Origin of the sequence: Vibrio ordalii ATCC 33509, from assembly GCA_000257205.1 — a bacterium.
GTDB classification, from domain to species: Bacteria; Pseudomonadota; Gammaproteobacteria; order Enterobacterales; family Vibrionaceae; genus Vibrio; species Vibrio ordalii.
On the sequence record AEZC01000240.1, the window covers coordinates 1 to 52,034 of the forward strand.

General features: G+C 44.5%; 40 protein-coding genes and 6 pseudogenes. 21 read left to right on the forward strand and 25 right to left on the reverse strand.

The window, feature by feature from the left end; all coding sequences use genetic code 11:
- The first annotated feature begins 103 nt into the window (after nt 1–103).
- A pseudogene (locus VOR_RS18080) lies at nt 104–887 on the forward strand (EamA family transporter).
- A gap of 105 nt (nt 888–992) precedes the next feature.
- Here the strand turns inward: VOR_RS18080 and VOR_RS0115975 are convergent.
- From VOR_RS0115975 to VOR_RS0116005, 7 genes and pseudogenes are all read right to left on the reverse strand, one after another.
- Nucleotides 993–1,466, reverse strand: a complete 474-nt coding sequence (locus VOR_RS0115975) for a DUF2947 domain-containing protein (RefSeq protein WP_010320690.1) — start codon at nt 1,464–1,466, stop codon at nt 993–995.
- Between the two features lie 56 nt (nt 1,467–1,522).
- Nucleotides 1,523–2,102 (reverse strand): annotated as a pseudogene (gene rimJ / locus VOR_RS18085) (ribosomal protein S5-alanine N-acetyltransferase).
- On the reverse strand, nt 2,102–3,646 hold the full coding sequence (gene tyrR, locus VOR_RS0115985; RefSeq protein WP_010320691.1) for a transcriptional regulator TyrR: 1,545 nt from the start codon (nt 3,644–3,646) through the stop codon (nt 2,102–2,104). Before tyrR ends, rimJ begins: the two are co-directional and overlap by 1 nt.
- 122 nt (nt 3,647–3,768) lie before the next feature.
- Complete coding sequence (locus VOR_RS0115990; RefSeq protein WP_010320692.1) at nt 3,769–4,794, reverse strand: YcjF family protein; 1,026 nt, start codon at nt 4,792–4,794, stop codon at nt 3,769–3,771.
- Nucleotides 4,791–6,170 (reverse strand): YcjX family GTP-binding protein, encoded by a 1,380-nt coding sequence (locus VOR_RS0115995; RefSeq protein ID WP_010320693.1) that lies wholly within the window; start codon nt 6,168–6,170, stop codon nt 4,791–4,793. Before VOR_RS0115995 ends, VOR_RS0115990 begins: the two co-directional genes overlap by 4 nt.
- 145 nt (nt 6,171–6,315) lie before the next feature.
- The gene (locus VOR_RS0116000) at nt 6,316–6,501 is read right to left on the reverse strand and encodes a hypothetical protein (RefSeq protein WP_010320694.1); all 186 of its coding nucleotides are present in this window, start codon (nt 6,499–6,501) and stop codon (nt 6,316–6,318) included.
- Between the two features lie 104 nt (nt 6,502–6,605).
- The gene (locus VOR_RS0116005) at nt 6,606–8,126 is read right to left on the reverse strand and encodes a fumarate hydratase (protein ID WP_010320695.1); all 1,521 of its coding nucleotides are present in this window, start codon (nt 8,124–8,126) and stop codon (nt 6,606–6,608) included.
- A 176-nt stretch (nt 8,127–8,302) separates the two neighbouring features.
- Between VOR_RS0116005 and pabB the strand changes: the two genes are divergently transcribed.
- The 11 genes from pabB (at nt 8,303) to mnhG (ending at nt 20,311) form a co-directional block, all read left to right on the forward strand.
- Entirely contained in the window at nt 8,303–9,694 is a 1,392-nt protein-coding gene (gene pabB / locus VOR_RS0116010; RefSeq protein WP_029627292.1) for an aminodeoxychorismate synthase component I, read from the forward strand.
- Nucleotides 9,695–9,759: 65 nt separating this feature from the next.
- Nucleotides 9,760–10,389, forward strand: a complete 630-nt coding sequence (locus VOR_RS0116015; protein ID WP_010320697.1) for a CoA pyrophosphatase — start codon at nt 9,760–9,762, stop codon at nt 10,387–10,389.
- Nucleotides 10,390–10,687: 298 nt separating this feature from the next.
- Nucleotides 10,688–11,941, forward strand: coding sequence for an aromatic amino acid transport family protein (locus tag VOR_RS0116020; RefSeq protein ID WP_010320698.1), 1,254 nt, complete (start codon nt 10,688–10,690; stop codon nt 11,939–11,941).
- Between the two features lie 101 nt (nt 11,942–12,042).
- Nucleotides 12,043–13,404, forward strand: a complete 1,362-nt coding sequence (locus VOR_RS0116025; RefSeq protein ID WP_010320699.1) for an L-serine ammonia-lyase — start codon at nt 12,043–12,045, stop codon at nt 13,402–13,404.
- A gap of 236 nt (nt 13,405–13,640) precedes the next feature.
- Nucleotides 13,641–14,582, forward strand: a complete 942-nt coding sequence (locus VOR_RS0116030; RefSeq protein WP_010320700.1) for a universal stress protein — start codon at nt 13,641–13,643, stop codon at nt 14,580–14,582.
- 251 nt (nt 14,583–14,833) lie between these two features.
- On the forward strand, nt 14,834–17,410 hold the full coding sequence (mbhE, locus tag VOR_RS0116035; protein ID WP_010320701.1) for a hydrogen gas-evolving membrane-bound hydrogenase subunit E: 2,577 nt from the start codon (nt 14,834–14,836) through the stop codon (nt 17,408–17,410).
- Complete coding sequence (locus VOR_RS0116040) at nt 17,410–17,763, forward strand: Na+/H+ antiporter subunit C (RefSeq protein WP_010320702.1); 354 nt, start codon at nt 17,410–17,412, stop codon at nt 17,761–17,763. The genes mbhE and VOR_RS0116040 overlap by 1 nt, the downstream gene beginning before the upstream one ends.
- Nucleotides 17,760–19,256: a Na+/H+ antiporter subunit D gene (locus VOR_RS0116045; RefSeq protein ID WP_010320703.1), complete on the forward strand. Its 1,497-nt coding sequence runs from the start codon at nt 17,760–17,762 to the stop codon at nt 19,254–19,256. The genes VOR_RS0116040 and VOR_RS0116045 overlap by 4 nt, the downstream gene beginning before the upstream one ends.
- A complete protein-coding gene (locus VOR_RS0116050; RefSeq protein WP_010320704.1) occupies nt 19,253–19,729 on the forward strand; it encodes a Na+/H+ antiporter subunit E in 477 nt (158 codons plus the stop codon). The genes VOR_RS0116045 and VOR_RS0116050 overlap by 4 nt, the downstream gene beginning before the upstream one ends.
- Complete coding sequence (locus VOR_RS0116055) at nt 19,722–20,000, forward strand: cation:proton antiporter (RefSeq protein WP_010320705.1); 279 nt, start codon at nt 19,722–19,724, stop codon at nt 19,998–20,000. Before VOR_RS0116050 ends, VOR_RS0116055 begins: the two co-directional genes overlap by 8 nt.
- A complete protein-coding gene (gene mnhG / locus VOR_RS0116060; RefSeq protein ID WP_010320706.1) occupies nt 20,000–20,311 on the forward strand; it encodes a monovalent cation/H(+) antiporter subunit G in 312 nt (103 codons plus the stop codon). Before VOR_RS0116055 ends, mnhG begins: the two co-directional genes overlap by 1 nt.
- A gap of 37 nt (nt 20,312–20,348) precedes the next feature.
- Here the strand turns inward: mnhG and VOR_RS0116065 are convergent, their stop codons facing one another.
- Complete coding sequence (locus VOR_RS0116065; protein WP_010320707.1) at nt 20,349–24,092, reverse strand: M66 family metalloprotease; 3,744 nt, start codon at nt 24,090–24,092, stop codon at nt 20,349–20,351.
- Between the two features lie 722 nt (nt 24,093–24,814).
- Here VOR_RS0116065 and VOR_RS0116070 point away from each other — a divergent pair.
- Nucleotides 24,815–25,909 (forward strand): annotated as a pseudogene (locus VOR_RS0116070) (HNH endonuclease signature motif containing protein); the annotation flags it as partial.
- 83 nt (nt 25,910–25,992) lie between these two features.
- Here VOR_RS0116070 and queD read toward each other — a convergent pair.
- Nucleotides 25,993–26,352, reverse strand: coding sequence for a 6-carboxytetrahydropterin synthase QueD (gene queD / locus VOR_RS0116075; RefSeq protein WP_010320709.1), 360 nt, complete (start codon nt 26,350–26,352; stop codon nt 25,993–25,995).
- Nucleotides 26,353–26,658: 306 nt separating this feature from the next.
- Here queD and VOR_RS18090 point away from each other — a divergent pair.
- From VOR_RS18090 to VOR_RS0116090, 3 genes and pseudogenes are all read left to right on the forward strand, one after another.
- Nucleotides 26,659–28,292, forward strand: a pseudogene (locus tag VOR_RS18090) (methyl-accepting chemotaxis protein).
- A 154-nt stretch (nt 28,293–28,446) separates the two neighbouring features.
- The gene (gene asnS, locus VOR_RS0116085) at nt 28,447–29,847 is read left to right on the forward strand and encodes an asparagine--tRNA ligase (RefSeq protein ID WP_010320710.1); all 1,401 of its coding nucleotides are present in this window, start codon (nt 28,447–28,449) and stop codon (nt 29,845–29,847) included.
- 246 nt (nt 29,848–30,093) lie between these two features.
- Nucleotides 30,094–30,393, forward strand: a complete 300-nt coding sequence (locus tag VOR_RS0116090) for a hypothetical protein (RefSeq protein WP_010320711.1) — start codon at nt 30,094–30,096, stop codon at nt 30,391–30,393.
- A gap of 65 nt (nt 30,394–30,458) precedes the next feature.
- Here the strand turns inward: VOR_RS0116090 and VOR_RS0116095 are convergent, their stop codons facing one another.
- From VOR_RS0116095 to VOR_RS19185, 10 genes and pseudogenes are all read right to left on the reverse strand, one after another.
- Nucleotides 30,459–31,532 carry a protein-glutamate methylesterase/protein-glutamine glutaminase gene (locus tag VOR_RS0116095; protein WP_010320712.1) on the reverse strand — a complete coding sequence of 358 codons (1,074 nt, stop codon included), beginning with the start codon at nt 31,530–31,532 and terminating at the stop codon, nt 30,459–30,461.
- Between the two features lie 34 nt (nt 31,533–31,566).
- The gene (locus VOR_RS0116100; protein WP_010320713.1) at nt 31,567–32,085 is read right to left on the reverse strand and encodes a chemotaxis protein CheD; all 519 of its coding nucleotides are present in this window, start codon (nt 32,083–32,085) and stop codon (nt 31,567–31,569) included.
- Nucleotides 32,085–32,963, reverse strand: a complete 879-nt coding sequence (locus VOR_RS0116105) for a CheR family methyltransferase (protein WP_010320714.1) — start codon at nt 32,961–32,963, stop codon at nt 32,085–32,087. The genes VOR_RS0116100 and VOR_RS0116105 overlap by 1 nt, the downstream gene beginning before the upstream one ends.
- Entirely contained in the window at nt 32,947–33,495 is a 549-nt protein-coding gene (locus VOR_RS0116110; RefSeq protein WP_010320715.1) for a chemotaxis protein CheW, read from the reverse strand. The genes VOR_RS0116105 and VOR_RS0116110 overlap by 17 nt, the downstream gene beginning before the upstream one ends.
- 15 nt (nt 33,496–33,510) lie before the next feature.
- Nucleotides 33,511–35,130: a methyl-accepting chemotaxis protein gene (locus VOR_RS0116115; RefSeq protein WP_010320716.1), complete on the reverse strand. Its 1,620-nt coding sequence runs from the start codon at nt 35,128–35,130 to the stop codon at nt 33,511–33,513.
- Between the two features lie 35 nt (nt 35,131–35,165).
- The gene (locus VOR_RS0116120) at nt 35,166–37,361 is read right to left on the reverse strand and encodes a chemotaxis protein CheA (protein ID WP_081480782.1); all 2,196 of its coding nucleotides are present in this window, start codon (nt 37,359–37,361) and stop codon (nt 35,166–35,168) included.
- A gap of 17 nt (nt 37,362–37,378) precedes the next feature.
- Nucleotides 37,379–37,690, reverse strand: coding sequence for an STAS domain-containing protein (locus tag VOR_RS0116125; RefSeq protein WP_010320718.1), 312 nt, complete (start codon nt 37,688–37,690; stop codon nt 37,379–37,381).
- A gap of 9 nt (nt 37,691–37,699) precedes the next feature.
- Nucleotides 37,700–38,083 carry a response regulator gene (locus tag VOR_RS0116130; protein WP_033197489.1) on the reverse strand — a complete coding sequence of 128 codons (384 nt, stop codon included), beginning with the start codon at nt 38,081–38,083 and terminating at the stop codon, nt 37,700–37,702.
- Between the two features lie 17 nt (nt 38,084–38,100).
- Nucleotides 38,101–38,709: pseudogene (locus VOR_RS19180) on the reverse strand (methyl-accepting chemotaxis protein); the annotation flags it as partial.
- A complete protein-coding gene (locus VOR_RS19185; protein WP_286118557.1) occupies nt 38,702–39,274 on the reverse strand; it encodes a hypothetical protein in 573 nt (190 codons plus the stop codon). The gene VOR_RS19185 and the pseudogene VOR_RS19180, both read right to left, overlap by 8 nt.
- Nucleotides 39,275–40,136: 862 nt before the next feature.
- Between VOR_RS19185 and VOR_RS0116140 the strand changes: the two genes are divergently transcribed.
- From VOR_RS0116140 to VOR_RS0116150, 3 genes are all read left to right on the forward strand, one after another.
- Complete coding sequence (locus VOR_RS0116140) at nt 40,137–41,327, forward strand: amino acid aminotransferase (RefSeq protein WP_010320720.1); 1,191 nt, start codon at nt 40,137–40,139, stop codon at nt 41,325–41,327.
- A 269-nt stretch (nt 41,328–41,596) separates the two neighbouring features.
- Nucleotides 41,597–43,486: a putative nucleotidyltransferase substrate binding domain-containing protein gene (locus VOR_RS0116145; protein ID WP_010320721.1), complete on the forward strand. Its 1,890-nt coding sequence runs from the start codon at nt 41,597–41,599 to the stop codon at nt 43,484–43,486.
- A gap of 8 nt (nt 43,487–43,494) precedes the next feature.
- The gene (locus tag VOR_RS0116150) at nt 43,495–44,211 is read left to right on the forward strand and encodes a 3'-5' exonuclease (RefSeq protein WP_029627295.1); all 717 of its coding nucleotides are present in this window, start codon (nt 43,495–43,497) and stop codon (nt 44,209–44,211) included.
- 166 nt (nt 44,212–44,377) lie between these two features.
- Here VOR_RS0116150 and VOR_RS0116155 read toward each other — a convergent pair whose 3' ends face one another.
- Nucleotides 44,378–46,261 carry a methyl-accepting chemotaxis protein gene (locus tag VOR_RS0116155; protein ID WP_010320723.1) on the reverse strand — a complete coding sequence of 628 codons (1,884 nt, stop codon included), beginning with the start codon at nt 46,259–46,261 and terminating at the stop codon, nt 44,378–44,380.
- Between the two features lie 198 nt (nt 46,262–46,459).
- Nucleotides 46,460–48,037 (reverse strand): BCCT family transporter, encoded by a 1,578-nt coding sequence (locus VOR_RS0116160; RefSeq protein ID WP_010320724.1) that lies wholly within the window; start codon nt 48,035–48,037, stop codon nt 46,460–46,462.
- Nucleotides 48,038–48,429: 392 nt separating this feature from the next.
- Here VOR_RS0116160 and VOR_RS0116165 point away from each other — a divergent pair, with 392 nt between their 5' ends.
- Entirely contained in the window at nt 48,430–48,906 is a 477-nt protein-coding gene (locus VOR_RS0116165) for a MarR family winged helix-turn-helix transcriptional regulator (protein WP_010320725.1), read from the forward strand.
- A gap of 78 nt (nt 48,907–48,984) precedes the next feature.
- On the opposite strand, the gene VOR_RS0116170 is transcribed toward VOR_RS0116165, so the two are convergent.
- Nucleotides 48,985–49,374 (reverse strand): hypothetical protein, encoded by a 390-nt coding sequence (locus VOR_RS0116170; protein WP_010320726.1) that lies wholly within the window; start codon nt 49,372–49,374, stop codon nt 48,985–48,987.
- A gap of 209 nt (nt 49,375–49,583) precedes the next feature.
- Between VOR_RS0116170 and VOR_RS0116175 the strand changes: the two genes are divergently transcribed.
- Nucleotides 49,584–50,249, forward strand: coding sequence for a DUF2982 domain-containing protein (locus VOR_RS0116175; protein ID WP_010320727.1), 666 nt, complete (start codon nt 49,584–49,586; stop codon nt 50,247–50,249).
- A gap of 47 nt (nt 50,250–50,296) precedes the next feature.
- Here the strand turns inward: VOR_RS0116175 and VOR_RS0116180 are convergent, their stop codons facing one another.
- From VOR_RS0116180 to VOR_RS17500, 3 genes and pseudogenes are all read right to left on the reverse strand, one after another.
- On the reverse strand, nt 50,297–50,953 hold the full coding sequence (locus VOR_RS0116180; protein WP_010320728.1) for an MBL fold metallo-hydrolase: 657 nt from the start codon (nt 50,951–50,953) through the stop codon (nt 50,297–50,299).
- Between the two features lie 75 nt (nt 50,954–51,028).
- Nucleotides 51,029–51,571 carry a peptidoglycan L,D-endopeptidase MepK gene (gene mepK / locus VOR_RS0116185; protein WP_010320729.1) on the reverse strand — a complete coding sequence of 181 codons (543 nt, stop codon included), beginning with the start codon at nt 51,569–51,571 and terminating at the stop codon, nt 51,029–51,031.
- A 220-nt stretch (nt 51,572–51,791) separates the two neighbouring features.
- A pseudogene (locus tag VOR_RS17500) lies at nt 51,792–52,034 on the reverse strand (L,D-transpeptidase family protein); the annotation flags it as partial.

Here is a 52,034-nt window from a genome sequence, read left to right on the forward strand (position 1 = left end):
TTTATGATGCGCTTACCCTTTAAATCCTCCGCTCGTTGTTCCTATTAACCCCTTTATTTTTCAGGCATAATCGGCCCGTTCCTTTTAATTCGTTTGGATGTGTATGCGACCGATTAACTCTCCTATATTCTTAGCTGTCTTGACTCTACTTTTAGCGATGACCACCATTCAATCTGGCGCATCATTAGCCAAGCAACTGTTTCCTATTGTTGGTCCGGGTGGAACCATTGCACTGCGTGTTGGCCTCTCTGCATTAATACTGTTAATGATTTTTCGCCCATGGCAGTTGCGACTTTCTCTTTCGCAGTGGCGCTCAATGATCATTTACGGAGCAAGCTTAGGTGGCATGCAACTGATGTTCTATTTTGCGATTGAACGAATTCCTCTTGGTATTGGGGTTGCGTTGGAGTTTTCTGGGCATTGTTTTTTTATTGCCCGATCTAACGGGTGTCGATGCACTTGATCCGATTGGCGTTGCACTGGCTTTAGCGGCTGGCGGATGCTGGGCAGCCTACATATGGTTTGGTCAAAGGGCGGGGAGTGTCGGTTCTGGAGGCGCAACCGTTGCGATAGGAATGACGATTGCGGCCCTGTTTGCGTTTCCAATCGGCGTTGTATTATCAGAGGCATCTATTTTTACGTGGTCAATACTGCCTATGGCGTTATCTGTCGCGATCCTTTCAAGCGCCGTACCTTATTGTCTAGAAATGTCGGCTTTAAAACGTTTGTCTACACAACACTTTAGTGTGTTAATGAGCTTAGAGCCCGCCATCGCCGCATTAGCTGGATTAATTATTCTTCAAGAACAATTAAGCTTAACGCAATGGATCGCCATTACGATGATCATCACGGCCTCAATGGGTAGCACGCTATCGGCGAAGAAATAAGGTAAACATTTTAAAATAGCTCAGCACTGCTCTATCTAAGCTTGTTAAAAACCCTTCTCTTAAGTACAAAAAAGCAGCCTAGGCTGCTTTTTATTCGTTTATTCGTTACTTTCTATTACCCAATTTGACTTTGCCATTTGAACCAAACCATAACGCTTGAGCACGGCGACGCCCCAATAAGATTGGTCCATCATCGTAAAATAAGAAATTTTTCCAGTATTTTTTAAATACCGACCATTGGGTTTCGATAATATTGTACTTTTCATAACAAAAATAAACGGTCACGTCATTTTGCCAATCAATATGGGCCAAAATATCAACGGGTAATGATTCATCGTCACTTTCCCATTCTTTCATCCAGCTAATTTCATTGATCCAACTGCCTGCTTTACGAGGCCAATCTTGAGAACTTAACCTCTCTGAATCTGGGCTTTGAGCACTGATATTTTCCAGCCAAAACTGAGCCGCTCTGGCTTGAGACATGGGTTTAATATGCACCAGATCTTGCTCAGGAACTGGCATTGATTGGTGAGTGAAAATCCATTTTCTTTGGTATTGATCCAAAGGCAAATACGACATTGAATTTCCTTAATGTTTTAGCTGACTTGTGAATATACTTTTAAAACGATGACCCATTAGCTTGGGCGCCAATCAGCATTAACCAATGCTGTTAGGTTGTGATCTTCCCATTGGTCATCAATGAGCAAATAATTTTTAGCGTGACCTTCGGCCTGAAAGCCCATTTTCATCAACACCGCTTCACTGCGTTTGTTGATTGGCATATAGCTAGCCATGATACGGTGTAGGTTTTGTACCTTAAACATGTAGTGGCACGCCATTTTTAATGCACGGCCCATGATGCCTTTACCTTGTGCATTCTTCGCTAACGAATAGCCGAGATTGCAAGCATAAAATGGAAAGCGGGAGAGGTTACTAAACGAAATGGTGCCAAGCATGTCACCACTGTTAATATCGATGATGAGCAAATAATAGCCTAATTGCATTTTTATGCAGCTCACCAAGTTTAATCAGTCGCTGTACCCAACCGTGAGCCTCAAAAAACGCCGCTTCTCGTTTAGGTTCCCAAGGCCGTAAATGTTCACGATTACTTGTAAAATAGGCGGCGATCATCTCCGCATCTTCAAGTTTTTCGGTTCGCACTAAAATATCATTGTCCACTTCATACACTTGGGACAAGGTGCTGCATGACTGCATCAATTTTTCCTAATTCCGTAGTCGCGTAGCTTATTGGCGATAGAGGTGTGTGATACGTTTAAACGCTTGGCTAATTTACGACTTGAAGGGAAAGACTGATATAAACGTTCCAAAATTTGAGATTCATACTCTTTCATAATGTCATCTAATGAGCCATCAAGATTGACATGGGTATTGCCAGTATGAACGGTTTCAAGCTGCGGCAAATGGAACAGATCCACTGTTAACTGATTATCAGACATCTCCGTTAGTGCCCTGAGCACCATGTTGTCCAACTGTCGTACGTTGCCTGGCCATTGGTAATGAGTAAGCTGATCCACCAAATCTTCCGCTAATAGTGGTTTGGCCATACCCATTTTCTTAATGTGCTTCGCCACAAATAGTTCAAGCAATGGCTGAATGTCGTTAGGCCGCTCACGCAAAGTAGGAATACGGAGAGTTAACACATTTAGACGATAAAAAAGATCTTCACGAAATGCGCCTGATTCGGCTAAATCCGCCAACTTGTGACGCGTCGAGGCAATCACACGAACATCAACATGAACTTCATGCTCCTCACCAACGCGGCGGAATGTACCATCTTGCAAAAAGCGCAGTAGTTTAATTTGTAAATGAGGACTCATCTCCCCTATTTCGTCGAGAAAAACGGTGCCGCCATTCGCCTGTTCAAAAATACCTTTATGGCCTTGTTGATGATTAAATGACCCTGGCGCATGACCAAACAACTCGGTTTCCGCGACATCATCCGGCATTGAAGCACAACTCAGTACCAAGAAAGGAAAGGAGGCACGGTGAGAGCGATTATGACAAGCCTTGGCCAACATCTCTTTACCCGTTCCGGTTTCGCCTTCTATAAGCAAAGGTTGATCAAGCATTGACAGCTTCTTAGCTTGGCTAATGAGCGCTTTATGGCGGTTAGAAACTCCGACAAAATGTTCAAAACCAAGGTTATTGTGCAAGGGCAAAGCATCATCGACGACGCCGCTAGGGCTTTTAGAACGAATCATCATCATAGTACTCGCCAAGGTGGATTCTTTCGACTCACCCGTAATATAAACAGGCATCATCTCCATCAGATAATCGAGACCATCGTGCACGATCTCCTCACGTTGTCGTGCTTTGTTTCCTTCAAGCCAGCGTGATAGATTAAAGAAAGGTAATAATGCGGAAATAGGCTGCCCTATCATCTCTTTCTCTGTTTTGTTAAACAGCGATAACGCTGAATAGTTTGCCATATCCACAAACCCTTTCAGATCAATCGCCAGCACCGCATCAGGCACGTTGTTGAGTAATGAAATCAACTCGGTGTTATGCCGCTCCATGGGCATGAATTGAATTTTCCGAACATCTTTTACGCCAGAAATTCGGCGAATTTCAGTCATCAATTCACTGAATGTTTCAAAATCAATATCTGGGCAATTGAGGTAAATAATGCCGATGACATCGATCTCAATCCCACGCAAATCAATCTTTCTCGATGCAATAATATCGAGCAGTTCTCGGGTTAGGCCGAGTCTGTCTTCACAAGAGACTTCAAGACGCACTTAAAAATCCTAATAGAAAGTGTCAGGAAAAGTTGACAGTAGTTTCTATCAAGCCTTGTATGGCGTCAAGTTATCTCATGTTTTGAGGTTCACATTCGGGCATATTATTTGATAAATGTTGCTTATTTCACCGTAAGCGCGGCGATTCTTGCGACGATCTGTTTGCGAATCGCCCCTAATTTTACTTTTCTCTCTGGCTGCCATGTCATCGGCCTGAGCAGTGCCATGGCTTTCAAACCAAGACGAGCGGTCAATATTCCCACTCCTAAACCTTGCCCTGCCCGCGCGGATACTTTTCCGGCTAAATCCATAGAAAGGAGATCCATGCTGGCGTCGATGGCGAGTTCGCTAGCACCTGCCGCAGCCATATTAATCAATACGGACTTAAATAAAGAGAGACGAGACCAGTAACCCAATGGCACTCCATACAGTTTTGCCAGTTGATCAATCATAGTGAAATTACGCCATGCTACTAACAGCATATCTGCGATGGCTAAAGGGCTAATTGCCACTAAAGCTGCCGCTTCTGTTGAATATTGTGAGACGATTTTGGTTGCTTGTTTATCTTGTTCACTCACCACCATAGCATCGTACATATCGAGTATTTCAGCATCACTGTGTGAAGCATTAACGCTATTTAACCAACGATCATAGGCTGGGCTTTCGGTTTTTATGCCACTTTGTTTAGCTAGAGCTAAACAGAACGCGAGCCCATGGCCAACGCTGTCGTTTTGCATAAGCTGTTCGCTTTGCTCTTGAATACTAAAATGATGGCGAAGTGCTCGTAACTTCCACAGCTCTTTGATTAAGGTACTTAAGCCTAACGATGCCAAACCAGCAATAAATCCCGCCCAGCCTAATGCTAACCAGTCCGCTGATTGAATCGCCGTGATAACTGAATCGATAGCTTGCCAACCGATTAAACCTGCAAAGCTTATAACTAATGCCGCAGCTCGCCATTTCCGACCTTGTGGTGGACGAATGATTTGCTCCAACTCTTTTTCCGCAGCACTCTCTTCATTGCTGATCGGCATTGGAATGAAGGCTTCATTATTTTGAAACTGCTGTTGAGCCGTAAGCTCTGGCGTACTCTTCTGTTGTGATTCTAATTTTTGATTAAAGATTTGCTTGGTTTTTAAATCACTCATTTCAGCTTATCTCCAATTAAATATTCCAACGCTTTATCTAAACGGATATGAGGGCAAGGTTCATCACAGCTAAATGCTCTTGGTTTAAAACTGGTGAATTCAAACCCTTGATGCTGCCAATACTCTTTGTTAGGTAACTTTTTCGGCACATCGCCGGGAAAAACGGTCAAAGTTTCGCCATTGATCGTCACACCTTGTAAGGCTGGAATGGTGCGCTCACCGCTATCAATAAAACCCGCTTGTGTGGCCTGTATCGATGCCATACTGATGCAACTCATCTCAATATTCTCATAGGCGGCGCTTTGCCAAGCAGGATGAACCATCTGCTGCAGTAACGACACCAAATGCGGATGTTGTTCAGGGGTGACATGATCCGCTTTGGTTGCGGCAAACAGCACTTTGTCTATCTTGGGTGCAAATAGACGCTTGAGTAAACCATTACGACCATAACGAAAGCTATGCATAATCTGCTCAAGCGCACGACGCATATCCAAAAAGGAATCGTAACCTTCATTGAGTGGGGATAAGCAATCGACTAACACAATCTGCCGATCAAACGTGGCAAAATAATTTTTGTAAAAAGCTTTCACAACCTTGTTTTGGTATTCTTCATAGCGTGCTTTTAACATGCTGTAATGACTATTGGGAGCAGGCTTGTCTTCACCGTACGGATTACGGCATGGGAAAAACTGCAGTACAGGCGCACCTTCTAGCTCTCCCGGCAACACAAAACGCCCCGGTTGCACCCAATGCAAACCGGCATTTTTACACGCGTGCAAATACTCCGTAAACAGCATCGACAATGAAGCAAGCTTTTGCTCATTGGCGTCTTGCGTTACATCAAGTTTAGCTAACCCCTCAAGCCACGGCTCGGCTAATGAGGAACGCAGTTCACTTAGCGCTGAAAACTGCTGTTCTGACCACTGTTCATAGGTCATTTCGAGCAGAGGCAGATCCAACAGCCATTCACCCGGATAGTCGATGATATCGAGATAAAGTGTGGCCGTGTGACCAAATAATTTTTTACTGCGCTTTTTAGGTTTGTATTTGATCGCTAGGCGAATTTCGCTGACGTCACGAGTGGGTACAGGCCAATGTGGCGGTTCGCTGTGTAACTGTGACATCGCTTCATCGTAAGCAAAGCGTGGAACCATTAAGTTAGTTTGAGGGACACGTTTTGCACCCACAATGCGTCGGTCACGCGTTGCGGAAAATAGCGGTAAATTATCATGGGTAGAGGTGTGCAGTAATTGGTTCACTAAGGAGGTAATAAACGCCGTTTTCCCCGCTCGCGATAACCCTGTGACAGCAATTCGAACGTGCGAATCTAATCCACGGTTAATTAAATCAGTCATTTCTCGACGAATGTGCTGCATTTACTCACTCCACTTCATTTGATGACGCTATTTTATGTGTATTCATCTTAATCGGAGATGAACAAAAAGCCCCTGACGAGAATCAGAGGCTTAGGCTTCTTTGGCCAAAAAATTCGCTGTTCTGTGTTGAGCCGCTCACATCGGATCAATCATCTTCTATTAATTTATAAATCACAAACAATGCAGCCTCAAGCATCACCCATAACACGCAGGTGATTGTGACGTACTTATCATCGAAGATGCTGATGCCATGTAGAATAAGGTCATAGCCGAGGAAAACCCCAACCACAATAGCGATAATAATTTGTAATATTTTAATAAAACGAGGCATCTACCCTCCTAAGTTTTGCAAATGAGCATTTCAATTATCTATTGATTTATAGACGATAACTGCAGCCTAAGCTGCAGTTATCGTGAGAACGCGATGAGATCAGATTAAGCTTTCTTTTGAGCTTCGGCAATCTTCACTTTCCATGTGTCTGGGCCTATTTGGTGAGCATTCGCGCCACGCGAGTCCACCGCAACCGTGACTGGCATATCTTCAACTTCGAATTCATAAATGGCTTCCATACCTAAATCTTCGAATGCCACCACGCGTGCTTTCTTAATCGCTTTCGCCACTAAGTAAGCCGCGCCACCCACCGCCATCAAGTAGACCGCTTTGTGGTTTTTGATTGACTCCACCGTCGCAGGTCCACGCTCTGCTTTGCCTATCATCCCCATAATGCCCGTTTCATCAAGCATCATGTCGGTAAATTTGTCCATACGTGTCGATGTGGTCGGGCCTGCTGGACCAACAACTTCATCACCCACCGCATCAACGGGGCCAACGTAATAGATAAATTTACCTTTTAGATCAACGCCTTTAGGTAGCCCTTCGCCATTTTGCAACATCGCTTGGAGGCGCTTATGAGCAGCATCACGGCCCGTTAAAATCTTACCGGAAAGAAGCAGTGTTTCACCGGTTTTCCACTCTTGAACCTCTTCTTTAGTGACCGCATCAAGGTTAACTCGCCGCGCGCTTGCCCCTGCATCCCACACAATTTGTGGCCAATCTTCTAGCTTTGGTGGTGTAAGTTCAGCAGGGCCAGTACCATCTAGCGTAAAGTGAACATGGCGGGTCGCCGCGCAGTTGGGGATCATACAAACAGGTTTAGAGGCGGCGTGAGTCGGCGCTGTTTTGATTTTTACATCCACAACGGTGGTTAAGCCACCAAGCCCTTGCGCACCAATGCCTAAACGGTTCACGCGGTTAAAAATATCTAAACGCAGTTCTTCTTCCGCATTTTGTGGGCCACGATCAATCAGTTCTTGAATATCGATATGCTCCATCAGTGATTCTTTAGCAAGCACAGCTGCCTTTTCCGCGGTGCCGCCAATACCAATGCCGAGCATACCCGGAGGACACCAACCCGCCCCCATCAAGGGTACGGTTTTTTCTACCCATTCAGCAATGTCATCGGAAGGATTGAGCATTACCATCTTGGTTTTGTTCTCACTGCCGCCGCCTTTGGCTGCGATTTGAATGTCGACTTTATTTCCTGGCACCATATTGATATGAACAACCGCAGGCGTATTGTCTTTAGTATTAATACGCTTACCAGCAGGATCCATTAATATAGAAGCGCGCAATGGGTTATCTGGATTGGTGTACGCTTGACGAACTCCTTCATCAATCATTTCTTGCACCGTGAGATCAGACTCCCATTGCACATTCATACCGATGTTGACAAAACAGGTTACGATGCCGGTATCTTGGCAAATGGGTCGATGCCCTTCTGCTGACATGCGCGAGTTAATGAGAATTTGTGCGATCGCATCTTTCGCAGCTTGGCTCTCTTCACGATGATAAGCCTTTTCTAGCGCTTGAATGAAATCCAGGGGGTGGTAGTAAGAGATATATTGAAGAGCGTCAGCGACACTGCTGATCACATCCTGCTTGCGAATTACCGTCATTGCGTGCCTCGTTATTGTTATGCTTCCCTTGATTGTTGCGTGTTCCTCATTTAATAAGCGGTCAGCTTCTCAGCAAAAAATCAACTTATTGATGTGATTCAATCAAGTAGCAGCTTTTAATTTGCATTTTATGATACTCTTGCTTTACTCAACACGCCATGCAGTGATCGGTCTCTTTGTCACAAATTACGCAAATGAACAACAACGAATTCAATCATATCCAAGTTAACGCACTGACTTACCATGTCGATCTCGCTCACCAATTGTTTTCTAAAATCGAAGACTGCCCGTGGGCTATGCTGTTGCGCTCCGCCTCTAAGGTTCACATTGATAGCCGTTTTGATATTTTAGTCGCGGAGCCATTGGTCACTTTAGTAACACACGGCCATAAAACAAGGGTATGCGAGCCTCACTATCGCTACCACTCTCAAGTCGACCCATTCCAGCTACTCAAACAATTACAGCAGCAATATTTACCCGATGTTCAAAGCGATATAGACCTTCCTTTCGTGGGCGGTGCACTCGGTTATTTTGCCTATGACTTAGGGCGGCAGATAGAACGAATTCCAACGCTCGCTGAACACGATCTATCCACACCTGATATGGCAATTGGCCTCTATCAATGGGCTGTGGTCGTTGATCATTTGCACCAAGCCGCTTATGTGGTGGGCAATCATATTGATGAGGCATGGCAATGGCTCAACACTCAGAACCCCAAAAACAACGGCCATTTTGCATTACGCTCTGATTGGCAATCCAACATGAGTAAAGAGAGCTACCAACGGAAATTTGAGCAAATCCAGCACTATTTGCTCAGTGGTGATTGTTATCAAATCAATCTCGCACAGCGCTTTAAAGCCGACTACGAAGGCAGTGAATGGCAAGCTTACCAAAAACTAGAAATGTTTAATTGTGCTCCATTTTCAGCTTTTATCCGCCTAGAGAAGTCAGCGATTTTGAGTGTCTCTCCCGAACGTTTTATGCAGGTCAAACACAACATTATTGAAACTAAGCCAATAAAAGGCACCCGCCCAAGAAGCGATAACCCAGACATTGACGCCGCTAACGCCGCGGAACTTGCTTGCGCAGAAAAAGATCAAGCAGAAAACTTGATGATAGTGGACCTATTACGAAACGATGTTGGCCGTGTAGCAAAACCGGGCTCTGTACATGTGCCTAAGCTGTTCGATATTGAAAGTTTTCCTGCCGTGCATCACCTTGTGAGTACCATTCGCGCAGAACTTGACTCAGCCTATTGCGCTGCCGATCTATTAAGAGCCAGCTTCCCCGGAGGCTCAATTACTGGCGCACCAAAAGTACGTGCAATGGAAATTATTGAGGAGTTAGAGCCTCACCGTCGTAGCGCTTACTGTGGCAGCATCGGCTATATTAGTCGCCACGGGACAATGGACAGCAGTATTACTATCCGAACTTTGGTGGCAGAGAAGCAACAACTGCACGTTTGGGCTGGTGGTGGTATTGTTGCTGATAGTCAGTGTGAGCTTGAATACCAAGAAACCTTGGATAAACTGAGCCGGATTTTACCTGTGCTCGAACAAGCTCGTTAACCTTTCCAAGGTTTATTGAACTAGGCTAAAAAGAGATAAATGTAACATCCAGGTTAGTAAAGAAAATGAAGAGAAACAGTGTACAGACTGCTCCCCCCTTAACAAAAGATCGGCTGATCCAGCGTTTTCAGTTACAACAACCTGTGCCTTATCATGAGGAATCTATCCGTCGTGTGGCACACCTTGCTCCTCAAACCTTGCGTAAGGCTTCGGTGTTAATTGGTTTTGTTGAGAGGCCGAATGGCCTAAACGTAGTATTAACCAAAAGAGCTGCGCACCTTAAACATCATCCAGGACAAATCAGTTTTCCTGGCGGGAAATATGAGGAAGTCGAAGGTTCACTGCAAATCACAGCACTTCGTGAAGTAAGAGAAGAAATTGGAATTCTAGCAAACGACATCACTATTTTTGGGCAACTGCCTGAATTGGTTACCGTCAGCAAATTTGTAGTGACCCCTTTTCTTGCTTTTATCAACCCCAATTATAAAGCCATTATTGATACCAATGAAGTGGATGAAATATTTGAAGTCCCTGCCCACCATCTGTTTGATCGAAACAAACTCTATAGCGAATTATTTCAAGTAAAAAATCAACGACATCGCGTTTTCGCCATCCCCTATCAACATCATTTTATTTGGGGAATGACAGCGCAGATCATTCATGTTTTACAAAAACAAGTTATTCAACCTCATTAATATTCCAACGATTCAACATAAGTTTAAATAACACCGATGATTATTTTTCCTTATTGAACTCAAAAGCAAACGTTTGGTGTGAGTAAATGTTAATCGAAGCATTATATTGATAACTTTTACTAATTCAAATCATTAACATTACTCACATGTAGCACGCCATTTTCGTGATCAAAAATGGGTTTTTGACATATCATTCAGTAAGCACGAACGTTACATGATTTAGATCTAGTTTTCGAATGAGAAAATTATGCAAAATGCGCTCGACTTATTTCCTGTTCCCAAAAATGAGCAATACAATATGAACACAACAACTTCGTCGGCATCTGCCGTACAATCGTCTAGCAAGTGGACTTATAAAGATTTCACTTGGTGTCTTTCACTTTTTGGTACAGCCGTTGGTGCCGGTGTACTTTTCCTTCCAATTAAAGCTGGTGCGGGTGGTTTTTGGCCATTAGTTATGTTAGCCCTAATTGCGGCGCCAATGACTTGGTTCGCACACAAAGGCTTAGCTCGCTTTGTTCTTTCTTCAAAAAATGTTAATTCTGATATTACTGACACAGTAGAAGAGCATTTTGGTAAAACTGGCGCAAACCTTATTACGTTCGCATACTTTTTCGCCATCTATCCTATCGTTCTTATCTACGGCGTTGGCATCACAAACACCGTTGATTCCTTCCTTGTTAACCAAGTTGGCATGGAATCGATTCCTCGTTGGCTACTTTCTGGCGCACTAATTGCTGCCATGACAGCTGGCGTAATCTTTGGTAAAGAACTGATGCTAAAAGCGACGTCTGCCATGGTGTATCCGCTGGTTTTCATTTTATTAGCTCTTTCTTTCTACCTTATCCCAGATTGGAACACTTCAATGATGGAAGTAGCGCCTGATTGGTCTGCGATGCCAACCATCGTTTGGCTTGCTATTCCTATCATCGTGTTTTCTTTCAACCACAGCCCAATCATCAGCCAGTTCTCTAAAGAACAACGCCTACAATACGGTGACAACGCGGTTAAGAAAACCGACATGATCACTGGTGGCACGGCCATGATGCTAATGGGTTTTGTGATGTTCTTCGTGTTTTCTGTTGTGCTATCTCTGTCGCCAGAGCAGCTCGCGTTAGCAAAAGAGCAAAACATTTCTGTGCTTTCTTACCTAGCAAACATTCATGAATCACCAATCATCTCTTACATGGGTCCTCTTGTTGCCTTTGCAGCGATTACCTCTAGTTACTTTGGTCACTTTTTAGGGGCACATGAAGGCCTAGTTGGTTTGATTAAATCTCGCTCAAATAGCTCGATAAGCCAGATTGAGAAAGTTTCACTGATTTTCATCGTGTTGACTACTTGGATTGTAGCGATTGTAAACCCAAGCATTCTAGGCATGATTGAAACCATGGGCGCACCTATGATTGCTGGTATCTTGTTCCTACTGCCCGTATTTGCAATGCACAAGGTTCCTGCAATGGCCAAGTTCAAGACTTCAGCACCAGTACAGATTTTCACAATTATCTGTGGTCTTGCTGCTATTACTTCTGTAATCTACGGCGCTCTTTAATCTGGTGGTTATATCAACCGTCATGAATACAGAATACAGAACATAACTATAATAATGAGCCTCCCTCTTAGTTAGGGGGGCTTACTTTTGAGGTAATCGATATGATTAGTGTATTTGATATCTATAAAATCGGTGTTGGTCCTTCAAGCTCACATACCGTGGGGCCAATGAAAGCGGGTAAAGAGTTTATTGATGATTTACGTTCAATGGGAAAATTGCGCGACATCACTAAAATCACCGTGGACGTTTATGGTTCATTATCACTGACAGGGAAAGGTCACCACACAGATATCGCTATCATCATGGGTCTTGCTGGTAACACCCCTGAGAAAGTGGATATCGATGCTATTCCAGGCTTTATCGCACGCGTTGAAGAAACCGAGCGTCTTCCCGTTGGTATGCACTGTCATACCGTATCGTTTCCTAAAGAAGGTGGAATGAATTTCCACAAAACGAATTTGTCTTTGCACGAAAACGCTATGCAGATCCACGCGTGGATCGATGATGAAGTCGTTTACTCAAAAACCTACTACTCTATCGGCGGTGGCTTTATCGTTGATGAAGAGAACTTTGGTAAAGAAAAAGAAAACCCAATTAAAGTTCCTTATGTCTTCACTAGCGCTGACGAGATGATGAGCCAATGCAAAGAGAGTGGTCTTTCAATCAGTACGCTGGTAATGGCTAACGAAAAAGCACTGCATTCTGATGAAGAAGTTCGTACTTACTTTGCCAATATTTGGAAAACCATGCGCGAATGTATGGACCGTGGTATGAATACTGAAGGTATCTTACCAGGGCCTCTTCGTGTTCCACGTCGGGCAGCAGCGCTTCGTCAACAGTTAATGACCTCAGAAAAGACCACCAACGACCCAATGGCGGTCGTTGACTGGGTAAACATGTACGCTTTTGCAGTGAACGAAGAAAATGCCGCGGGTGGGCGTGTAGTGACGGCACCTACTAATGGCGCATGCGGTATTATTCCTGCAGTGTTAGCTTATTACGATAAATTCATTCAGACCGTTACTGAAAAAGATTATATCCGTTACTTTGCCGCCTCTGGAGCTATCGGTGGGCTTTACAAGCGTAACGCTTCTATTTCTGGTGCGGAAGTGGGTTGTCAAGGTGAAGTAGGTGTTGCCTGTTCGATGGCAGCAGCGGGCCTTGCAGAACTGATGGGGGGAAGCCCTGAACAAGTTTGCATGGCCGCTGAGATTGCAATGGAGCATAACTTGGGTTTAACCTGTGACCCTGTCGCGGGACAAGTGCAAGTACCTTGTATCGAACGCAATGGTATTGCTGCAGTGAAAGCGATCAACGCAACGCGGATGGCGCTACGCCGCTCATCGGCACCTCGTGTTTCGCTCGATAAAGTGATCGAAACCATGCTTGAGACAGGTAAAGATATGAACGCCAAATATCGTGAAACTTCCCAAGGTGGTTTAGCGATTAAAGTCGTTTGCTAACCAACACCTATCTATTTAAAAACCCCGTTCATTCAAGCTTAACGCCACTCGCTTAATTGTGAGTGGCGTTACTGGAACTGCAAAAAACTTCTTAATTAACCTTGTGCTACGCTATTTTATAGCACTTATAAAATTATAAATAAGATCTAATTTCATCATCACATATAAGTTTACAATTTTTATCTAGGATATAAGCCAGTAAAATGACTACTCTTTAATCAACTAAGGAGCTGGCTATGAAAAAATTTAAGAATATTTTATTTGTAACTCAAGGCTTACCCGGACATAGCGACGCATTAGAGCAAGCAATTCAGCTCGCTTACAACAACCGTGGTCAACTCGCTGGTTTGATTACATTTCCAGCATTTCCTGCCGAACTACAACCCTATCAAGATCCGTATGAGCAATCTTTTCTCATCGGTTTTATGCAAACTATTGATGAATTTCGTTCACAAAATCATATCACTAAAGATGATGTGCCTTTTCCTTTGATGGTTGAACACAACGAACAACCCGCAGTAGGAATGATACAATCGGCGCTCACCAACCATATTGACTTACTGATAAAAGAAGCTGAACCAATGGCTGATGACCAACAAGGTTTTAAAGCTTTGGATATGACACTGCTTAGAAAATGCCCTTGCCCAGTCTGGCTACATCGACCTTTATCTAAACCTAAAGCTAATCATCGTGTTGCTGTCGCCATTGATCCAATCACCACAACGGATCAGCAACATGCATTATCATTACGTTTACTCGAGTTATCACGAACGATAGCTAACACTTGTGATAGCCGCCTGCATATTGTTTCTTGCTGGGAATACTATTTAGAAAACTACCTACATGACCATGTCTGGATCCAAGTGGACCAACAACAGATGGAACAAGAAATCGCACAAGCCAAAGCAAAACATGAACAAGCATTACAGCAAGTTATTGATGAGTCAGGCATTACAGGCGAATTGGTGATACATCACCTGCACGGCAAGCCGGATGAGCAGATTCCTGAATGGGTCACGACAGAGAATATCGATATTCTGGTAATGGGTACTCTAGCAAGGACAGGGATCGCGGGCTTTGTAATTGGTAATACAGCTGAAAATATCGTCCAGTCGATAGAGTGTTCTTTAGTCGCACTCAAACCTGAAGGATTTGTCTCACCAATCCAAACCGAGTAGTTCCAGCATATAACCAGTATTCTCTCGGATGAATTCGACACTATTAAAAATTAGTCTATACTTTTCAAAGTAGTAGATAATTTAACCCGCTCAGAGCACTACCGAAAGGATGCACTGAGCGGGTTTAATATGACTTCGAAGAGGCTGCAATATTGAAGATAGGACTTGATAAGCATACGTCCCCCAAGCAAAACTCACTGTCGGCTGGGTTACTCCCCTTTGCCCTGCTACCCATCATACTATTTGGGCTCGTGTTTTATTGGCACCAAGATGGCGGCGCCGCTTGGCAAGTGGCTTGGGTTCCGGGGCTCGATATTAATCTCAGCTTTAAACTTGATGGACTCTCTTTTCTTTTTGCATCACTGATCACAGGAATCGGTGCGATGATCCAAATCTACGCACTGGCTTATATGAAAGAGAAAGCCGCACGCTTCTCGTTTCACCTCTACCTCACTCTCTTTATGCTCGCCATGCTTGGCGTGGTGGTAAGCGACAATATCTTACTGCTGTTCATCTTCTGGGAACTGACCACCATCACTTCCTATCTGTTGATTGGTTTTAATCATGATAAACCGGTCTCACGCAAAAATGCCCTACAGTCACTTTTAGTCACGGGGGCCGGAGGACTCGCGCTTTTAGCCGGACTGATTTTACTTGGCTTGATGGCCGATAGTTATCAGCTCAGCGTCATCATTGAGCAAGCGGATCACATCGCGACACATCCGTGGTTTATACCTTCGCTGATTTTAGTCTTACTCGGTGCATTCACTAAATCCGCGCAATTTCCATTCCATTTCTGGCTACCTAATGCGATGGCCGCTCCCACACCGGTGAGCGCCTATTTGCATTCTGCCACTATGGTCAAGGCCGGTATTTACTTACTCGCTCGTCTATCGCCAATTTATGCCAGTAGTGATCTTTGGTTTTACTGCCTTATCACCGTTGGTGCAGTCACGGCTCTTTGGTGCACACTGCTGGCATTCAAGCAAACCGATTTAAAACTGATGTTGGCCTACAGCACTAATGTAGCGTTAGGTAAATTAACCCTGCTGCTTGGTTTAGGTACCGAGGTCGCGCTGACGGCCGCCGTGCTGTTTATTTTAGCCCACTCATTTTACAAAGCTGCACTCTTTATGGTGGTCGGCAATATCGATAAAGCGACGGGCACTCGAGAGCGAGAAAAGCTCGGCAACTTAAAATCCGTCTTGCTGCTGAGCCTCATTGCTGCGGTGATTGCCGCTTTATCCAAATCCGGTGTTGCGCCTATGTTCGGATTTTTAAGTAAAGAGTACATGTACAAATCCAGCGTGGAGTCTGGCATTGAGTGGATTACGCTGATCTTATTACTGATTAATTCGCTGATGGTGGCGTTAGCGATAGCATTACTTTACAAACCTTTTTTTGGTCAAGCGACTAAGGAGAGCGAAAGCCACCCACCCAAAGCGATCGAACAGAAAATATCCCTTTGGTTACCCGCGATGGCACTGGCCATCGCCAGTTTCTTGATCCCAATATTTGCCCTTGATTGGCTCAATCAACATTTAGTGATTCCAGCAGTAATGGCAATTGCACCGAGTAGTGTTCCACAAGCCGCAAAATTATGGCAAGGCTTCAATATCCCCCTCGCTTTAAGTGGTATCACACTGGTGCTAGGGGTCGTGCTGTATCTGAACTACGCAACCCTAGTCACATGGCTCGCACGCCTTGTGAAGCCGCTGCCCAAAGCAGAACAAATATTTGATGCCGTACTGGCTTACTTAGCGACATTGGCAAGCTGGCAAACACAAATGCTGCAACAAAAACGCTCAAGCGGTTATATGCTGCTATTTTTTGCCGTTTTAGCCTTAATGCTGCTCTATCAACCTCTTTCGTTGCCATCGACATGGAGCTCCTCCTTGTCCGATATCCATTTTTATGAAGTCGCAATTGCCGTTGCAATGATCGCTTCCGCACTGCTGTGTGTCATGACGACCTCACGCTTACTGTCTGTGTTATCACTAGGCATGGTCGGTTTTATGACAACGTTAGTCTTTATGATTTATAGCGCCCCAGATGTTGCCAAAACCCTCTTGCTGGTCGAAACGCTGATGGTGGTGTTTGTGGTGCTACTGATGCGCCATATGCCCTACTTGTCGACGGTCGTTCGCCATTCTGTACCGCGGCGCACATTGAATGCGGTGATAGCCAGTGTGATTGGTGCATCCGTAACCTTAATCCTGCTCAATATCACGGCGCATCCTATCGATACCACTTTATCTGACTATTTTGCGCAGCAGAGCGTTCCCGGCGGCCATGGCCGCAACATCGTCAATGTCATTTTGGTCGATTTTCGTGCCTTTGATACCTTGGGAGAAGTAATTGTGGTCGTCATGGCGAGCCTTGTCGCGATTAGCCTCTTACCCAAACGAACCGAGCAACCACAGAAGATTCATTCTCTAATCTTTGCCACTACCGCACATATTGTGACCGCCTTGATGCTGATGTTTTCTCTCTATCTGTTGCTGCGAGGACACAATGATCCCGGCGGTGGCTTCATCGGCGCATTGATTGCGGTGATCGGCTTTTCGCTGCTCCTCTTCGCCGAATCGCCCCAATACGTGAGAGATCGTCTCCACTTCTCGCCTCTCAATATTGCCCTGTTTGGCATTCTGCTCAGTTTTATGGCAGGAGCCATGAGTGTCGCGGTCGGTTTACCTTTCCTAACTGGATTATGGTGGAAAGAGATATTACCACTTGGCACCCCACTGCTGTTTGATGTCGGCATCTATCTGGCGATCATCGGCGGTGTCATGAGCATGTTGCTGCGCGTTAAAGAGGAACTCGACTAATGGAAGGATTATGGAGCATTGTTGTCGGTGTTTTTGTCGCCGCCGGTATCTACTTAATGCTAGAGCGACACTTACTGCGCTTATTGTTTGGCCTCATCCTCCTCAGTAGTGCGGTAAACTTGGCCATTTTTACCGCAGGACGCTTAACCCCCGCCTCACCACCATTAATTGAGGTAGGAGCCTTGTTACCCGCTGAAGGTGCAGCTAACCCGCTGCCACAAGCGCTGATTTTAACCGCCATTGTGATCGGTTTTGGCTTACTGGTTTTTGCTTTACTGCTGTTTTACCGAGCTTATTTTGAAACTCGCATCGCGGACGTCGATGAGATGCGCCGCTCAGAGGAGGAAGAATGATTGCCATTGGGTTGACCTTACCCGTTGTGATTTCGCTACTTAGTGCAGTCGCGATCTTTTTTGCGGGGCGTAGCCGTTGGCTGACCAACAGTTTAAGTGTGACCTGCAGTGTCATCAATCTCTTTACCGGTGCTCTACTCACGCTCACCATTTATAGTCATGGCCCAGCTTCTATTGCCTTTGGGCAATGGTCGGCCCCCTTTGGTATTGTTTTTGTTGCTGATTTATTGAGTGTCGCTATGGTCATGGTGACGGCCATTATTGGTTTGGTTAGCGTTATCTATGCGATTGCCGATTTAAGCTCAAAACCCTCATACGCGCGCTATCACGCGCTGTTGCACGTTCTACTGGCTGGTGTGTATGGCGCTTTCTTAACGGGGGATATTTTCAACCTTTATGTCTGGTTTGAAGTCATGCTGATCGCTTCTTTCGGCTTGATGGTGTTGGATGCAAACCAGCAACAAATTGATGGCGCCATCAAATATGTGCTGCTCAATCTCATCTCTACCTTGGTGTTTTTACTTTCGATAGGACTGCTTTACGGTGCCACCGGAACCTTAAACCTCGCAGATTTACATGACAAAGCTCAATCCCTCGCTCCGGAGATGAAAACCATGCTCGCTGGATTGTTATTGTTCGCGTTTTCTATCAAAGCAGCGCTGTTTCCTCTGTTTGCTTGGCTACCGGCGTCTTACCACACCTTGCCGAGCGCGATTGTTGCCCTGTTTGCCGCATTGCTCACCAAAGTCGGTGTCTACGCTTTGCTGCGAGTCTTCACTCTGGTATTTCCGCTCGATAACAGTGGCTGGCAACCGGTCCTGCTGGGGATTGAGGCGCTGACCATGCTCACTGGCGTACTCGGTGCAGCAAGCCAATATGACATTAAAAAGATTCTTTCTTTTCATATCATTAGCCAAATTGGCTACATGATTATGGGGCTAGCCATTTATACCCCTTTGGCCATCACAGGTGCGATTTTTTATGTCATCCACCATATCTTGGTGAAGGGTAACCTATTTCTGATTGGTGGCTTAATTGGCAGAAAGTACGGCACAACCCAATTAACGCAGCTCGGTGGAGTATATAAAGCCATGCCTTGGCTTACCTTTGGCTTCTTGCTCGCCGCATTCTCTTTGGCGGGCTTCCCTCCTCTGTCGGGTTTTTGGGGCAAGTTCCTAGTCATCAAAGCGAGTTTGGCTGCTGAGCTGTATTGGCTTGCCGCGATTGCGCTACTGGTTGGCCTGCTAACGATTTTCTCGATGACCAAAATTTGGAATGAAGTGTTTTGGAAAGATGCCCCTGCCGCTCTACCGCAGGAGACGTTAGCCCGCTCAACACTCGGCCTTTATGCACTGCCGATCCTAGTGCTCACCCTGTTTAGCCTAGTGATTGGTTTGGCTGCGCAGCCGTTTTACCAATTTGCTACCTTAGCCGCAGAACAATTATTAACGCCAACCGCTTATATCCATGCTGTTTTGGGAGGCTCAAAATGATTTATCTCTTCCTCAACCTCTTTCTTGCCACGGCGTGGATGCTGCTCAATGGTGATTACTCCAGCTTGCAATTCTTATTGGGATTCGTGGTGGGGTTTTGGGCACTGCGCCTCAGTCAGCCATTTGGCTTAAAAACCAGTTACTTTCGCCGTTTTAGAGCCATCGCCAGCCTTGCTATCTATTTCCTTTACGAAATGATTGTCTCGGTGATTCGAGTCGCATGGGATGTCGTGACACCAAAGCATCTGAGCGATCCTGACATTGTCTACGTGCCATTAGATGCCCGCAGCGATCTTGAGATTACCCTATTGGCCAACATGGTTTCGCTCACTCCCGGCACTTTAAGTCTCGATGTTAGCGAAGATAGACAGTATTTGATCGTTCACGCAATGTTTGCTCCAGAGCACCAAGCGGTGATTAACGACATCAAAAATGGTCTTGAAAAACGGATACTGGAGGTCACTCGTGGATAACTCATTACCACTGGCGATTCATTTCGCCTATCTAGGGCTTTTGCTTAGCTTGGCAATGGCGTTTATCCGCTTAGTGCTAGGCCCATCGCTCGCCGATCGCGTGGTGGCTCTCGATTTAATTTCCTTTATCACCATAGGTTTTATTGTTGTTTACAGCTTAGACAGTGGTCAGCAGACACTATTGGATATTGCCTTAACCCTAGGCTTAGTGGCTTTCCTTGGCACCATAGCTTTTGCACGATTTATCGCTAAACGAAAAGGAGAACATTAATGTCGATGTTAGCGGCTCTCTTACTGGTTCTCGGCACCTTGTTCACACTATTTGCGAGCCTAGGCATTTTGCGCATGCCCGATCTCTATACTCGCATGCACGCTGCCACCAAAGCCGGTACAGCTGGCTTGTCTTTATTGCTCCTTGCTGTCGCACTCTGTATGCCTGAGACTGGCGTGATATCACGACTGGTCGGCATCATGCTGTTTATTTTTCTGACCGCTCCCGTCGCGGCCCATTTACTCGGTAAAGTCACACTAGAAGCAGGCTATAGTATTTGGCGCAACCGAGGGAATGCTAAAAAGCAATAAAGCCAGTCGTTTGACTGGCTTTGAGTTTGAGCGAGATTTAAAACTGTCCGAGATATTCCCAATGTCCATTGGTTGGATTGGGATCGGTTGGGTAAGGGAAATAACCGTACTTAGTCACTTTCAAGCGGTAGTAGTGGTAGCCACCTCTAAACGCATATTGATAAATATCGTTCACGTTGCCACGCTGACCATCACTGCCCCACACGCCCATCGCGTCTTGTTGATACCATTCCAATAGCATCCGTTCAAAGCTGGCCAGATCGCGATTCAACTCAGTAAGATACTCTTGAATAGAAGAGTCACTGCCTAGCCAAATCCAATCTTGGTTTGGCGCTCCGCGCGTTGGGAATGCCTCCCCTTCGCCCGGACGCTTTTGGATAAAGTAATGGTTTTCACCATCGATTTGCCCAACAAACACCGCATTTTGCTCATTATCCCAAGTGGTTGAGGTACGCTCATCCCATGTCAATAAGCGAGATACACCAAAGTAGCTTTGTACACGCGCTTCAATGCTCACACCAGCCGCTCTATTGAGCTTGATTGGGTTGAAAGCAAAGTTCACATAGCGATCTGCCGAACCTAGATATTTCCAACCTTGATTACTGGTTTGATCGGCCGGGAATGCGCCAGCTTCAAGCGTGCGCATCACAAAGTAGTCGCGCGTACCCGTTTCTGGATTCGGGTAAACATACAACGCCCCCGCACGGCGCTCCGCTTTCGTCACACCATTGTTGAGCACACTTCGCCCATAGTGTTCAGCCACAAAGGCATCAAACTCAGCGATCGTCGCAAAATCCGTGTTCAGCAGAGTTTCATTCTGCGCGAAGGTTGGTGTCATATCGACCACTTGGCTGTAACCGTACTCTTGGCCAATGATGATTGGGCCTTTGAGCTTATCCAGCGGCGGGTTCTGATCTGGCGTGAAATGTGTCAGCGTTGAAGTGCCGTTAAGGTCACTACAGCTCAAACTCACTTGGGTAGGTACACCTTTTTCCATCGATAAGTTAACGTGGAACTTGTTACTTTCGGTCGATTTGTGACGATTGCCGTCCAGTGCGATATGGGTTGAGCCATTGCGATGTTCCACCACTAACTCACAACGACGTTGAGAAGCTAAGGTTCTCGACAACACTTCGCTATTACGAATTTCATAGCTCCAAACACGGCCTTCAGCGTTATTTTTCACGCCTTCGACTTGCTCACAACGCCCATTGCGTACAAAACCTGCCCCGTCATGGCTACCATTATTGTGCGGCTTGTTTAATGTACACAGTTGCACTTCACCAATTTCAGCATTCGGGGTGTAGGTGACATTGCCTGCACCAAATTGCGAAAGTAATTCATACTGCCCTACCGGCGAATCGATCTGATAATCGTTATACCAGCGCATATCTCGGCTACCTTCGCACACGTTACGTTGTGCATTTAAGCCGCCAACAAACGTCGCGCTTTGACCATTGGTATTGGTGTAATCAAAGCGGCAAATTGGCAGTTGTTGCCCATCAATCAATAACGTCTGCCATTGGTTGTATTGGATTTCGGCTTGAGTGAGATCCCCGGCCGCTTGCCAACCTTCTAGCTGATACTCACCTTGCTCTGGCTGTGGCAGCTCAAACACGTTGCCATAATTTGAGTAAACCAGAGGATAGATTTGACTAGGATTCTCATTCTGCGGATCGTAAATACCCAATAAGGTCACTACCGGCACACCCACTTGCTGCGGTTTGGGGGTATCCGTTTCGACTACTTTATAACGTTGCGTCGCCTGATCCCATTGCACATAGCCGCTTGGGCTGTTGCTATCAAGGTTAAAACCGTTGTTCATCCAACGCTGTGCTTTGCGCGACTGAGCCGGATGCTCCAAGGTAAAGCGGCTGATGGTGCCCACGTACTCTTGTTCACCGCCATTTTGCGCATCACGCAGGAAACGGAAAGCATCTTTAAACGGCGGTACAATATCGTCACCTTGCTGTTGGGTGTAGACATCGCCTTTCCAGTGCAGGTTACCAATAAAGCGTTGGTGGAACGCATCCCAACCCCAACCGGACTCCATATCGTGAATCGAGGCCATGTACGGCCAGTGACCTAAACCATAGTTATGCCCAAGCTCATGAGACCACTCGTTACCGGTCGTCGCTTCCAGTGTCACGATGCCGCCGCCACCACTGCCGCCATGAACCACAACTTGAGCTAAATCTGTACCTTCTTTGGTATACACCCCGACGTTGGTGTGTGCGGTAATGTGGTTGTAGCGGCGGTTGTATTGCTGCGAATAACCCGCACTACTCACAATGCCGACGTTGGCGTTGTTGACACCTGTAGAGACCAACGCTTTACCGATCGCTTCACGCATATCGCCGCTGTGCCAACCACCCGTGCTCGCGCTCTTATCGGTGTACACCACACCATTTGGCATAGTGACAACAGGAAAATAGGCAGGAGTGTAGTCAGCCATCACCAATTTAGACGCGGGTATTTTTTGGAAATAATCCGCGGCCAAAGTTGGAAGATTTTGAATCATCGTATTGCGGTTACGCGGTTGAGTCAGCATGCCCATGTCGATATTTTGAATCACCAACTCAGGCGCACCACCAAACTGGATGTCTCCTTGGCTGAGCACACCTTCACGGCCTAAGTTGTCGGTCAAGCGCAGTGATAGACCCGGCTTCATCCAATCCCATTGCAGGGGCAGCGACCATGCATGATGCGAAAACACCACTTTCATGCGGCCATTCTCTGGCTGATCCGACGCGGCCAAAGCACTGGGCGGCAGCATCAGGGTGGTTTGCACTACTTCGCCATCAAGGAACACTTCGGCGCGCACTTGGTTAATCTCCCCACCTTGCTGCGGCGTAAACAGCAGTAAAGCTTCACGGTTCATGATCGCATCGAGATGGCCTTGTCCAGTCAGCTCATTGCCATTGGGCGCAACCGAAGTATGGGTTTGCGTGATGCTCAACCCGCCTTCTAAACTGCCTTGCAAATGGTTCGGGGTTGGGATCTCATCAGCAAAGCCAACACGAGCTTCCTGAGTCGTGAAGCGCACCACTTTCGGCTCGGCGCAATCGACCTGATTGCAGGAACTGAGGGCAATTTCATACTGGGTTTCTGGCTTAAGGTCACCGATAAAAAAGCCCGCAGAAACCGAATCATAGCGGCGAACATCCTTCGCATCACTCAAATTGGTTAAGGTGAGCTGAGTCTTATCGGCTTCATTTTGCCCAAGCCAGTCAAACGACACACCGACATCAGACAAACTCGAAACGGTTAACGAGGTAATCTCTGGCTTCACTAACGCACCACAATCCGAGGTTTCGGTACGATAGATGACATCACGTTGCCAAATGTAGCTACCATCGGCGCGCTTAGACCCGTGTGCCGCAGGAATGTATTCGACAAAACAGCCTTGATCGTCCGGTTGGTAAACACCAAATTCGCGGCTCATCAGATAAAAACCGCCGTCATACATCATGAATTCCCAACTCTGATCGACAAAGTCAATCACGTTGCGATAAGGCGTATCATCGCCGCCTTGATAAGGCAAAAAAGGGAACTGCAGATCATTTTTGTAGCTCAGGCGATAGTCCGTCCCTTTGTAACTGATCCAGCGTTCGCCACTACGCTCAAACACCCCTTCTCCGCGTTCGGCCATCGCTTTAATCGATTCTAGCCGCTCAACGGTTTTTTCGCCGATCTGCACCAGAGTGAGCTCATGTTGCGCCCACGCCGATGTGCTTGCCAATAGCCCAGTTATCAGAAGCGTTAATGGTTTCTTGTCCATGGTTAGATTTCTCATTTTAGTTACCATTCTGGTTATAGTGATGCGGCCTGAATTTCGGCCGCAGTAACCCTCGGAATCTAGCGAATTCATATCGCAATAGGCTCCGGACATAGACAACCGGGTTACAGAGTTATTATTAGTTACCGAATGGCATATCAGTAGTCTCACTGCATCCACAAAGAGATAAGGGTTCCAACTCTATGAAGATAGCTTCTTGACAATGCGAGCCATAGCCCAAAAAAATGCAAACAATCACACATAAAATCAGTGAATAATCACATTAAAATCAATTAAAGATAATGATATATAAGTATTTTTTGTTGTTGAGGACAAAGAAATCACCCACACTCATTGATGGGCATTGAGAAAGTTAAGTGAGCGATTTTTTCACACAGATATTCGCTGATTAGCATCGCGGAAGTCACCGCGAGATAAGCCGCATAACACACATGTAAGCTGCGGGGGGCTTTTTTCTTGAATAACCCACTAAACGTGAGATCTTCGGCATAAATATTGAAATAGCAAATACATAACAAATTAAAATGCGATATAGGTTTAATTTATTGACTGAGCAAATGGTTATCTTAGTTGCGATTTAACCATCCAATGAGAAAATTATGACAACGAAAATTTCATACCTTACCCTACTGGCACTGCTTTGCTCTCCCCTTACCAGTGCGCAGACAGAAAATAGTAACGCTGAACAACCATCAAGCCATGTGACATGTCGCGCTCACAACCTGACTCTGAATTTAACCACCGATCAATACGCTTCTGAAACAAGTTGGGAAATAAAAAACAGCCTCTCACAGGTTATTTATGCGGGTAATAATTACTCAGACTCCACATCTTATAGCCAAGAAATATGCTTATCGGATGGTGAATATCAATTCACCATCCGTGACAGTTATGGTGATGTTATTTGCTGTGGCTCTGGCAATGGTCTTTATTCCTTAGCCAAAGGCTCGGAAATACTGGCCTCTGGTGGAGAATTTCAATACAGCCAATCAAGCAGCTTATTACTTGGTGAATCAACATCACCTGCTAACCATGACTATTATCAAGCCGCGATAGGAAAAACAGGTTTTGAACTAAAAACGGCCTTATACAACATCATAAAGAATCATAATAGCCGCGGTTATTCCGCAATTTGGACACTATTACAAAATACAGACATAGATAACTACTACGAGAATGACGGTTCAGTGTTAGATATCTATTCTGAGAAACCTGACAGCAACGACAGTGTTAGTTTTACTAAAGTCAGCGATCAGTGTGGTCAGTATCGACGAGAAGGCGATTGTTACAATAGAGAACACTCATTTCCTAAAAGCTGGTTTGGGGGCAGCGTTGAGCCAATGAATTCCGACGGTCACCACTTGTTTGCCACAGATGGCTTTGTCAATGCAAAACGCAGTAACTGGCCATTTGGCGAGGTTGGTCATATCACTTATACCTCAAGCAATGGTTCAAAACTTGGCAGTGCAAGCAATACGCTAGGTTATAATGGCACCGTATTTGAGCCTATTGATGAATTTAAAGGCGATCTAGCGCGCGCCTATTTTTACATGGCAACCCGCTACGAGAACCGTATCGGCAGCTGGCAAGGAAATACTGATAACGCTGATGCCATACTTGATGGTACTAGCACCGTGGTTTTTGAAGCTTGGGCTCTGGCTATGCTAAAGCGTTGGCACCAAGAAGATCCAGTGAGTGCTAAAGAACGTCAGCGTAATGATGCCGTTTATCAATTTCAAGGTAACCGAAATCCCTATATCGATCATCCTGAATATGTAAGCCAAATTTGGGGTCATTAATGTATTTATGATGGACAAGTAGATAGGCGCGATAATGACCTATCTACTTGTTGTTTAGTCTGTTGTTCTGAATTATGTGGGTATTAGCCTTTATAAATACAACCCGCTGTGCAGGTTTCTTTAATCTCAACTTTGCTGAGCAGCGGTAAGCTTGGCTTTAATTGTTGCCAAATCCATTTCGCAAGCACTTCACTGGTTGGGTTCTCTAACCCTTCAATATCATTCAAGTAATAGTGATCTAAACGATCATAAATAGGTTTAAATATCGCTTTAATTTCAGAAAAATCAATCACCCAGCCAGTATGAGGGTCAACCTCACCTTCGACATACAGACGAACTAAAAAAGAGTGCCCATGTAAACGGCCGCACTTATGCCCTGCAGGTACATGGGGTAAACGATGCGCGGCTTCAAACATAAACTCTTTGTATAATTCTGTTTTCATCTTGGTTCTCAAGCTTTTAAAAGAGAGGCAATACTAAGGAATATAGACGTACGAGACAAGTTCCTAGACAGCTTTGTTTGCATGGCAAGGCAGATAAAATCATTCGATTGCGCACAATAACACCTCTTCATAACTCAAGCCTTTCAGGCAATATGTTAAGCTACGATATGCAACCAAAATGTGCCACATCACATTTGTTAAACCTATAATATGTATAGAGTCACACTCCAACGACTACAACTTTTGCACTAGTGCATATTAACGCTATATTTACATAGTCATCCTCTCAATAATAATAAAATCATCATGAACTCAACAATTACGTCTAAATTGCTACTTACGCTCATCACAGTTTTTGCTTTTGTATTAACGGTGTCAACGAGCTATCAATATATACAACAGCGTGACCTTCTCAATTCGGTGTTGAGTGAGCAGTTACACGATAAAGCGAGTAACTACTTTGATAGCCTCAATATGATGATGTTGACTGGTACCATGGCTCAGAAAGAGACCTTACGCCAGAAAGCACTCGCACAAGATGGCATCGAACAAGTACGCGTTTTAAGGTCAGAAACCGTCAGTAAATTTTATGGTCCTGGAAAAGAAAATCAAAAGCCACAATAGACGAGATAGATAAACGCGCACTGGCCGGGGAAACCGTTATCGAGCCGTTCAATGCGGTATGGGGAAAAGGATTGGTCGTCGCCTTACCGATGAAATCAAGCCTAGATTACCGAGGCACAAACTGCGTATCTTGTCATATGGCGGAAGAAGGAACCGTTTTAGGAGCCATTCGCCTTGAATATAACTTAAGCCATGTAAACCAAATGATCAGCACCCATACTGTCATTGCCGTTATTATCATGGCTTCCATTGCCTTTATCGGATTTATGATCACGCTTTTTTTGATCCGCAAGATGATTGTTCGCCCCATCCAACATACGTCTCGATTCATGTGTGACATCAGTAAGAGTAAGGATTTATCAAAATGACTTATCAGCACCAAAAAAGATGAACTCGGACAACTCGCGGTCTCCATCAACTCCTTGATGGACACGGTTTCGGACAGTTTGGTAAAAGTGCAAGAGACATCTCATTCGCTTGCCGATTCAGCAAACCAATTAACCGACGTAGCACAAACAACTAACCAAGCGGCAAAAAATCAGCAGCGTGAAACCTCTGACGTCCAACTCAATATTGAAGAGATGCAATCTCAGCAACAGACGGTTAATCAAGCCACTGTTGATGCATCGAAGCTTATTAAACATACCGCCACCGTTGCTCAACAAAGCGCACAGCAAGCGCATACAGCTAGCGAAGACATCAAAGGTTTAGTGAGTGATATCGAATCCGTGAAAGATAAGATCTCTGAGCTTAATAACCAAACCGGACTAGTTTCTTCTATCCTTGAAACGATTAAAAGTATCGCCGAACAAACTAATTTGCTGGCCTTGAACGCGGCAATTGAAGCGGCGCGAGCGGGTGAACAAGGGAGAGGTTTCGCGGTAGTAGCCGATGAAGTGCGAAAACTCGCCTCACGAACGGCAGAAGCGACTGGAAACATTGAGAAAATCATCGCTCAATTTCAGCGAGATAGTGCGACATCACTCGCCTCGGTTGATTTGGTCTGTTCACATGCACATCAACGTTCAAATGAAGTCGAAGTGCTATCTTCCGCAATGAATAATGCCGTACAAGAGATGCAGCAGGTGCTTGATCATGCAAACAATATTCAAGAGCAGACACGAACGACCACACAAGTCAGCCAAGAAATTCAAGGAAAAATCGAAGTTATCACTCGACATGCTGATGATACGTCTCAATCGGCAACGCAAACTCGAGAAATCAGCGTCAATTTAAAACAGCTATCGCAGCGCTTAGAAACATTGATGAATCAATTTACGCTTTCTGCTAAGAATTCGGCCACGAATCGACAATAAAGGTTGATGCGAACGAATTGACAGGTAATATGTGCCATTGAATTAAAAAGTAATAAGCAACCCAATGTTTTGCTTGTTTTTTGTCCACTTTATATAGTGACAATACCTTTGAATATTGGGTTGAATTTTTACCTCAATGGAGACTATATCAAACATGACTTACGCGCCTGTAACAGACGTATTGAGCGGTAAGCTAGCCGTTGACAGTGAAGTGACTGTCCGAGGCTGGATTCGTTCTCGTCGTGATTCCAAAGCTGGAATCTCTTTTCTTGCCATTTATGACGGCTCTTGTTTCGACCCGATTCAGGCCGTGGTCCCTAATAGTCTGAATAATTACAACGACGAAGTGCTAAAGCTCACTACTGGCTGCTCTGTCGAAGTAACAGGTAAGATTGTTGAGTCCCCTGCTTCTGGTCAAGCATTTGAACTGGCAGCAACTGAGGTGAAGGTTGTTGGCTGGGTTGAAGATGCTGAAACCTATCCAATGGCAAAAACTCGCCATTCAATTGAATATCTTCGTGAAGTGTCGCACCTTCGCCCACGCACCAACGTGATTGGCGCAGTGGCTCGTGTACGCAACTCACTTTCTCAAGCCATCCACCGCTTTTACCACGATCAAGGTTATTTCTGGATGTCAGCGCCGCTGATTACCGCTTCTGATGCAGAAGGTGCGGGTGAGATGTTCCGTGTTTCAACGCTGGATTTCGCTAACCTTCCTCGTACTGAGCAAGGCAATGTCGATTTCAATGAAGACTTCTTCGGCAAAGAGACATTTCTTACTGTTTCAGGACAATTAAATGCCGAAGCGTATGCTTGTGCATTAAGCAAAGTATACACTTTTGGCCCAACGTTCCGTGCTGAAAATTCAAACACGATCCGCCACCTTGCAGAATTTTGGATGGTCGAGCCAGAAGTCGCGTTTGCTGATCTAAACGATGTCGCGAAACTGGCTGAAGATATGCTGAAGTATGTCTTCAAAGCCGTTCTTGAAGAACGTCGTGATGACCTTGAGTTTTTTGCTTCGCGTATCGACAAAGAGGCAATTACTCGTCTTGAGCAGTTCGTTAATTCAGATTTTGCGCAAGTAGACTATACCGATGCTGTGAAGATCCTAATCGATTCAGGTCGTAAGTTTGAATTTGATGTTGAATGGGGCATTGATCTTTCTTCTGAACACGAGCGCTTCCTGGCTGAAGAGCACTTCAAAGCACCTGTAATCGTCAAGAACTACCCTAAAGACATCAAAGCATTTTACATGCGTCTAAACGACGATGGTAAAACTGTCGCTGCGATGGATGTTCTTGCCCCAGGTATTGGTGAAATCATCGGTGGATCTCAACGTGAAGAGCGTCTAGATGTACTTGATGCACGTATGATTGAAATGGGCATTGATCCTGAGCACATGAGTTGGTATCGCGATTTGCGTCGCTACGGTACAGTTCCACATGCAGGTTTCGGCCTTGGCTTTGAGCGCTTAGTATCCTACGTGACTGGTATGGGCAACGTGCGTGATGTGATTCCTTTCCCACGTACACCACGCTCTGCAAACTTCTAAAAATCAAACACGATTTTTGTAAAAACCACCGACGTTACACTCGGTGGTTTTTTTATTTCCCCAACAATCACTGTTCACTCTCAATAACAATAGAGTGAATTTCAAATAAACATGAGACCAAAATCACCTCAATTTCATCTTCCTTTGTTACATTTAGTTCAATTACATGATCATGTTCACTCTATTGTGCTATGCAACCGAGTTACATTAACCACATATTCAGATCGATCCATGGCGAGAACTTATATGAAAAAAAATGATGTAGATAATTTGCAGTACAAAGGTGAAACAAACGGTGTCCATGGCTGGATGACTCCTTCGGGTCAACCTTACTACTGGCATCCTGATTGGCTTCATATCGCCGAAGACACTACTGGCTCAAAGCCTAAACAAGCGTTAGAGGTGGCAGAAAATGAGCAAGCAACAAAAAAACACGCCGTGTCAGCCATTTTGAAGCATATCAATAAATGGGCTTCAGAAAAGCTTGCGGAGCACCCTGAAATAGAAAACGAAGCCATCGAATCTCAAATTGGATTAAAAAAGTAGCTACTACGACTTGTTGGGAGGGTCTCAACAAGTCGGTTTCAAATAAAAATAAATGAAGATCTAATCTATAAGTGCCTAGATGAAGCTCGTTGTAATATTTCTTGAGCTATTTGATTGAGTGCCAGTACCGAACAAGCGCCACCACGTTCGATTGCCTCTTTAGGCATACCAAAAACGATGCAACTTGCCTCATCTTGTGCAACTGTATAGGCACCGCTCTGTTTCAACTCCAGTAAACCTCGGGCGCCATCATCCCCCATTCCCGTTAAAATAAAACCGACAGCGTTAGAGCCTGCATGTTTTGCCGCTGAGCGAAAAAGTACATCGACTGATGGTTTATGCCTGTTAACTGCCGGGCCATCTTTAATTTCGACTTGATAATGTGCACCACTTCGATTTAGTTGCATGTGACGGCCACCCGGAGCGATCAATGCCAACCCGGGAAGAACTCGGTCGCCATTCTGTGCTTCCCTAACCTCTATTTGACAAAGCCCATTGAGCCGGTCAGCAAACATCGCGGTAAATTTTTCAGGCATATGTTGCACGATAACAATCCCTGGAGAGACCGCTGGTAATGCTGTTAAGATCGCTTCTAAAGCTTGCGTCCCACCTGTGGATGTGCCAATCACGACCACTTTTTGTGTGGTTTTCAATGTTAATGTCGAGTGATTCGGATTCGGCATTGTTTGCTGTACTTTCTTGAGTACATGAGGTTTGGGTTTAACAATATTTTCTAGCTTTGCTTGTGCGGCGGCACGCACCGCACTTAACATTTCCTGCCGACTTTCTTGTAGAAAATCTTTCAACCCTGCTTTGGGTTTAGTGATAATCGTCAACGCACCAGCTTGCAATGCTTGCATCGTCACGTCCGCGCCACGTTCCGTCAGTGTAGAACAAATAATGACTGGCGTCGGATGCTGCGCCATCAGTTGCTTGAGAAACGTAATACCATCCATACGAGGCATTTCTACATCTAAAATAATCACATCTGGCCATTGAACAGCCATTTTTTTTTGAGCGAATATCGGATCAGAAGCAGGAGTAAGCACTTCAATATCAGGTTCATTACTCAACAAAGCGCTGATCACTTGCCGAACAACCGCAGAGTCATCCACGATTAATACTTTTATTTTTTTCATGTAACGCCTCTATAAGTCGACCCTCAATGGCTGATTAATAAGCTACCTCTCTTGCAGAAGATCGCCCATATTGAACCCAAACATCACCATTTTGGACATCAAAAAATACTTTACGATAACGCTTTCCACCTACATCATTGCGGCTTACTTGAAAACCGTGCTCTTTCAGTAACTGCATACCCAGTCGCACATTTTGTTGTGCAACATTTATCGAAGCGACTTTGCTGTAGTGACCTGCAAACATAGTGCTACCTCCAAATACTTTAACAACACATTCCTTAGGATTGATTTGATGTCGTCGGCACTGAAGGGAAAAATACGCCACAACATCGCTAGCATAATAGCCTTCAGGTTGTTTGGCCTCTTCACCTAGGGCGGAGCGCTGGCTCAACAGATAATGACACATACCCACCAACTGCGTTTTTGGATGCCATAACGTAATGGCAACGCATGAACCCAGCAGCGTATGAATCCAACCTCTGTGATGACCAAAGAATATCTCGCCAGGCATCAAGTTCATAGCCTCTGTTTTAGATAAAAATTCGTTCGCCATTAATCACAAATCCCTCGTTTTTGATAGATAGACGGCTGCAGTAATTGCAAGTCATCGCAGTTGAGTCCGTTTAACGTTTCAGAGTGGCCAATCAACAAAATACCGCCACTCTTCAATCGGCTAATAACGTTACTGATCACCCTTTGTTTGGTATTTTGATCAAAATAAATCATAACATTGCGTAAAAAAATGAGTTCAAAATGACCAAGTTCATCCAACTGATTTTGTAAGTTCGCTAGTTCGAATTTCACTTTTTTTCTTAATGAATTAACCACTTTCAATGTATCATGTTTGGAACCAATCCCTTTTCGGCAATACGTTTTGAGATACGCTTTCGGTATATGTTCATGGCGCAGCATCGGGTAGATACCCTGTGATGCAATTTGCAACACCTGGCTATTAATATCGGTACCGACTATTTGCCATGCCCCTTGATAACGGCTATCCAATAACATTGCCAATGAATAAGCTTCTTCCCCCGTAGAACTTGCAGCGCTCCAACAGCGGATCTGTTTTTTCCCCCATACAGTGAAGAGATGGTGCTGGATGTAAGCAAAATGTGCCTCTTCTCTGAAAAAGTACGTTTCATTGGTGGTCAGTAAATTGATGACTCGTTGCTGCTCAAGTTTGCGTACTTGCTGATCGCTAAATTTGGTCAAATACTCAAAATACTCCCGATACGAACTTATACCGAGCTCCCTTAAGCGTCCGCTTAAACGCCCAACCACCAACGCTTTCTTACTAGGCGTTAGTGCAATACCTGCCGATTGGTATATCCAGCCACGATACAACTCAAAGTCTGCATCACTGATGATGGACATTTGCTTCATGGCTGAATTCCCAAATTGCTGAGATTTGTGCTTAACTTGCAAGTTCATTCTGCTCTTTGACCTGTTCCATCATGGCCAACTCTTCAACAGATAGGACTTTATCCTCCGCTAAAATAATGACAAACTCTTCATCGAATTGAGCCATACCACAAATAAATTCGGTACGGATCTTGGTACCAAAATTAGGCGCAGGCCTCATGAAATTACTTGATATTTCAATGACTTCAGAAACACTGTCAACCATAACACCTAGGTCTTGGCTACGTTCTTCATTCGTTACTTCGATAATGACAACGCAGGTCTTTTTATTCACTTCTTGCGGTTTAAGATAAAAACGCCGAGCTAGGTTAACGACAGGTACCACTTCACCACGCAAGTTAATAATGCCTTGAATGTAGTCAGGCATCATTGGTACCTGAGTTACTTTGCCATACTCTAATATTTCCTTAACATGCAAAATGGTAAAGGCGTACATTTCACCATTGAGCTGAAATGTTAAGTACTGTTGATCTTGTGCCAATTCTGTATTGGACTTAGCCAATATCATCGAGTTAGCGTCAACCGGAATAAGATTAGCCACATTCACCTCCAGACGCTAAAAGCGCACATACTCAGGTTCATCGTCCATAGAAACAAACTCAACATCCTTCTTCTGTTTATGGCGTTGCTGCTCCCGGTGGACTGAGGTTTTGCTTGAGACTTCCCGGCGATGATTTTCCGTTTTGAAGAAGGTCATGAGCAGCTGAAGTTGCTGAGCTTGGCTGCTCATCTCTTCTGAAGTTGACGCAAGCTCTTCTGATGCGGAAGCACTTTGTTGCGTGATACTGTTGAGCTGTTCCATCGCTTGGTTAATTTGTGTTGCACCGGTTGCTTGTTCCATTGAAGCAGCATTGATCTCTTGTACTAAATCGGACGTTCTTTGAATAGAAGGCACCATTTCATCCAGCAGTTTTCCAGCTTGTTCCGCTAAACCAACGCTATTTTTAGCGACTTCACCAATTTCTTGAGAAGCAATCTGGCTGCGCTCTGCCAATTTTCGAACTTCCGCTGCCACCACTGCAAAACCTTTCCCATGCTCACCTGCTCTGGCTGCTTCAATCGCTGCGTTGAGCGCAAGTAAGTTAGTTTGATAAGCAATATCATCGATAATGCCAATTTTTTCAGCAATCGATTTCATCGCTAACACGGTTTTAGCTACCGCCTCCCCACCTTCTTTCGCTTCTTTAGCCGCCTTTCCTGCCATGCTATCGGTCACTTTTGCATTTTCGGTATTTTGCGCGATTGAGGCTGACATCTGTTCTACCGACGAGGTAGTTTGTTCAACACTGGCCGCTTGTTCGCTCGCACCTTGACTTAAGTTTTGTGCAGTCGCCGACACCTCTTCAGAAGCGGAAGCCAATGCGTTACTTGAGCTATTCACTTCACCTACGATGTCTGACAACTTGGCCACCATTTTTTGCATTGCTTCTAGTAGGCGTCCTAGTTCATCGTTTGATGTCACCTCGATTTTTCCAGTCAAATCACCCGCTGCTAAATTATTAGCAATAGATACAGCTTGCTCTAAGGGATTACAAATTCCACGAATTAAGGTGATTGCAAATCCAATACCAATCATCAGGCCCATAACTATAGAAATAATCGCAAGCATATATAAATTGTCATACAATTCGACCTCATAATAATATACACGCTGTGCTTCTTTGGTTTGCAACTGAATAAGTGAATTCAGCGTTTCTTCAACTGGCACATAAAGAGGACGAATTTTTTCTGCTGCAAGTCTCGTCGCCTCGTCTATATCAGAACGGCGTAATGCCTCTAATGTGGGCTCAAGCGCTTGCTCAATAAATATTTTATTTCTATCTTCAAATTGCTTTGCTAAAACGGCTTCTTCTTCGGTAAAACTCGTCTGTCTGAATTCCAACCATATTTCATCGATAGCTTTAAGGTGATTCTCTACAACCTCAATTTGACTTCGAATAATATTGGGTTGAGGATATAACTGTGAAAATTCTAGAGCGATTCGATTGTTCAAAAAGCGAGTTTTAATATCACCTATAGATAGCGCTGGTACAGTTCGGTCATAATAAACCGTTTTTAGGCCATGCAATGTTTTTTGCATGCCATAAAGCCCTAATGATCCGACAATAATGAGTAACAAACTTAAAATGCCAACTAGCATGCTTAGTTTGAATTTGACTGAAATATTTTTAAACATAGCCTATTCCTTTCTGACGATATAATTGAGCCAAGTTAGTGCATTGCTAATAAGCGATGCTTAGACTCTTCCTTCATAATATGTTGCGATAAACTAGCGATATCTAAGATAAGAGCAATATCTCCGCTACCCAAAATAGTCGAACCACTAATTCCTTTAACCCGTGAGAAAATCGGCCCAAGTGGTTTAATTACGGTTTGTAATTCCCCTAATAAATTATCCACGATCAAACCAGCACTTTGTCCAGCACTACTGACCACAACCACATTTTGGCGTTTTGAACAACGTGCAGTGAGGCCAAATTGCGCTCTTAAATCAATTAAAGGCAGCACTTGGCCTCGAAGATTAATATATGGCTTACCTTGGCCATCTTTGAGCCACTTATCATCAAGCTCGACGCATTCTTGAACGGCATCTAATGGCACAACGAAGGTTTCTCTACTTACTTCAATTAAGAAGCCATCAATGATCGCAAGTGTGAGCGGTAATACGATACGGATGGTTGTTCCTTGATTGAGCATACTGTGTATTTCGACTCGACCTCGCAAATCAGTAATATTTCGCTTCACTACGTCCATACCGACACCGCGCCCTGAAATATTGGAAACCTGCTGGGCCGTTGAAAAGCCGGGCTCAAAAATGAGCTGAAAAATCTCGTCATCGGTCACGAGTTGGTTTTCATCAAGTAGCCCTTTTTCAATTGCTTTTGCGCGTAATTTTCCGCTATTGAGTCCTTTTCCATCATCGCTTACGTCGATCACTATATTGCCTGAGTCATGGTAGGCATTAAGTGTTATCGTTCCGTGTGCAGGCTTTCCATTTGCTACGCGTTCTTCTTCTGTTTCAATGCCGTGGTCAATCGCATTGCGTACCAAATGCATCAAAGGGTCACCAATTTTTTCAATAACCGATTTATCTAATTCGGTATCAGCGCCAGTAATGGTGAGTTGAATACTCTTGTTTAACTCCTTCGCCATATCACGGACAACGCGTTGAAAACGGACAAATGTTGCGCCGATAGCCACCATTCTAAGCTGTAGTGCCGCATCTCTGACTTCCTCGAGAAGGCCATTGAGCCGTGCAACAGATTCAATCATTACATTTTCGCCAATTAGCTCCGCCTGTAATGCACTGCCGGCACCTGCGGTGACCAACTCCCCAACTAAATTAATCAAGGTATCTAACTTTTCAGCATCCACTCGCAAGCTTTTTTGCTCTTTGGTGAGTGCCTCTCTTGCCTTGTTCTGTTTATCAACCGCAGCATTGAGCACGAGTGCTAACTGCGCATCGTTTTGAGTCAAAATTTCGCCGATAGGTACTGTATCCGAGTTAACTTCTCGCCGTTCGCTTTGTTGCTGCAATGCGCGCTGCAATTCAGTCTCAGTGAGCGCGCCACAACGAACTAATATTTCCCCAATTCTATAATTTTCATCAGGCATTGATTGAATGTATTCAATGAAGTCGCCCACTTTGGCACTCGGCGGAAAGATTCGAACCTCACCTTCTTCACGAATAAATTCAAATACATCTTCGATTTGTTGTTTAGATGCCGGAGAATAGAAACGGAGTTCAAAACCCAAATAACAGCATTCTGGATCAAAGTTATGCCAATCTGGTAATTTCCGGTCGACAGCCTCGATATAAATAACCTCTCCCAGCGTAGTTAAATAAGAAAGAAAAGAGAGCGGATCCATACCATCTTGGAATGCATGAAGCGGGAAAGTTAAAGAGAGATGCCAACAGAAATTGTCAATCGTAGTGTGATCAGGTTCAGATTCCATAGTTGGTGAATGATTTTCTAGTTCAGATTGGCCTAAAAACTCAGACAATCTGGCCCCTAAGCGCTGTCCGGTAACGTCATCTTCTGATGACTCTTGCCCCGTTTGAGCATCATCAATCAAGCTCACCATGTGATCGCGACACTCAAGCAACAAGGAAATATGCTTTTCATGCAACTTAAGTTGTTCTGAGCGCAATAAATCAAGCAAGCTTTCTACTTTATGAGTAAAACGAACGATCTCATTTAAGTTAAATATCCCTGCTGAGCCTTTTACAGTATGCGCTGCTCGGAAAATTGCGTTTAATCGCTCATTTAAGCCATCAAGATTCCCGTTATCCAGTTCAAGAAGGTCAGATTCCATCCCTTCAAGCAACTCCCTACTCTCATTAAAATAAGTTTGGAGCGCCGCAGCCATCATTTCGTCCATAGTATCTCCCTGGGGCTTCGTCATTAGCTTGTCACTTTGTCTTATTGTGAACTCGAAAGAACGATAGGGTCATGAAACCATCCCACTAGCCCCAGTTTACCCAGCACATCCACCACGACTTCACTGTGATGAATCAGTTCACATCCCTGTTCAATTCTTGCTTTTTTAAATGCCATCAATACTTGTACGCAACTGCTGTCCAGAGCAGTGACTTGGGACAGTTCAATGGCGATCTTCTCGCTATGAGACACAAAAGAGGTCAACTGTTCAAACAAATCTCGAGCCTCATAAATCGTCAGTTCACCGTCAAGTTTTAACATTAATTGCTCATCGGTTTGGTGTGGAGTCAGCATAATCCCTCCTTAGGCTTGGATCAGTTTTGCTACGGCGGCAAGCATCTGTTCAGGTGCAAAGGGTTTTACAACCCAAGCTTTCGCACCCGCAGCACGACCCTGTTCTTTCTTCGATGCCTCAGACTCAGTGGTGAGCATAATCACCGGCGTAAATTTTGTGTCTGGCCTTTGCTTCAACTCTTTGAGTAAGGTGATGCCATCCATATTCGGCATATTTACGTCGCTGATGACCAAATGAACACGATTCCCGGCCAATTTGGATAATGCATCTTTACCATCCTGAGCTTCGATCGTCTGATAGCCTGCTCCTTTTAAGGTCATACTCACAACCTGGCGAATTGAAGCCGAATCATCTACAACAAGTACCGTTTTGTTCATCACAGCGTTCCTCATCTATTCATTTACTGTTCTCAAAAGAAAGTAATGTCCGTACTAACCATCTTACTTTTTATCTCAGTAGCCTTACCTTTGTGACTTTCATGTTGTTCTATCATGGTGTAATTCTTGGTCATTTTTTCCAGCCATTTTTGCGGGGATAATTCGCCTGCGATCGCATGATTACTGTCTTGTTTGAGCAACTCTAATGAATCACTAAGCTCCTTAAGATTGGTACTGATTTGCTCTAATATTTGGCTGACTCGATCTTGAAATTGCAATTTCACAATCACACCACTTATCGTTTCCTTTACCGAAAATGCATCTTCTTTTAAACGCTCAGACTGTTGTTGTAAGGTTTGCGCTATATCTTGGAAGTGGTTAATAACATAGTCGATACGATGCTCAGTTTGTTCCATCTGTTCACTCTCAGCCGCAATAGCCAATTCAGCTGTCTTAAATGTGCTCTTAATCGCATCACTGACAATGTTCACTTTCTCTGTCATGCTGCTAGCGATCTCTCTTGAACGCTGTGAGAGGTTACGAACTTCGTCCGCGACAACCGCAAAACCTCGCCCTTGCTCTCCGGCACGCGCTGCTTCAATGGCTGCGTTTAATGCCAATAGGTTGGTTTTTTCAGCAATGCCCACCACATCGGTTGCCATTTTTTTTAAATTCGACTGTGTACTGATCAAGGCTACGCATTTCATCAAGCATATGCTCTCTTGTTTTTTGGCTTTCTCTAAGCTCATCAACCGCTTTAGAAAGCGTGGCTCGACAACGCTCAATTTCGCTCATTAAATTACGTTCATCTTTTAAGGTTGAGCCTTGCGAGAAGGAGAGTGCTTGTGAAAGCTGCGTGACAAGATCACCAAATTGCTGGCTCAGTTGAGTAACAGAATCGGTAAGTTGCACATTGGCTAAATCAATATGACGAGACCACACTGGCAGAGATTGGGCAAAAAGAGGCTCTAAAGAATGGTATCCATCGAGTTGGAGCCCTTGTGTTTGAGAAAGGTGTTCAATCGTCTCTTTTTGAGCTTTGACTTGGGAAATGAAGGATTCGTAATTCCAAAGTGCATAACTGACACTAATAAAAGTAACGAACAACAAAGCCCAAACACCAAAATCAGTTGGCTGTGGCATAAGAGCAACTATCGACAATAGCACTAAGGGCACGTAAACACGTACCAACCTAATGAGGAGCATAATTTATTATCCTTTAGCCATAAAACACTGACGAAAGCTATGGCGTTATGTAAGAAGTTGTTATGCAACGCCTGAAGCTCATAACTAAAGATAGGAAAGCTTAGGGGAATCTGCAATGTAGTCGGTAAATGTAATTTTACTTTTGTTGTGTTGGGTAATTTTAAACAGTCCACTCTTATCAATCAGAGTAACGATTGACTTTCGTTAAGTTCGGCTGAGTAACGTCATTGAGCCCTCCCCTCTGTTCTCATAACATGACGCACTGATCGGATCACATTGGCTTTATTTTATTTAGCTATCTTTCCTAGAAATACATCACTAGAATCCATCGCTTTTCTGATCCTCCGCACATCGGTTAATTACGAAAAGACAACATTGAACGAATTTAATCACCTAAACTTAAGCATCACATACTGTAATGAAATCAAATTCATGAACAATACCAAACGAAGCAAAAGCCATCATTCTGCAGGGCGAAGCGACACATTTTGACCCACAAGTCGTAGAGGCTTTTTTGAGTGTTGAACAACAATTTGTCGCCATTGCCGCTCGCCATCAGGATAAACATTAATCTCTTATTACAGTAACTCCTCCGCTCAATGGCAAAATATCGTATTTGATGATGAATTTTGCCGTTGAGCTGACTTCTTCTCAAAGTAAAACCTATTTAATCTCCCCACCTGAAAGCGGTGGATGATAGAGTTTTTTTAAAAAAATCGCCTTTTTGTTCATGATTCTTAGCCAACACAAATTATTTTCAGTTTTTCTGTTTTGTGTGTTGTAACAGATATTTCATAAAGGTATAAATAGCTTAATTTTATGTTTCTAAAATCCCTTCTAATACTTTACATGGATGATGATTATGTTTGAAAAAGTTGTCGCAGCTCCGGCTGACCCTATTCTTGGTTTAACCGAAGAGTTTAAAAAAGATCCTCGCACTGAAAAAATTAACCTCGGTGTTGGTATCTACAAAAATGAAGCAGGTGAAACACCTGTTCTTGCGACAGTAAAGAAAGCGGAAGCGGCGTTGCTTGAGTCTGAAAAGACCAAATCTTATCTCACCATTGAAGGTACTGCTGAATATGGGCTCGCGGTACAAAAACTCCTGTTTGGCGATGAATCTGAGATTGTGACGCAAAAGCTCGCAAAAACGGCACAAGCGCCGGGTGGTACTGGTGCACTGCGTGTAGCAGGTGAATTTATTAAGCGTCAAATCGGCGACGTGAAAGTGTGGATCAGCAACCCAACATGGGCAAACCATCACGGTGTTTTTAATGCGGCTGGTTTAGAAACCACGCAGTATTCGTACTACAATTCCGAAACGAAAGATAAAGATTTCGCAGCGATGCTTACCGATCTTGAGCAAGCTCAAGCGGGTGATATTGTTCTTCTACACGGGTGCTGCCACAACCCAACTGGCATTGATCCAACCGATAAAGAGTGGGAAACGTTAGCAAAATTAGTCGCTGATAAAGGGCTTCTTCCTCTGTTTGACTTTGCTTATCAAGGTTTTGCGAAAGGGGTTGAAGAAGACGCGCAAGGTCTGCGTACTTTTGCGAAATACAATAAAGAGATCTTAGTCGCGAGCTCATTCTCTAAAAACTTTGGTTTGTACAATGAACGCGTGGGGGCGTTTACCATCGTTGCTGGCTCAACAGATGTCGCTGAAACAGCCTTCTCACAAATCAAAGCGATCATCCGCTCTATTTACTCAAATCCACCAGCGCACGGTGCTGCTGTGGTTACTTATATCCTCAACAACGCCGAACTGCGCGCAGAATGGGAAAACGAAGTGACTGAAATGCGTGAACGTATTCAAGAGATGCGTGAGCTGTTTGTTACCACCCTAAAAGCCGAAGGTGTGAAGGCTGATTTTAGCTTTATTGAACGTCAAAATGGCATGTTCTCTTTTTCTGGTTTGAACAAGGAACAAGTTGCGCGTCTGAAAGATGAATTGGCAATTTACATCGTCGGTTCCGGCCGTATCAGTGTGGCAGGCATGACGAAATCGAATATGGGCCCACTGTGCAGAGGTATTGCAGCGGTTCTATAATCGATAATGATAAGAAATAGACAACAATAGCCGCCACTTGTCGGCTATTTTTTTATCTTCAATTCACTGAAATGGCACTTGATTCACATCGAAGCGCGTTCACTTTCCCCTCTTGCCTGCAAAGCACGTTCTTTTCATGTACTATAACTCTCTGAATCCTATGTCCAATGCCACCGATGTGACCTGATCCCTTTGACAAGTTACATCGTTTAGCTGGCTCGCGACGTCAGAATCCCACAATATGAACTCCGAAACACAAGGAAGCCTCCATGGAAGCAGAATTAATTGAAATCAAGAACTTCCTTGCTCAGTATCCACCGTTCAATGAACTACCTGAAGAAACACTGTTCGAAGTGACGCAGAGCGTAGAAATCTCCTATTTTCGACAAGGTACACCCATCATTCATTTTGGTGATCATATCCAGGACTTGTATTTTATCCGCAGCGGCGTCGTCGAGGTGTACCGTCGCAAAGGCGAATTATACAACCGCCTAACCGAAGGCGGCTTATTTGGTCAAATGGGGCTATTGACCAATAACCGTGTTCGTTTTCCGGTCACTGCGATTGAAGATACGCTGGTTTATTGTATTCCAGAGGCAAGGTTTCAGGATTTATATGACAACTATGATTCCTTTGCTGATTTCGTTGAAGTGCAAGATAACGCGCGCCTTCGCCAAGCCGTACTGAGTAAAACAGAGCAGAATGATCTCACCACCTCGAAAGTGCGAACCTTACTCAGCCGAGAAGCTCCTTTCGTTTACAAAACAGAAACCATTCAACATGCGGCGATCAAGATGGCGGAAGAGAGTATCTCTTCACTGCTGGTGATTGATCCTGATATTTTGCAAGAGAGTGACGACGATAGCAGCCCGGTAATCGGCATCCTGACTGACCGAGATCTCTGCACGCGTGTATTAGCCGTTGGCATCGATCCTAATCACCTCGTCACGGAAGTGATGACAACGGAGGTTATCTCATTAGATCATAATGCTTATGTCTATGAGGCCATGCTGAAAATGCTTCGGTACAATGTTCATCATCTTCCTATACTCAAAGAAAAAAAGCCGATCGGTATCATTGAAGCGACCGATATTGTTCGCTACGAATCACAAAACTCATTGCTGCTCGTCAGTCGCATCTTCCAGCAACAAAGCGTTGAAGAGTTAGCCACACTGTCGCACCAAGTCAAAGACAGTTTTGTTCGTTTAGTCAATGAAGATGCAAACTCACATATGATCGGCACGGAGATGTCAGTGATTGGCCGTAGCTTTAAACAAAGAATCATTGAACTTGCTGAAGAATTACTAGGCTCGCCGCCTATTCCATACTGCTTTTTAGCCTTGGGTTCTATGGGCCGTGACGAACAGTTAATTGTCACGGACCAAGATAACGCTTTAATTTTGGACGATAGCTATGAAGAAACACAGCATGGTGCTTATTTCGAAGCGTTCGCTAAATTTGTCTGCGACAGCTTAGATCAATGCGGTTACAGCTACTGTACGGGGGACATTATGGCCAGCAACTCGATATGGCGTATGACTCGTAAAGAATGGGAAGCCTGCTTTGCCGATTGGATAGATAACCCTAACCCTAAGGCGCTATTGAATGCATCCATCTTTTTTGACTTATACGGAGTGTGTGGCAGGACCAAATGGGCAGAACAACTGAATGGGTTTATTGTCCGTCGAGCACGCAAAAATAATCGATTTCTTGCATGCCTTGCACGAAATGCGCTGAACCGCACGCCACCATTGGGGTTTTTCAAAGACTTTGTGATGGAAAAAGATGGACGACACAATAACACCATCAATTTAAAACGTCGCGGCACGGCACCGTTAGCGGATTTAATCCGTGTGCATGCATTGGCTGTCGGTTCACGTTCTACCAACTCGTTTGAACGTTTAGATGACATCATTGAAGCCGGAATTCTGCCCAAAGGACGGGCGCAAGATCTGCGTGATGCAATGGAGTTTATCGCTATGGTACGCATTCGCCACCAAGCGGCTGACGTTGAACAAGAAATAGAGCCAGATAACAATATCGAGCCAGAAAACCTATCTGATTTTGAAAGACGTAATTTAAAAGATGCGTTTCAAATCCTAAGCAATGCGCAAAATTTCTTGAAATTCCGTTATCAAGCCAGCAATAACTTTAAGTGATAGAAGTGATTAAACAATGGTTTCAAAAACCAAGCATCGATTGGGTAGCAAAATATGCCAATAAGCAGTCTTTGGTTAACCATCCGTTACTCAAAGATTTTTATTCAAGGCCGATTGCTAAGGGTAGCACGCCAATCGATGAAATAGAGTTTGTCGCTTTAGATTTGGAAACAACGGGGTTAAGTGCGCAGCATGATGACATTATCACCATTGGCTTGGTGCCTTTTACCTTAAACCGTATCTATCTCAACCGCTCTAAACATTGGATAGTTCGGCCACGCCAAGCGTTAAAAGAGGATTCGGTGGTTATCCATGGCATCACACACAACGATATTTTAGATGCGCCAGATTTGGCAGAAGTGCAGGAGTCGATACTGAAGGCCTTATCTGGAAAAATTGTTGTGGTTCATTACCGCCATATTGAACGTAGCTTTCTCAATCAAGCATTAAAAGTGCGATTGGGTGAAGGCATTGAGTTCCCTGTGATCGATACTTTGCAATTGGAAACGGAAATTCAACAACGGTTACATGGAGGTTTATGGAACCAGTTAAAAGGGCAAAAACCACAATCAGTGCGTTTAGGGCAAACGCGAGCGCGTTATGGGCTACCAGCGTACACTCCACACCACGCTTTAGTTGATGCTATTGCCACCGCGGAATTATTCCAAGCACAAATCGCTCATCATTTTGATCGGCAGCAAAGTGTCCGAACGTTGTGGCTATAACTTTTTGATTATCCTTTAAAGGGATTCTTTCAAGGTTTAGTACCGTGATCGACACGAGCAAAAAAAGAGGAACCCATGTTAGGTTCCTCTTTTTTAATCACATCTCGCCTTGCTGCTTTTACGCTTAGAACTTAGAACTTAGAACTTAGAACTTAGAACTTAGAACTTACAGCTTAAAGCGACGAATTTCATTTTCTAACTGATGCGAAAGCTCAGAAAGTTGTGATGCTTGTGCTGCTGCTTCATGCGCTTCTTGTGCAAGATCGTTAGACACATCGCGGATCCCTTCCGTGTTTCGAGTAATTTCCGACGTCACAGAAGCTTGCTCTTCAGCGGCCGAGGCAATTTGCGTCGCCATGTCACTGATGCGCTCAACTGAATTATGAATTTGCATCAAACTTGCTGCAGCGGCGTTCGCATCATCTACACTGGTTCCAGCAAGCATACGGCTATCACCCATAATGCCAACCGCTTTACCCGTCCTTGATTGCAACGTTTCGATCATCTGCTGAATTTCTTTTGTCGAAGCATGTGTACGTTGGCTAAGCACACGAACTTCATCGGCAACCACCGCAAAGCCACGACCTTGCTCACCAGCACGTGCAGCTTCAATCGCCGCATTCAATGCTAGCAGGTTAGTTTGCTCTGCTATGTTTTGAATAGTCGCCAGAATCGTATTGATATGTTTACCGTGTGCTTCCAGCTCAAGGATAACATCAGTGGCCACTTGAACTTCTTTGGCCAGGTTTTGAATCGAACCTTGTGTTTGTGAAACTTGATTCGAACCATGTACGCAATCCGTTACCGCTTCGCCAGAGTTTTGAGCGGTATGATCCGCGTTACCGGCAATCTCTTGTGTAGCTGCGGCCATTTCATTGATGGCCGTAGCCACCATATTAATTTCATCTTGTTGTAAACGGATACGCGCACTACGCTCTTTGGCTTGAGCGGCCGTCTGTTTTGACTGTTCAGATAATGCAGTAGAAACAAAGCTAAGTTTAGAAACCATAGTGTGCATGTTACCGACAAAGATATTGAAGTTTTGTGCTAATTGCCCAACTTCATCATCACTTCTTGGTTCAAGACGTTGAGTTAAATCACCGTCTCCGGAAGCAATTTCCTCTAAGGCTTTGGATACTCGGCTAAGATCTCTAAACAAAAAGCTCACTAACCAAGAGACGATTACAATCACAGCAATCGTAATCACAAGTGCAGTCACAATTAGGTCAATGAGCAAGGATGTATGCGCTGCTTCTTCCGTTGCGCGGTCCATCTGGATAGCGAAAATCCAATCGGTTTGCGGTACTTTGGCGAAGTAAAATAGCTTATCGACACCTTGTAATGACGCATCTTCAACGGTACCTGAGGCGACTGCTTGCTCTATCATGTTCATCGTCAACGTCTTCGACAATGACGACACTGGTTTTAATAAGAAATTTTTATCTGGATGCGCTAAAAAGGTTCCATCTTGCGCATCAATCAACATCGCGTAGGCGTTTTTGCCCGCATCTAAACTGATGACATCTTGGATGAGGTGATCGATTAACACATCGGCACCAACGACGCCGACAAATTGCCCATTGCGACGCACAGGATCTGCAATTGTCACCAACAGTGCATTGGTGATCGCATCTTTATAAGCGGTGGTGATAATTTGCTTATTCGCTGAAACGGCATCTTTATACCAAGGACGTTGGCGAGGATCATAGTCAGCACGGTTACGCTCAGGGTGTGAACGATACATCTCACCTTGCGGCGTACCAAAGAAAATATCATCAAAGCCACCCGCTTTGCGAGCTTTCTGTAAGAAAGGAACGACATCATCTTGAGCGGTGTAGTCATTAAAAGCGGTTGAGATCTCTTTACGGACCACAATCCAGTCCGAAATGCCTTTCGCAGCGGCAGCTGACAAGCTTTCTGCCCGCGAATATACGCCATTTCGAGTTTGTTCAAAGAGTTGATCAGCGGCTAGCCAAGTCAACGCGCTCGCCATAACGACGACGGCAGAAAGACTGGCACCGATTAGCTTTTGCTTTAAGGTTAATTTCATTGGTTTGCAGAATGTTAGATACAGGAACGGAGGCGAATATTAACCAGATTTAACACAAGATGCACGAAATATATGTCGAATTCTGACACAAGATAACCATTTGCTTTTCTTAGTATTTTAGCAAAACACTCTAATGACGATCGTCAAAAAAACATCAAAAAAGGCGACTTTCGTCGCCTTTTCAAATCAATGTCGAAATTAACGTTTCAAGAGCTCGGTTCGCATTCCCAACAGTAGGCTGACACACATCAGCAGCAGCACGATAGTAAATGGCAGCGCCGTTGATATGGCGGCGGCTTGCAACGCTTCAATAGCATTGGTGCCACCAATCCATAACAAGGCTACGGCGATAGCGCCTTCCATCAACGCCCAGAAAATACGCTGTAGGACAGGGGCATCCACTTTGCCTCCAGCAGTAATACTATCAATGACCAGTGACCCTGAATCTGATGAGGTGATAAAAAATACCAACACTAACACAACCGCAATCACTGAAAGTAACGTGCCATAAGGCAGTGCATCAAACATTTGGAACATCGCCAGTGGCACTTCGGTCAAACCATTCGCGCCTAATTGGCCAACATTGTTGATGACTTGATCAATCGCCAAACCACCAAATACAGACATCCAAATCAAGGTAACAGCCGTAGGTACTAATAATACGGCGGTAAGGAACTCGCGGATAGTACGGCCTTTTGATACTCGCGCAATGAACATTCCAACAAATGGTGACCACGAAATCCACCAAGCCCAGTAGAACACGGTCCAACCTTGGAACCAGGCCTCATCAGTTCGACCGTGCGGGTTACTGAGTGGGATGATATTTTCAATATACGCCATTAATGTGGTTGGAATGGATGAAAAGGTTACGGTATAACCAATCAGTGCAACTAAAATCAACAGCAAGAATGCCACGATCATATTGATGTTACTGATGACTTTGACACCACCATCAATACCACGCACCACAGAGACCACCGCTAATAAAGTAACGACGGTAATCACGACAATTTGTAAACCCATTCCGGCATCAATGCCAAACACATGATGGATACCACTAGCCGCTTGTTGAGCACCCAGCCCTAATGAAGTTGCTAAGCCAAACAATGTTGCTAATACAGCCAGAATATCAATGATATGCCCTGCCCAGCCCCAAGCGCGATCGCCAAGCAACGGGTAAAAAATAGAGCGAATAGAAAGCGGAAGCCCTTTGTTGTAAGTAAAGAACGCAAGGGAAAGCGCTACCACACCGTAAATGGCCCAAGGGTGTAGACCCCAATGGTACATGGTTGCACCTAATGCTAGTTTAGCTGCTTCGGGTGTGTTGGCTGCAACACCTAAGGGCGTCTCATACCAACCGGTAAAATACGCCACAGGTTCAGCGACACTCCAGAACATGAGACCAATACCCATCCCTGCGGCAAACAGCATAGAGAGCCAAGAAATATAAGAGTAGTCTGCTGTTGCCCCTTGGCCACCTAAACGGATTTTACCAAAGGGAGAAACAATCAAGCCTAAGCAAAACAACACAAAAAGATTACCCGACCAAATAAACAGCCAGTCAAAAGTGCCAATAATTTTCCATTTAACGCCATCAAGCCCACTCTTCGCAATCTCAGGATCAACGACTAAAGCGGTGACTAAAAATAGCGCAATAAATCCAGCACTAAAACCAAACACTGGATTATGAACATCAAACCCCCACTTTTGCACGTTATCTTGCCCGACTGTGTAGTCAGTACTGTCAATACTGTACTTATCAATACCTTTTGTCATTTTACCTCTCTAGAAATCTAAACATGATTTTTCAGTTGAGATTAATAACCATGAGAACGAAACAATTTTAAGAAAAAAACCAAAAATAACTTCGTACTCATAGCAATTTACTTTTCAATATTCTGAACACCCTACCAACACCACAGAAAAAATCCACTAAAAAGCAACAAAAAATGCCGTCAAAGGCAAAAAACAAGCCTCAAAGGTTAAACTTCAACCAACTTAGGGTAAAAATCGAAAACAAAAACATTCGAGCACTAATCATTTTACATCTCAACTTATACACTCATCATCTTAGAGCAACACAAAAGAGGTCGAATGCTACTTTTCAAGTGAAAAGAACTGCACTATGGTCCCCGCTTATTAATAACTTTCTTTTTGGGACAATGAGTTTGGAAAAACATGAAGAAGTTTTGATCTCAATTCGACAAATTATTCGCGCAATTGATCTGCACTCTAAAAAACTGAATAGAGACGCTGGGCTTACTGGTCCCCAGCTTATTTTAATGCGCTCAATTCAAACCCTTGGTGAGGTGACTATCCGCACATTGTCGGATCATACGAACATGAGCCAGGCCACTGCCACCACCATTTTGGATAGATTAGAGCGCAACGGATACGTACAGCGAATTCGCAGCAATACCGATAAACGAAAAGTGCACGCCCATTTAACGGACGAAGGTAAGAAGCTGCTAGAAAAGGCACCGCAACCACTACAAGAAAGCTTTGTCGAACAATTTAGGCAGCTTCAAGAGTGGGAGCAAAGCTTGTTGCTCTCATCAGTACAACGTTTATCTTCTATGATGAATGCTGAAAACATTGATGTCGCACCGATGCTCGAAATTGGTTCTATTACCAAAGAAGAGTAGCTTTGATTGCATTTTAAAATTTGATCGTAAAAAAGCCTCGGGGCTACCGAGGCTAATTCATTCACAACGAACAACAGATTAAATGGCTTTATAGATAACTTTGTTGCCTGCTAACTGCTCTTTCACTACCAGATTTTCTTCTACTAGTTTCTTGAGTGCGCCAGTGGCCCAAGCGGCGGCTTTCGCATCTTCTTGACCAGCACTTAAGCCGATCGATTTAGGATTCATACCTTCTGCGTGGTTAGCGACGATATCTAAAACCTGTTGCTGTTTTGGCGTTAACACGACATCCACTTTTTTAGAGTTCGCCGTCGCTTTCTCCACAACTACTTTTGTTGCAGCGGTTTTTGCTATGGTCGATTGCGCTGTTACAGGCTTTGCTGATTGAGAGGCGATCAAATTTGCAACCGTCGCTTTAATACGCTTTTGCAATTTGGCCTGCACCTTACGCTTATGAGCAAGTCTCATCGAATATTTCTCCATTTCACTGCGTTTCAAGCAGTGGTGAAAATTTGAAGCGCGTTTTATATCAAAAATCGTCCTCGATTTGTAGGGCATAGCACAGCATAGCACAGATTGAGGGTCAAAAACGCATTTCGATGCGGCAACTGACTACAATTCATACAGGTCGCAACAGCCAACAACGATGCTGTAGCTCGAAGGAGTTTCACTGGTTTATGCACACCCAACATTTGTCTAATACGCGCTTTTCTTTGCAATCACCTATGGTGAAATGGATAAATACGATTTGTATCATCGCTTCAATTTGCATTGTCATGTTCTCATCCAACATTATTCATGCGCTGCTGTTAGTGAGTACACTGGCGGTGACTCTAATCACCTTCTATTTTTTGATTTTGAAAGGAAAAGTTAGCTACACCCTAACCGATACCCATTTTCAGCAGCATCTCTTTAAAGGAGGTTGGGTCGTAAAATGGAACAATATCAGCCGCATTGGGGTGTGCAGTTATGAATCTCATGGTTGGCACCAACCTTTGCCTTGGATTGGGATCAAACTGAAGGATTATTCACCTTACCTTGAGAGTGTATGTCCCAGAATCGCTAGTGAGATCTTGCTCAGTCAGCGCGCGCTGCTCTACTTAGGAGCAAAACAACAGCGCAAAGAGACTCAATTTGAAGATTTGGTACTCGACAGCGCACCTTACACTGCGCCAAACGGTAATTACTATCATGGTCTTATGGCAATGTTAGCCAATCGGATGCGCTATCAACGGCAATTTTTTGATTATGATATTTTTATCTCAGCGCACGATTTGGATCGTGACGCCGAAGCGTTTGTGGGGTTGATTCGGCGCTACCTCGCGGCGGCCGAACCAGACTAAGACATAGTTTCATGGGCGCAGAAGGAACACTCTGAGCCTAATCAAGATCAATACAGGGGCATTTCATCTGCGACATAAGGGTTATTGGCACGTTCACGACCAAAAGTCGATTGCGGACCATGGCCGGGCACAAACGTCACATCGTTGCCAAGTGGCCATAGCTTAGTTTTGATCGAGTGAATAAGGGTATTGAAATCACCTTGCGGGAAATCCGTACGGCCGATACTACCGTTAAACAATACATCGCCAACAAACGCCAATTTCGCTTGCTGGCTAAACAGCACTACGTGGCCGGGCGTGTGGCCGGGCGTGTGTAATACTTGTAGAGTTTGAAGGCCAAACTTCACTTCATCACCGTCATTAAGCCATTGGGTAGGTTCAAAGGCTTCCGTCAGTGGAAAACCAAACATTTGGCTTTGACCTTCGAGGCCTTGTAGCCAGAAGTTGTCCGCTTTGTGTGGTCCAATAATATCGACGCCGCCCAACTGCTGCGCCAGCGGTTCGGTTCCACCGACATGATCTAAATGGCCATGAGTAAGAACCAAACTGACCACTTTTACCCCGAGTTCATTGATCAACATCACGAGCTGTTTCACATCACCGCCGGGGTCAACCACGATCCCTTCCATGGTGTCATCACACCAAACGATAGAGCAGTTTTGAGAGAAGGAAGTGACGGGCACCACTTGATACTTTAACGACATACTAAAACCTTGTTCGAATTCGCAGTTGGCCGAACTATGACATTGACACTTTCATTTGACAAGTCACGAACAGCCTTATGACCAATGACGCACAGGCCCAGTATCAATGTGCACAAAATCACTGCTAGGATAATAACCAACACCGCCAGCGCCCAATTCGATCGCCGCTTCGCGTACTTGACTCAACTGAACACCATCTAACCGAAAATCAATTGCTTGGCCTAGCATATGGAAACTTTTCTTAGCAACCCCAGAGGAGTGAGTGCGCAACATTTCATTGGTGGCAGGAGATCGATAACCAGAGATGATTTGTACTTCCGCTTGAGTGCCAAGTAGAGATTGAATTTCCGATATTTGGTCAAATAGATTTTTGTCCATTGGATGGACTTCGTTGCGGCGGAAATCACGGCAAATATTGTTGAGCCGATCAAGCTCAGATCGAACATAACGAACACCGTTGAAATAACAGGTTTCAAGTGTTTCACCGGTATGTAAATTATTCATCGCGAGTATGCGAGAGGTTTCAGGGTACGATGCCAATACTATTTGGGGGACACACGCCGCTACAACTACACCACTACCAGCCAATTTTATAAAATGACGACGAGAAACTAACAAGGTTGGATACCTTCACAACTGAATTTATTTTCAACAAACCCGGACACTACCGGACTCCATTGTGAAGATCAAATGCATAAATTGTGCTCGAAATGCTCAAGAGAGAGCAACAGCATCGTTACTCTTTGAACATAAAAGAGATCTTTATTAAGTGATTTTTTGGTAAATTGAGAGACGCAGCCCTGCTTACTTAGGTGACCACTGTTCTAGCGGTATCCATTCACCCATTACTGGTGCTGAATGCATCATAACGATAGATATCATCTCGGTAGTGCAGTTCTCCACCTTCATACCAAACGGTTTGATAGATGATGTGTACGGGGATGCGCTGCTTTAATGGGATCGTGCCATTCACAGGCCCCTCTTTACCCGTTAATTTATCACCATCAATACCTTGGGTTTCTAATATCATCGAAGCAAACTTGTCGGCATTTTGTACTCGAATACAACCCGAACTATACCC

Excerpts from the sequence above, each read along its gene's own strand:
- VOR_RS0115975 (WP_010320690.1), bottom strand. The coding sequence starts at position 1,466 with ATGTCGTATTTGCCTTTGGATCAATACCAAAGAAAATGGATTTTCACT.
- VOR_RS0115990 (WP_010320692.1), bottom strand. The coding sequence starts at position 4,794 with ATGAGTGATTTAAAAACCAAGCAAATCTTTAATCAAAAATTAGAATCA.
- VOR_RS0115995 (WP_010320693.1), bottom strand. The coding sequence starts at position 6,170 with ATGCAGCACATTCGTCGAGAAATGACTGATTTAATTAACCGTGGATTA.
- VOR_RS0116000 (WP_010320694.1), bottom strand. The coding sequence starts at position 6,501 with ATGCCTCGTTTTATTAAAATATTACAAATTATTATCGCTATTGTGGTT.
- VOR_RS0116005 (WP_010320695.1), bottom strand. The coding sequence starts at position 8,126 with ATGACGGTAATTCGCAAGCAGGATGTGATCAGCAGTGTCGCTGACGCT.
- VOR_RS0116015 (WP_010320697.1), top strand. The coding sequence starts at position 9,760 with ATGAAGAGAAACAGTGTACAGACTGCTCCCCCCTTAACAAAAGATCGG.
- VOR_RS0116020 (WP_010320698.1), top strand. The coding sequence starts at position 10,688 with ATGAACACAACAACTTCGTCGGCATCTGCCGTACAATCGTCTAGCAAG.
- VOR_RS0116025 (WP_010320699.1), top strand. The coding sequence starts at position 12,043 with ATGATTAGTGTATTTGATATCTATAAAATCGGTGTTGGTCCTTCAAGC.
- VOR_RS0116030 (WP_010320700.1), top strand. The coding sequence starts at position 13,641 with ATGAAAAAATTTAAGAATATTTTATTTGTAACTCAAGGCTTACCCGGA.
- VOR_RS0116040 (WP_010320702.1), top strand. The coding sequence starts at position 17,410 with ATGGAAGGATTATGGAGCATTGTTGTCGGTGTTTTTGTCGCCGCCGGT.
- VOR_RS0116045 (WP_010320703.1), top strand. The coding sequence starts at position 17,760 with ATGATTGCCATTGGGTTGACCTTACCCGTTGTGATTTCGCTACTTAGT.
- VOR_RS0116050 (WP_010320704.1), top strand. The coding sequence starts at position 19,253 with ATGATTTATCTCTTCCTCAACCTCTTTCTTGCCACGGCGTGGATGCTG.
- mnhG (WP_010320706.1), top strand. The coding sequence starts at position 20,000 with ATGTCGATGTTAGCGGCTCTCTTACTGGTTCTCGGCACCTTGTTCACA.
- VOR_RS0116065 (WP_010320707.1), bottom strand. The coding sequence starts at position 24,092 with ATGGACAAGAAACCATTAACGCTTCTGATAACTGGGCTATTGGCAAGC.
- queD (WP_010320709.1), bottom strand. The coding sequence starts at position 26,352 with ATGAAAACAGAATTATACAAAGAGTTTATGTTTGAAGCCGCGCATCGT.
- asnS (WP_010320710.1), top strand. The coding sequence starts at position 28,447 with ATGACTTACGCGCCTGTAACAGACGTATTGAGCGGTAAGCTAGCCGTT.
- VOR_RS0116090 (WP_010320711.1), top strand. The coding sequence starts at position 30,094 with ATGAAAAAAAATGATGTAGATAATTTGCAGTACAAAGGTGAAACAAAC.
- VOR_RS0116095 (WP_010320712.1), bottom strand. The coding sequence starts at position 31,532 with ATGAAAAAAATAAAAGTATTAATCGTGGATGACTCTGCGGTTGTTCGG.
- VOR_RS0116100 (WP_010320713.1), bottom strand. The coding sequence starts at position 32,085 with ATGGCGAACGAATTTTTATCTAAAACAGAGGCTATGAACTTGATGCCT.
- VOR_RS0116105 (WP_010320714.1), bottom strand. The coding sequence starts at position 32,963 with ATGAACTTGCAAGTTAAGCACAAATCTCAGCAATTTGGGAATTCAGCC.
- VOR_RS0116115 (WP_010320716.1), bottom strand. The coding sequence starts at position 35,130 with ATGTTTAAAAATATTTCAGTCAAATTCAAACTAAGCATGCTAGTTGGC.
- VOR_RS0116120 (WP_081480782.1), bottom strand. The coding sequence starts at position 37,361 with ATGACGAAGCCCCAGGGAGATACTATGGACGAAATGATGGCTGCGGCG.
- VOR_RS0116125 (WP_010320718.1), bottom strand. The coding sequence starts at position 37,690 with ATGCTGACTCCACACCAAACCGATGAGCAATTAATGTTAAAACTTGAC.
- VOR_RS0116130 (WP_033197489.1), bottom strand. The coding sequence starts at position 38,083 with ATGAGGAACGCTGTGATGAACAAAACGGTACTTGTTGTAGATGATTCG.
- VOR_RS19185 (WP_286118557.1), bottom strand. The coding sequence starts at position 39,274 with ATGCTCCTCATTAGGTTGGTACGTGTTTACGTGCCCTTAGTGCTATTG.
- VOR_RS0116140 (WP_010320720.1), top strand. The coding sequence starts at position 40,137 with ATGTTTGAAAAAGTTGTCGCAGCTCCGGCTGACCCTATTCTTGGTTTA.
- VOR_RS0116145 (WP_010320721.1), top strand. The coding sequence starts at position 41,597 with ATGGAAGCAGAATTAATTGAAATCAAGAACTTCCTTGCTCAGTATCCA.
- VOR_RS0116155 (WP_010320723.1), bottom strand. The coding sequence starts at position 46,261 with ATGAAATTAACCTTAAAGCAAAAGCTAATCGGTGCCAGTCTTTCTGCC.
- VOR_RS0116160 (WP_010320724.1), bottom strand. The coding sequence starts at position 48,037 with ATGACAAAAGGTATTGATAAGTACAGTATTGACAGTACTGACTACACA.
- VOR_RS0116170 (WP_010320726.1), bottom strand. The coding sequence starts at position 49,374 with ATGAGACTTGCTCATAAGCGTAAGGTGCAGGCCAAATTGCAAAAGCGT.
- VOR_RS0116175 (WP_010320727.1), top strand. The coding sequence starts at position 49,584 with ATGCACACCCAACATTTGTCTAATACGCGCTTTTCTTTGCAATCACCT.
- VOR_RS0116180 (WP_010320728.1), bottom strand. The coding sequence starts at position 50,953 with ATGTCGTTAAAGTATCAAGTGGTGCCCGTCACTTCCTTCTCTCAAAAC.